Raw genomic sequence first — 56956 nt, 5'->3', positions numbered from 1 at the left:
ACTTGGGCTGCTTGTACTCGCCCTTCTTCGCTCCCTTCCACTCGCTGGCGGCCGCGTCCATCGCGAGCACGAAATCCTTGCCGGGCTTGTGGCCTGCCTTCTCAATCGCGCGCATGATGTAGTCGATCGCCTCGTCGTCCGACTTGAGGTTCGGTGCGAAGCCGCCCTCGTCGCCGACGCCCGTCGCATGGCCGTCCGCCTTCAAGAGGCTCTGCAGCGCATGGAAGACTTCCGACGACCACTGGATGCACGTACGGAAATCGGGAGCGCCGACCGGCATGATCATGAATTCCTGCACGTCGATGCTGTTCGCCGCATGGGCGCCGCCGTTCAGGATGTTCATCATCGGCACGGGCAAAAGACCGCCCTGGCTGCCGCCCAAGAAGCGATAGAGCGACGTCTCCTCGCTCGCAGCGGCTGCCTTCGCCGCTGCCATGGAAACGGCGAGGATGGCGTTCGCGCCGAGCTTCGACTTGTCTTCCGTGCCGTCCGCTTCGAGCATCGTGCGGTCGACGAGAGCCGTATCCGCAGCGTCGACGCCGACGACCGCCTTGGCGAGCGTCGTATTGACGTTCTCGACCGCCTTCAGGACGCCCTTGCCGAGGTAGCGAGCCTTGTCGCCGTCACGCAGCTCAAGCGCTTCAAACTGGCCCGTCGATGCGCCCGACGGCGATGCCGCACGACCGAAGCTGCCGTCCTCCAGAACGACGTCGACTTCCACCGTCGGATTGCTGCGCGAGTCAACGATTTCGCGTGCATGGATGCATTTGATCTTGCTGTTCCTCATCGTATCCACTCCTTGTAAATCTAATGAAACACTATACTCTTAGCTTATCACGAAAGCGGCGGATGTCAAGCCTTTTGCTGAAAGCAATTCGCATTTGTCGCCGCTTTCATAAAAAAAAGCGCACGGGCTTCGTCCTGCCCGCACGCTTTTTCCACTTGCCGAAGCCGTACAGGCACAAACATGCCTGTATTCGTATCGGTTTAAGCAAGCTCCAGCATCAGCGCCATCTTGAAATTCTTCACGGCACGCACATAATGTCTGCCGTTCTTCGCGAACTTGAAGTTCTCGCCCGCGTGAACCGTGTATTCCTTGCCCTCGTAGCCGATGACGGCCTCGCCTTCGAGCGCGAAGACGAGAGCCTCGCCCGGCGCCGCGTGCTCGTCAAGCCCCGTGCCCGCGCCGAAGCTCATGAGCACGAACTTGAGGTTCGGGCTCTGCACGAGATCCATGTTGACGATCTTGCCCTCCTGGCACGGCAGAAGCTCCGCCAGTTGAAATACCTTCTTGTCCTCGATTGCCTTGTTCATGGTCTTTCCCTCCTGCAAACTGATCTCAAGATAAACGGCACCGCGCTCCGTCTTTACGCCCACGGGCGTACCGACGGGTACGACGAAGAAATCTCCTGCGGCGAGCGGCGTATTCCCGCTTTCCTCGACCGCTTCCATCGCGCCCGAAGCGACGTACCAGAGGCGGCGGCGCTCGTAGCTCTCCGCGCTGATGTCCGTCGCTTCTGCAAGCGAGAACCAGACGACGTTGTTGCCGCCCGCCGCGCTGATGGCTTCCGACACCGTGCAGCCCGGGACGGGCGCCATTTCCTCCGCAGGGCTGAATACCTTGCCTGCCTGACCTTTCATGGCTGTCATCTCCTCTCTTTCTGTTTCCCAGTTTATCACTAGAGAATGATTTTTTCGGGAACATTTGTTACAGCTTTTGAGAATTTTTCTTGTTTTTGAAATCCAAGAAAGGACGAAACACGATGAAGTCGAGGGGCTGAACATATCCGTGCTTCCCCATGCGCCGCAAGACTTCCTGCGCCAAAAAGCCCGTAGCTGCGCCCGTGACGAGTGCGAGAGCAAAAAGTACGGGCGCATAGTAAAAGACGTCGAGCGTGCCGAGCCAGAAAGCGGCGGCAAGAAGCTGACCCACGTTGTGCGAGAGCGCGCCCACGACGCCGAGCAGCGCGAGCGACACGCGCGGGACTGCCCGCAGCAAGAGGACGCCGACCGAGAGCGCCAAAAGCCCGCCCGCAAGGCTGAACGACAGCGCGGGCAGGCTGCCCGCGAAGACCGATCCGAGCACAATGCGCAGGACAAGCAGCAAGAGCGCTTCCCTCGCGCGAAAGAGACGGAGCGCGGCGACGGTCACGATGTTCGCGAGACCGAGCTTGAAGCCCGGCACCGCCGCGACAAGCGGCAGGCGAAGCTCGATGAAGAAGAGCATCAAAGAGAGTGCGAGGCAGATGGAAAGAAGCGTCAGCCGCGCCGCCCCCTGCTGCGCCAGCCCCGCTTCCTCCGCTCCCTCTGCGCATATACGCGTCCGCGCGGATGCGCCCTGCCGAACGCCGCGCTCTCGCCGTGCGCCCCTCACCTCGCCACCGCGTCCGGCGCATCGGCCTCGACCGCCGCCTCGCCCGCGCTGCCCGCTTTCGCCCAGCGAATCTCCAGGCGATGCGGCAGGCAGATGATCGGTGCGCCGTCCCCCTTCAATTCGCCTGTATTCACGCAGATCTGATCGGGACAGTCGGCGCTCTCGATGCGGATCGTGCCGCCGCCTGTCGCGATGACGTTCTCGTGCTCGCCATAGGGAACGCGGATATGGCGCTCCTCCTGCAGCTCCTCCTGCGTGAAGTGATAGATCACCGCGCCGTCCTGCACGACCTCGACCGCACCCGATTGTGCCGCTTCATCGCCACGCGAAGCGGCTGCGGCGAGCCACGCGCCCGCCGCGCCGAGCAGGAGCGCGGCGAAAAGAGCGTAGAGACGCGCCTTCTTTCCCCCGTTCATCGAATGACCTCCACTTCTCCCGTCAGTCCCTCGCCCGCCGAGAAGCGGTCAAGAAGCCCCGGCGTAATCTGCACATGACCGTCCATGCCGACGAGAACCATCTCAAAATCCTGCCGCCCGCGCCAGAAAGCGGCGGCGCGATCCGCGCCCATGACGAAGAGCGCCGTCGAAAGCGCGTCCGCTCTGCCGCCCGATGACGCGACGACAGTGGCGGATGCAAGGCCGCTCGCCGCAGGTTTTCCCGTCGCCGGATCGAGGATGTGCCAATAGCGGTTTCCCGCCTCATCCGTGAAGAAGCGCTGGTCAATCGCCGAGGTCACGACGGCGGCATCGGCGACCGCCACTGTGCCGAGCAAAGCGCCGCCAAAGGGATTCCGAAGCCCCACGCGCCACGGCGTGCCGTCCTCGCGCGCACCGATCGTCTCGATGTTGCCGCCGAGGTCGAGGAGCGCCGAGCGCACGCCGCGCGACTTGAGCTCCGCCGCGACAAGCTCGCCCGCATAGCCCTTCGCCACCGCGCCGAGCTCGACGCTGCTGCCCTTTTCGAGCCGAGCCATACCCGCCGCCTCGTCGAGCTTGAGCTTGCCCGCGCCCGTCAAGGCACGCGCCGCTTCGATTTCCTCTGCCGTCGGCACGCGATGCACGCCGCCCGTGAAGCCCCAAAGCTGCAAAAGCGGCGCGAGCGTCACGTCGAGCGCTCCTTTCGTCTCCTCGCGCACCTCCTCAGACATCCGCAAAAGCCGCATCGTCTTGGGAGAGAGCGCGATTGCCTCGCCCGCGCCGCTGTTCAAGCGCTCGACATCGCTTCCTTCGCGCGTCACGCTCCAAAGCGCATCGAGCGCTTGAAGCCGCTCCTTCGCCTCCCGCGCCGCCTCGGGTGCGCCTTCGCCGTAGACCTTGACCGTCATCTTCGTGTCCATCGCGAAGAACTCCTCGCTCGCCTCCTCTGGCGCGCGGGAAGCGTCGCCGGAAGACATACGGTTCATCTGCTCGGGCAGGCATCCCGCCAAAAGAGAAGCGGTGAAAAAAACGAGCAAAAGGCACAGGGCAAGATGCCCTGCGCCTTGAGCTGCCAAATTCTGCAAGCGAATCATAGCTACTTCTTCGCTTCATCGAGCGCCTTCGTCGAGGCCTCGATGAACTGCTCGTAAGAAATCGTCGCACCCGAGATGGCATCGACCTTGCCCGGCTGCTGGCGCTCGACGAGCTGTGCGCCGTAGGCCGCATTCGCCTTGACGGCGTTCTGCGCCTTCTTGTAGTTCTGCGCGTCGCTGACCTGGCCGTTCTTCTTGCCGTAGTCCTCACCCTTCATCGTGCCGTCCTTGTCGATACCGAAGTACGTCGCGCTCTCGATCTTGTGATCCTTGATCGTGATGGCGATCTTGCCGTGGCCGTACTCGGAGTTCTCGCTGCTCTCGGCATTGTACGTGCCGTCCTTCGCCTGGGAGAGGTCGATGTCGGCGATCTTCTTGACGGCGACGCCCTGCGCCCCGCCGTCTTTCGGTTCGTTCTTCGCCGCATCGTCGCCGCAGCCCGCGAAGAGCGACGCCGCGAAGGCGACGCCCAAAACCAGCGTCAGAGACTTCCTGCCCAAATTCATTGTTTCGCCCCTTCCTTTAGCTTTGCCGCCGCCTGCTCCTCGGCGCTCTTTTCCACCATGCGCCCGTGCTCGATGATGACGCAGCGCTCCGCTGCCGCGCCGACCTCGGCGGAGTGCGTGACCGTGAGAATCGTATGACCTTCCGCGTGCAGTTCGCGGAAGATCTTCATGACGAGGTTCTGATTGACCTCGTCGAGGTTGCCCGTCGGCTCGTCCGCAAGGATGAGCACGGGATAGTTGATGAGAGCGCGCGCAATGCAGACGCGCTGCTGCTCGCCGCCCGAAAGCTGGCTCGGCAGATGGTCGGCGCGGTCGGCAAGCCCCACGCGATCGAGCGCTTCGAGCGCTTCCTTCTTGTCGGGGATGCTGTGATAGTACTGCGCCGCCATGATGTTTTCGATCGCCGTCAAGTACGGGATCATGTGAAACTGCTGGAAGACGATGCCGATCTTGTCGCGGCGCAGGAGCGTCAGCTCGTGGTCGGAAACTTTCGTGATGTCAATGCCGTCCAGAAGCACCGTGCCGCTCGTCGCGTGATCCATGCAGCCGATGATATTCATGAGCGTCGTCTTGCCCGAGCCGGAAGGCCCCATGACGGCGAGCCAATCGCCCTTTTCCACCTTGAGGTTGACGTTGTCGAGCGCCTTGACCTTGCCGCCGTAGGCCATCGTCACGTCTTTCAATTCCAATAGACTCATAAAACCCTCCTACTCTCCCCGCAAGACGATGGCGGGGTCAACGCTCGTCGCGATGCGCACGGGAATGAGGCTCGCGACGCCCGTCACGATGACGGACAAGACGACGGCGAGCACGGCGATGCCCGGAGCAAAGGCGATGCCGCGCGAAAAGACGTTGATGCTGACGCTCTGTGCGAAGAGGTAGCCGAAGCCGCTGCCTAAAAGACCGCCGACAAGGCCGAGCACGCAGCCCTCGCCGAGAAACTCCATGACGATGTTCGCATTCGAAGCGCCGAGCGCCTTCTTGAGACCGATCTCGCGGCGGCGCTCCGTAACGACCGCCGTCATCGTCGTCGTCACGCAGATGAGCGTCAAAATGAGGACGATGATCGTCACGAGAAGGATCAGAACTTCGAGCTTCTTCAAGACGTTGAACTCCGAATGCGCGATCTGCTGCACCTCCTGCGGCTCGATGCCGATATTCGCGGTGCGAATGGCGTCCTCGACGGACTTCAAGCTGTCGCCGTCGGCGACGACGCTGAGCTGCGCGAGTCCGACGGCGCCGGGCTTCTCGACGATCTTTTGCAGCTCGTCGAGGTTCAGGAAAGCGAACTGCTCCTCCTTGCCGCCCGTCGAGACGATGCCCGAGACGGTGAAAGAGAGCATGGCCTTGCCCTCGCCCGCGCTGACCGATACGGTCTGGCCGATGAGCTTGTCCGTATCACGCGCGATCTTCGAGGCCATCTCAGCGCCCAGAAGGATCTCGCGCTCGCCCGCCTTCGGGTACTCGCCCTTGACCATCCAATAGGGGCTGACCTTCTTGATTTCCTCGAAGTCCGTGCCGCCTGTCAGGACGGGCTGCTTGTTGACCTCAAGGCGCTCGTAGAGAAATGGCGCAAGACCGACGACGTCGCGTCCCGCCAGTGCCTCACGCGCCTTCTGCAAGGCGGCGGAGTCGAAGGTCTTCGCCTCGCCCGCCGGCAAGAGCAGCACGTTCGCGCCGTAGGCGCGGAACTCGCGCCCGAGCTGCGCAGGCACCTCGCGATAGACCGTGATCATGCCCGAGATGATCGCCGCGCCGACCGCGACCGCCAGGAGCGCAACGAACATGCGCGACTTCTGGCGGAAGAGCGCCCGCACGATCATGCGCAGAAACATTTCCAGTATCTTTATTCTTCCTGCCATATCAAATCACCTGCCATGAAGGACGCTTGCGGGCTGCAAGGAGAGAAGCATGCGGATGGCGGGCAGGCTGCCGATGAGGAGCATCAGCGCCATGAGTCCGCCCACGATGGGGATGACGACGAGGTTGTTCGCAATGCTCGATCCGAAGACCGTCTGCCCGATCGCCTGTGCAAGCGCCAGGCCGCCGAAGTAGCCGAAGAAGCCGCCCAAGGCGCCCGCGATGAAGATCTCGGCGAGCACCATGAGGACGACGGAGAGGTCTGTCGCGCCGAGCGCTTTCATGAGGCCGAACTCACGGCTTCGCTCCATGATGTTCGCGCTGACGAGGTTCGACACGCCGAGCGCCGCCGACAGAAGCGAAAGCCCTGTGATGAGCAGCATGAGCATCTGCGTCTTTTCGAGAATCTTGCCCTCGGACTCGGCGATCTGCCGCACGGGCTGCGCCGAAGAGCCGGGAATCGCCTCCTCGATCTGGAAGGCGATGGAGCTGACGTAGGCCGTGCAGTACCAGATCTCGCGCTCCTTCTGCGAAAGGCGCTCGGGGTTCTCCGCCGCCTTTCGTGCAAGGTCGTTTTCGGGCGTCGTGACGGCGGAGACCTCAATCTTATCGATCTTTCCGGGTGCGTCCAGGAGCTCCTGCGCGAGCGCGAGGTTCACGGTCAATGCGTCGTCCTCTGTGCCGCCGCCCGTGACGACACCCGTGATCTTCAGCGTCCTTTCCGCGCCGTCCTTCGTGCGATAGGAAACCGTATCACCAGGCTTCAGCCCCAGAGCGTCCGCGAGCTTCGCGCCCGCCAGCGCCTCGTCGGGGCTTTCCGTCGGCCACGCACCGTCGATCTTCCACCACGACTTCATTTCCTTCTCGCCCGTCTGCATCTTCTCGCCTGTCGGCAGTTCAAGCTCATGGTCGAACCACGTGCCCATGAGCGGCACATTCCTGCCGTCCGCGAGAGCGATTTCGCCCGAAAGTTCGGGCGCGAAGGCGACGATGTTGTTCGTCCAGAAGATTGTCTTGATCTTCGCCGCATCCGCCTCGTTCAAATATTCTTTGCGTCCGCCCTCAAGGCCGTAGACGTCCTGCAGCACGGAAGCCGTCTTCGGCGTGACCGTGATGTTCGCGCCGTAGGCTTTTAGCTCCTGATTGACCTTCTCGCCGATGTCGAACATGACGTTGAGCATGGCGGCGGCCAGCGATACGCCGAGAGCCGCCGTCAGCGCGATGAGGAAGAAGCGCTTCCTCTGGCGAATCAGCGCGCCCTTTACCATCTGCCAAAACATTGTATCCCTCCTTCACGCATCAGCGGAACACGTCGCGTGCCTTGTCCAAGGCGTCCTGCGGCACGCGCAGCTTGCCGTCCGCCACGCTGTACTCGATGGGAATCGGGTTGCAGCCGCCCTTCGTGCCGATCGTCGCCTTGTTCATCATGACGTCGCACAGGCGGCAGATGACCTGCCCGTCTTTTTCGTAGTAGCCCGTCGGACCGCAGATCTCGCAGGCGTCAAGCCCGACGCCGTAGGAATTTCCGCCCTTCAAAATCACGATGTAGCGCACCATCTGGCCGCTCGCCGTCTGATAGACGAAACGATGCAGATGTCCGTCGTTGACCACGGAGAGATCCACGTCGACGAAGCCGTCAACCGCCGTCACAGGGACAGCGGGCACGAGTTCTTCCTTGCGGTTCGCATAGCTCGCGCCGAAGCTCGACAAGAAGACCATGCCCGCGAGAAACAGCACCGTCGCCGTACCCCAGCGCCTCTTGTGCATCGCCTGCATGATCATGCGGCGGTACTCGGCGGGATTCGTGCCGGCAGGACGCGCCGGCTTCTTCTGCGAAAAGAGCGTCAGCGGCACGAAGAGCAGCGCGAAGAAGATGATGAAGATGAGCCACGACGAGTGGTCGATGATCGGCGCCATGATGGAAAGCAGCGCTGCGCTGTCGAGGATGTGCCGCGCCATCAGCACCTGCACGAGGAAGATCCCCTGCTGGATGAACATGGCGCCCGCCTGAATGACGAAGACGAAAAAGAGCCGCCTCGGGTTGAGCGCCGCCGCCGCCTTGTAGGCGACGAAGGAGCTGACGACGCCGAAGAACAGCCCCGCGGCAAAGCCCGCGAGCTTCACGGCGACCGTCTGCGTCATGTAGTCGCCCGCCGCCGAGATGATCGTGCCGACGGGGATGAGCCAAAGCTCCATGCCGTGGTAGAAGAAGAGCAAGACGCCGATGACGCAGGCGGAAACCTGCAGCGGGCGCGAAAGCTCCTCCTTCTGTCCCGCGCCGCGCGCGAGCATGGCGACGAGCACGACCTCGGCGATCATGGCGAAGGCGATCGCGCCAGCTTCGGCGACCTCGCGGCTCACGGCGTTTCGCGTGCCGACGCGAGCTGCCACGATGGCGACGGAAAGCCAGAAGCCCCAATGAATCGCAGTGTTATAATTGCGGCGATACTTTTCGAGCGGCAGCCGCCGCAGGATGGCGAAAAGGATGCCGAGCGGCACAGCAAGCGTCAGCACCTGCTCCATCGCCGGCACAAACTGTTGCAGGAACATCTGCAGCATATTCTGCACCTCACTTTATCAATAGGAATATGAAAGGAAAGCCCACCGCCACCCATTGGATGGTGGTGGGCTTATGCCCTTTAGGAGAGACTTGCTTCACGGACTCGTGAGCAGCAACAGACTACCAACGACGCGGGACGTAGTTGAAGACCCAATCCATCGTCACAGGCTCATCCCAGAAGCGACCCTTGACACCCGTCTCTTCATCGACGTGCAGACCGTAGTTCTGGCGATACGGGCTTTCGATGGAGAAGTGCATGTCGTAGGTGCCCGCGCCGAGCATCTTGACGTTCGCGCCGTAGTGCGGGCCGTCGTCCGCGTTCATCGGCATGAATACGCCCTCAACGCTCTCGCCCGTCTCACGCTTCGTGAACTTGTAGTGAATCGTCAGATACGGAATCCATTCGCCGACACCGAAGCCCGTGTCGTTGCCTTCCGTCGCATGGATGTCCGTCTCAATGTGCATATCCGCCTTGTCCGGCGAAAGCATCATGCCTGCGGGCAGCATCTCGATCGGCTGGAAGTAGACGAGCGCTACCTTGAAGTGGTTCGCCTCGTTCTCGATCTCATCGCCGATCGGGTACTCCGTGAAGCCCGCCGCCGACGCAGAGCCGCCGAACGTGAAGAGCGATGCTGCTACCGCGCAGACCGCCAGAGCCGACTTGAGTTTCTTGAGCTTGAACATTTTCATAAAACACACTCCTCCGAAAAATGATGTAATGAAATTCCTCGCGGACGCCCCTTACATAATACGTCCTGTATAGATGCAGCAATCTGCCGCACCTGCAAACGGAGCACTTCGCTCCGCCTTTGCCAATGATTCTTGAAGCGATGGTCACGCCGTCTTAGGCTTGCGCTTCTTCGCGTAGATGACCATGCCCACGCCGAGAAGCAGCACGAGAAGCTGTGCGCCGAGCGTCTCCGCCGTCGGGAAGATGCCCAGAAGATCGACCGTCGGCCAGCCTTCGAAACGCGTGATGCCGACGACGCCGCCTTCCTGCAGTTCCTCGATGCCGCCGCCGACGAAAGTGACGGCCAACAGGAACATCAGGATGCTCGTAAACAGGAAGAACGGACGCAGAGGAATCTTCAAGATGCCATGCTGCATGCCGTAGAAGATCAAGGCCAGCGTCACGCAGCCCGCGCCGAAGCCCGCCCAGATCATCGTGACGTCGGCGGCCGCGTTGTTGAAGAGCGCCTGATAGAAGAGGATGACCTCCGCGCCCTCGCGGTAGACGGCGAGAAACGCCGCCATGCCCAATGCCCTGGCCGTGCCATGCGTGATGGATTCTTTGACGAGTCCGTCGATGTACTGCTTCCAGTTGTCCTTGTTCGCCTTGCCGCCGAGCCATGCGCTCGTCAAGAGCAGGACGACGACGGCGAAGAGTGCGGTCGCTCCTTCGAGCACCTCACGGCTCATGCCGCCCGTCGTGTTGTTCAGCAGCGTGTTGAACAGATACGCCGAGATGAAACTCGCGACGACCGCCGCAATCGAGAAGTTGTAGACGGTGCCGAGATGCTTCTCATCCTCCGCGCGTTTCAGATAGGCGATGATCGCGACGAGCACGAGGATTGCCTCCAATCCTTCGCGAAGAAGGATCAGATAAGCGGGCAAAAACGCCGCCCAACCCGAACTGCCGTGCGCGTTTTCGAGCGCCTTGACATTCTCATTGACCATCGACTTGAGCTTTTCGGCTTCCTGCTTGACCGTGTCTACGCTCTCGCCGTTTTTCATGCTCTTCTTGACCTTGTAGAACTGGTACTCGGTCAGGCTCGTCTCCTTGGCGGAGACGGAACTGCGCATGACGCTCTCCAAACCCTCTTTTTCATAAATGCCATAGTAGGACGAATTGACAAGGTCGCGTGCGCCCTCATAGTCGCCCGTCTCATAGACAGAAACCGCCTGGTCGACCGTCTGTGCGATGCGGTCGGCGACCTCCTGCCACTTCGGCGCCGCATCTGCGCGCGGCACGGCAAAGAGCACGAGCACCATGCAAAGGAATAAGATCTTTTTCAAAACTCTCACCTTCCTTTTGGAAGTTCCGATATGATTTCCCTGCGTCGCCCTTTACGTCGGCGGCGCTTGTCCCCTCGCATGAAGCTCGCGGAGGAACATCTCCTTGTTCACGCGGATGCGCTTGTTCTCATCGTCCTCGTAGGCATGACTGCCCGAGCCGTCGAACGGGAAGCGCAGGAGGCGCATCGTCTTCATCGGCTGTCCGTTCGTATCGAGCGCCGGCTCGAATTTGAAGTTGCGGACGGCGTTCAGGACGATCTGATCGACGACGCGGCGTCCCGAGGTCTGCGTGAAGCGATAGCCCGTGATATGCCCCTGCGCGTCGATGCTCACGAGGATGCCCACCGTGCCGCGAAAGTCCGTGCCGCGCGTATCGGGCGTATTGCCCGCCGTAATGAGCACGCCGACCGCTTGCGAGGGCGGCGCGGGCGGCAGAGCCTTGCCGTCCTCGCCGCTCTTCTTCGCCTCTTCCTCCTGCTTCTGCAGCTCCGCCACCGCCTCGTCCAACTCGGCGGCTTCCGTCGGCGACGTCTCCGTCGGAATGACATCCTCGGGCGGCGTCTCCACAGGCGGCGTCTCAGGCTTCGGCGGTTCGGGCGGTTCCGGCTTCGGCGGATCAGGCTTCTTCTCTTCCATCTCGCCCGAAGAGCCTTCCTCGGGAAGGTCTACGACCTCCATCTCCTGCACCGCCAAGGGATCGCCCTCGAAGTCGAGCAGGGGCAGTGCGAGAGCCAGTCCCAGCCAGACGAAGAAGTGCAGGAAGATTGCCGCGACGACCGTCGTGCGCCAGTAGCTCTTGAACCGCATCTCACTGCCTCCCCGCCGTCTCCGTCGCGATGGAGACGTGCTTCGCGCCCGAGCGCTTGAGGAGATCCAAGACGCGCACGACGGCTTCGTAGTCGGTCTTCTTGTCGCCGCGCAGCACGAATACCGTATCGGGATCGCTTGCCAAGGAAGCCTTCATCTTGTCCGCAAGGTTTTCATTCGGCAGCTCGTCCTTGTCGTAGAGCACATCGCCCTTCTCCGTCACCGTGATCGGCACGATGTTCGGGCGCGTCTCCATCTTGCCCGCAGCCGCCTGCGGCAGAGCGACCTGCACCGTGTTCGTCTGCACCATGTAGATCGTGCTGATCATGAAGAACACGAGCAAAAAGAGCATGATGTCGATCATCGGGATGATCATGACGAGCGGTTCTTTCGTAATACGAAAATCACGCCGCATGGCCATCCTCCCCCGTATTCTTCAGCGCGTTCCGCACAGCGGCGGCCGCCTTGTCGAGCGTGGCGAGCATCTCATCGAGCTTCTGCACGAAGTACGTATGCACGATGAGCGAAAAAATTGCCACGCAAAGCCCCGTCGCCGTCGCGATCAGCGCCTCGCCGATGCCGCCCGTGATGGCAAGCGGCTCGCCTGCGCGCACGCTGAAGATGCTGAACGACTCGATCATTCCCGAAATCGTACCGAGAAGCCCCAAGAGCGGCGCCATCGTCACGATCATCGACAAGTAGTTGAGCCTTTCCCTCAGACGCATCGCCATATCGGCGTACGCCGTGTCGAGCGCGAGCGTCAAGTCATCGCCCGCCGCCGCCGCACGCACGCCGATTTCGGCGATGTACGCGGGCGCCGTGTTCTCCGTCTGGCAAAGCTCCGCAGCCTGCTTCAAATCGTGCTCCTTCAGGAAAGTCGGCAGCTTCGCGACGAAATCGCTCGCCCCCCTGCCCGCCTGACGGTAGAAGCGAAAACGCTCGATGGCGATGACCGCGACGGCGATCGAGCAAGCGAGAAGGACGTACATGACAGGCCCGCCCTTTTGAAACAATTCCCACGTATTTTCCACGAGAACATCTCCTTCAATGATTTTCTATCTGAATACCGCTGATAGCGGTTATTCCTATCATGTTTGTGAGTATAGCACATACATCGTTAAAATTCAATCTGAAAATGAAATTTGTTCATTTTTGAAGAAAGATTCACTTTTTATTCGACCTTATATGCAGCAGGTGCATGCTATCCGTAAGGAATGCAGCGTCGACATCTGAAAACGCCGCAACAGCAAAAACACCGCAAGCATGATGCCTGCGGTGTTTTTGCTGCGCCTAAGCGCACACTTTCATATTTCTACGAAGCGAAGCCGCTCTTACTCGGCCGGAATGATGAACGAAAGCGAGCTGAAGATCTTCTCCGTCACGATCGGATCGTCCGTCGGGAAGCCGACTTCGACGCCGATGACGTTGAGGCCGTTGTTCGCCACATGCACGGTAATGTAGCCGTTCGCATCCGCGTTCGCTTCCGTCGTGAGATCGCCGAGCACGTCAGCGATGACGGGCGCATTCGCATACGGCTGACCGTCCTTGTAGATGCGCAGGCGCAGCGCGTCGCCACGGCGAAGCGTCAGAGGATTGACTGCGGGAACGATCTGGATCGGCACATTGTAGAGCCCGCCCGGCTTCACAGCCGCGTTCCAGTAATGCACATTGTACTTGCGCGCGTACGTCACTGCCTTGAGATTTTCAACGCTCGCGTAATCGCGCGTCGGAATGACCTGTCCGTCCGTCGTCTTGGCGAAGTAGCCATAGTCGAAGAACGTCGCCGTCACGCCGAGGTCGTCGCCCGGCACGATCGTCACATGGTTGCCCGCGTCGACGCGCTCGACCGTCGTCGGCTCGAAGTTCACATCATAGGCGTCGATGCGCTGCACGCATGCGGGATCGTAAGCGTTGTCCAACGGACCTTCACCGAGCACGAGCGCCTTCTGATCGAGACGGTTCGCATAGAACACGCCGTGCGCGTCCGTCGGTGCCGCATACATGCCAAGACCTACAAATGCGCCAAGCGCCGCTGCCAAAAGCTTCTTCTTCATTCTTCATCCTCCCATCGAGAACAATTCACTCTGCGGAACACATTTGTTCCATACCTTTACATTATAGTACAAATGAAATGAATTTGCAACTCCCCCTCAGATCACATATTCTTCGCAAAGCGCACGATAGCGCTCCACCCCCTTATCCGTCAGCAGGTAGTAACCGCCCGAGCGGCGCACGATGCCGGCTTCCTTCAGTCTCTCGCTGACACGCCGCATCTCCCTTTCACTCCAGCGCAGGTGCTCGGCGATGTCGCGCACAGCGTTTTCCTCGCTGTAAAGGTTCTCAGCGGTATGCGTGCCGAGGTGGATGATCAAAAGCTCCTCCTTGAGCCGCGCCTTGCGCCGCATGCGCTTCAAGCGCCGCGTGATGACGCCCTTCGGATAGACGAAGACGGCGACGACGTAGCCGAGCATGTTGACGAGAGCGCACATACCCGCCATCGAAGCGTTGAAGTGAAGTGCAAGGCCGTAGCCGATGGCACTGCCTAGGACGCCGAAGGACACGGCGAGAAAGAGTGCGTGATGCAGGCGCTTCGTGAAGAGAAGAGCCGCCGCCGCGGGCGCGATGAAGAACGAGATGACGAGGATCGAGCCGACGGCGTCGAATGCCGCGACCGTCGTCAGGGAGATCAGCGTCATGAGCGCGTAGAAGATCGCGCCCGTCGCCATGCCGATGAGACGCGCGTTCTCCTCATCGAAGGTCGAGAGCTTGAGTTCCTTGTAAAAGAGCGTGATGAACGCCGCATTGACGAGGAAGATCGCGCCCATCTTGACGGCGGAGGACGCGACCTCGTGCCCGAAAAGCGTCACCGTATCGAGTCCCGCATAGACGACCTCGCCCATCAGCACCATGTCGGTGTCGAGATGCACGTTGCCCGCATACTTGCTGATGAGGATGACGGCGAGGGAGAAGAGCACGGGAAAGACGATGCCGATCGCGTCGTCGCTCTTCGTCGTCTTCGTCTTTCCCAGAAGCTCGACGAGCAGCACGGTCACGACGCCCATGAGCGCCGCGCCGAAGAGCAGCCACGGCGACGAGAGGTCGCGCACGAGGAAGAACGCGAGGACGATGCCGAGGAGCACTGTGTGACTGATCGCATCCGCCATCATCGAGAGATTGCGCAGGAGCAGGAACACGCCGGGCAGGGCGCACGCCGCCGCCGTCAGGGCGAGCACGACGAAAGAATCGGTCATGCCTCTTCCCTCCTTCCGCGCTTTCTGAACGCACCCCGCTTGCCGAAGAACATGGACAAAAAGGCGATGGCAGAGGCCGCGAGGATGATGCTCGGCCCCGTCGACATTCCCTGCTCCAGCGTGCTCACATAGGTGCCTGCGAGAGCTGCGACGACGCCGAAGACGGCGCTCAGGAAAAGAACGTGTGCAAAATCATCCGACCACTGGCTCGCCGCGACGCACGGGATGATGAGGAACGAGCTGATGAGAATCGCGCCGACCGCCTTGATGCCGATACCGATGACGGCGATCGTCAAAAAGGGCAGCAGGACTTGCAGCAGGCGCACGGGAAGCCCCACGGCACGCGCATACTCGGCATCGAAGACGAAGACCTTCAGCTCCTTGTAGAAGGCGAAGAGCAGCGCCGCGCAGAGCGCAGCGACGAAGGCGATGAGCTTCACATCGGCTTCGAGCATGTACGCCGCCTGCCCGAAAATGTACGTCTCAAGCCCCGCCTGTGACGCGCCGCGATAAGCTTCGTTCCCCTGAATGAAGCTCTTCAAGACCATGCCGAGGCCGAAGAAGCCCGAGAGGAATACGGCGAGGTTCGCGTTGAGTCCGACGCGCGTGTTCTCGTGCGCCGCCTGAATGGCGAAAAAGGTGACGGCGGCCGCCGCCATTGCGCCGACGAGCAGCACGGCGGGACTCCGCGTCGAAAACGCCATGAAGGCGAGGACGACGCCCGGAAATGTCGCATGTCCGATAGCGTCGCCGATGAGGCTCTGACCCTTGTAGACGCTCAGAGCGCCGACGGGCGCCGCGACCGCAGCGAGAAGCGCCGTGCCGAGGGCGATGATCTGGAAGGCGTAGTTCATCAGAATGTCCATCGTCAACGCTCCTTCGGACGGAAGGCGAGCGCGAGCGCCGCTTCCTTGTCCATATCCTTCAAGTAGCCGCTCGCCTTGATCGTGCGGTTCAGAACGACAAGGTAGTCGAAATACATGTCGAGCGTCGAAAGATCGTGATGCACGGCGATCACCGTCTTCCTTGCCTTCTGCAGCGCGACGAACTTGTCCATGACGATGCGCTCCGTCGTCTCGTCCACGCCCGCGAGCGGCTCGTCCATGATGTAGAGGTCGCTTTCCTGCGCGAGTGCGCGCGCGATGAAGACGCGCTGCTTCTGTCCGCCCGAAAGCTCCGAAATCTGGCGCTCGGCGAGCTTTTCGAGCTGCATCTCGGCGAGAGCCGCCCTCGCCCTCTCGCGATCCTCCCTGCCTGGGCGGCGCATGAGCCCGATATGCACATAGCGTCCCATGAGCACGACGTCGAACACTGTCGTCGGGAAATCCCAGTTGACCGCGCCGCGCTGCGGCACATAGGCGATGCGCTCGCGCACCTCGTCGATCGTCTTGCCCCAAAGGCGCACATAGCCCGCGACGGGCTTTTCAAGGCCGAGGACTCCCTTCAGGAGCGTCGATTTTCCTGCGCCGTTCGGCCCGACGATCGCACATCGTACACCCGTCGGCACATCGAGATCGATGTCCCAGAGCACCGCGCTCTCGCGGTACGCCATCGTCACATCCTCCACATGAAGCAGCATCTTTTCTCCCATATTCCGCCTTCTTTCCCTAGAATCAGCCAACTCGACCGCATCGAACGGAAAAAGCAAAAAAGGGCGGTCGCCCGCCCTTCTTCCCTTTTTCCTTACTTCAGATGACTGACAATCAGATCGACGTCAAACCGATACATGTCGATGAACGTATCTCCCTTCTGCCCTGCGGGTGCGAGCGAATCGGAAAACAGTTCATTCCCCTCGCCGCCGACGATCTCGACATCGAAGCCCTTCGACCGCACGATTTCCTGCAGCTTCTTCATGCGCTCGGGATTCGTCGTGCTCTCGGCGAAGACCGCCTTGACCTTGTGTTCGACGATGAAGTCTGCGGTCTTTTCAATGTCGGCATTCGCCACCTCGGAATTCGTGCTCACGCCCTGCGGCGCGACGACCGTCATGCCGTAGCTTTTGGAGAAATAGTTGAAAGCGTCGTGCGGCGTGACGAGGTTGCGCTTGCCCGCTGGGATGGACGCAATCTTCTCCTTGACCTCGGCGTCGAGCGCATCGAGCTTGGCGAGGTATGCAGCCGAGTTCGCCCGAATCTCCTTCTCATGCTCGGGCACGAGCTTGGAGAGACTGTCTGCCGCCTTCTCCGTCGCCTTCTTGTAGAGCGCAATGCTGAACCAGAAGTGCGGATCGACGACGCTCTCGCCGTCCTCTTCCATGCGCAGTACAGCATCCGCAGGGAAGTCCGCCGTCACCGCCGTACCGCGCTTTTCAAGAATTTCGACCATCTTGCCCTCGAAATGCAGCCCGTGGTAAAGCACGAGGTCGGCGTCCTTGAGCTTTTTGAGATCCGCTGGCTGAGCGACGTAAAGATGCGGGTCTTCTCCCGCCGGAATGACGAGGTCGATATCGACGTAGTCGCCCGCCAGCTCCTTCGTCATGTCGGCGAGAAATGACGTCGTCACCGTGACCTTCTTCTTGCCCGAGGGCGCATCCCCCGCCGCACCGCCGCAGCCCGCTGTCAGAAGCGCCGCCGCGAGGCACAAAGCCAGCAGAAACAGCCCCTTGCCGTTCCCACGAAGCATCCTCTTCAAAAAATTCATACTGCACCTTCTTTCGAGATTTTCTTAGCATGTAGTATAGCACGTTCCTCGAAGGTTGTAAATGAGATAGACTATCATTATTTTATTTATATCTGAAGGTTTTTGTGATAAAATTCATCTATAAATCACTTCCTCAAAGCTTCCTAAGAAAAACAGCATGCGTTCCCATCGGAAACACATGCTGTTTGACTGCCTTGCAGCATTTTGCCTTATGTGATTATGCGGTATGCAGGATGCGTCGCCTTATCCCTTCTGCACTTCTTCGCCGAGAAGCCGAAATGCCGTAGCGCATACAAGGGCCGATACTGCCAAAACAATGGTGCTCATAATGAATAACCTCCTGTTTTCATCCAAATAAATCATGCAATACTTCAAATCAAATGTCCGAAGCACGAAATTTTCTCTTCATCCATATAAGCAGCTCTTTTCCTCTTCGCGTTTGGGGGAAGCTGCTTACATGTTCTATTATACACACAAAATATATTTTGTCAAATACAATTTTATAAAATATCATTTTTTCATGTTTTATTTTTCTACATTTCATTTGCTTATATTTTATTTATCTGCTAAAATATCGAAGAGGTACTGAAACAAGAATCATTCTATGGAGATGTTGTCAATGGCAAAAAAGGAATTCGATCCGCTTCTGCTGGAAAATCAGTTTTGTTTCCCGCTCTACGCCACAGGCCGCAAGATCGTGGCCGCCTACAATCCCTTTCTGAAAAAGATCGGTCTGACCTATGCGCAGTACGTCACGATGATGGTGCTCTGGGAAGAGCACACCGTCACCATGCACGATCTCGGCAAGCGCCTGTACCTCGATTCCGGCACCTTGACGCCCGTGCTCAAGAAGTTGGAAAGCATGGGGTATCTGAAGCGCCGCCGCAAGGCGGACGATGAGCGCGTGGTCGTCGTGGAGATCACGAAGGAAGGGGAAGCCCTGCGCGAAGAGGCGGAAAAGATTCCCTATGCGATGGGCTGCCTCGTCAATAAAAAAGGCACACTGTTCACCCTCGAAGAGGCCGAGGCGCTGAAGGAGCAGCTCTATCGCATCCTTCGTGCATTGGAATGACACAGCGCAGTGCGGCTATTGACAATTCAAGAAAAAGGGGTAATATAATGAATATACCCTATCCATTCAGAAAAATTTTCCATTATATGTATAGCAAAGGAGAGATTCATCATGAGTGAAAATTGCAGCAGCGGCTGCAGCAGCTGTTCCTCGGCGGGCGGCTGCGGCGGCGCACAGCAGGAGCCGCAGAGCCTTCTTACACCGCCGAACGAGCACAGCAGCGTCAAGCGCGTCATCGCCGTCATGAGCGGCAAGGGCGGCGTCGGCAAGTCCCTCGTCACCTCGCTCCTCGCGACTGCCATGGCGCGGCGCGGCCATCGCGTCGGCGTGCTCGACGCCGACATCACGGGGCCTTCGATCCCGAAGGTCTTCGGCGTCAAGGGCGAAGTGGAGAAGGCATCTGCCGATGCCGCGGGCATCCGCCCCTTGAAGAGCGCGGGCGGCATCGACATCATGTCGATCAACCTGCTCCTAAAGGACGAGTCCGATCCCGTCGTCTGGCGCGGCCCCATCGTTGCGGGCGTCGTGCAGCAGTTCTGGCAGGACGTCGTCTGGGAGAATGAGGACTACCTCTTCGTCGACATGCCGCCGGGAACGGGAGACGTTCCTCTGACCGTGCTGCAGTCCCTGCCCGTCGACGGCATCATCGTCGTGACCTCGCCGCAGGAGCTCGTCTCCATGATCGTCGAGAAGGCGGTCAAGATGGCCGGCCTGATGAACGCCCCCATCCTCGGCATCATCGAGAACATGGCGTACTTCAAGTGCCCCAACTGCTCGGCCGAGCACAAGATCTTCGGCGACAGCCACATCGAGGAGATCGCCCGCGACTACTACCTGCCGCTTCTCGCACGCCTGCCGATCGAGCCGAAGCTCGCCGCGCTCTGCGACGCCGGCAAGATCGAGTCGTTTGAGGGCGACTGGGTCGACGCTGCGGCGCTGCTCTTAGAAGAGCTGCCCGAGCATGACGCAGCCGAGGTCGATGACTTCAAAGAATCGTAAACCGCTGCCCTGCAAGGGGCGCAAACTATAGCGAAAAGCCGCTCGATACCGCCATCTCAGCACGGAAGGCGTATCGAGCGGCTTTTTTCTTCTTCCATTCTCCGCGATGCGACAAAACGAAAAAAATCCATGAAAAATCAGAAAAACTGCCTTAAAGGATTTCTTCTCCCCATGTCGAAGGCTAAATAAGATTAAGTTTCAATATGATTCAATGGAGATGGTTTTTCATGAAAAACATGACCGTGGCAAACAAGATCCTGTTCTCTTTCAGCATCTTGCTCATTGCCTTCATCGCTTTCGGCGTCTTCGCCTACCATTCGGTCGGCGAACTCGACGATCTCAACACGGGGATCAACCAGCGCACGACCCTCGTTGCCACTTCGAACAGGGTCGCGCAGGCCATGCAGAAGACGCGCCTCTACGTCTTCTATCAGGTGGTATCGGTCGACCCGGCGAAGAAGCACGATTTCGCCCAAAAGGTTCAGGATTCGCGTCAAGAGGTAGAAGATGCGTTCAATGCCCTGCGCGAGGCAAAGAAGAACACGGATTTCGGCTCGCCCGACATCACGAAGCAGGCGCTCTCCGAACTCGATGCAGAGCAGGAGCTTTGGGAGAGCTACAAGCGCCTGAGTCAAGCGGGCGACGCCATGAAGGAGTCGAACAACCGTGAGGAGGCCGAAGCCGCCATCCTCTCGCCCGAGATCGTCGAGGCGTTCGACGCCGCTGTCGCCGGCATCAATCAGGATGCTCAGAACTGCATCAAGGACGCCGCGGCGCAGAAGGAACGCAGTCAGGCGAAAGAAGCGCAGATCGCCGTCATCACCATCGTCTCCCTGCTCCTCGTCATCGCCTTGACGCTCGCCGTCCTCTACTGGCTGCGCCGCGAGATCAACAACGCCGTGCAGGGATTCCTGCAGGCCGTGCGCCGCGCCGCAGGCGGCGACCTCAGCGTCCATGCGCCCGTGGAGAATCAGGACGAATTCGGCGAGATGGCAACGGCGTTCAACGGCATGATCGACAACATGCGCTCAATGACGAAAAAGATTCAGGACACCGCCGCTTTCGTCTCCGACACGTCCGAGCAGCTCACGGCGAATGCCAACCAATCTGCCGAGGCCACGCAGAGCGTCGCCCAGTCCATCACGGAGGTCGCCGAGTCCGCTGCCGTTCAGATGGATTCCCTCGGCGAAACGAAGCATGAGATTGATGCCCTGTCCGACGGCATCAGTCAGGCCGTCAGCCGCATCGCCACGATCCGCAAGAACATCGAAGACACCGTCGAGCGCGCCAACGAGGGCAATGAACTCGTGAAATCGACCGTCGAGCAGATGAACACGATTTCCGAAACGGTCGACCAGTCGGCGCAGATCGTCGAAAAACTCGGTCAGCGCTCGCAGGAAATCGGCGAGATCATCTCGACGATTTCGGGCATTGCCGAGCAGACGAACCTCCTCGCTCTGAATGCCGCCATCGAGGCGGCACGCGCCGGCGAGAACGGACGCGGCTTTGCCGTCGTCGCCGAGGAAGTCCGAAAGCTCGCCGAAGAATCCCAGCAGGCGGCACAGCAAATCGGCGACCTCATCAGTTCCATCCAGACCGAGACGGAGCAAGCGGTCAGCGCCATGAAGGACGGCCGAGAGCAGGCGGAGAAAGGGCTGGAAAACGTCTCTTCGACGGGCCATGGCTTCTCGCGCATCCTAGAGCTCATCCGCATCTGCAGCGATGACAGCGCACAGATCACCGACACAATGCAGATCCTAGACGGACGCATCCACACGATCGTGAACCTCAGCGAGAACGTGAACAACTCCGCGAAACGCGCGAGCGACGCCTCGCAGAATGTATCTGCCGCCACCGAAGAGCAGGCCGCGGGCATGGAAGAAATCGCCGCAAGCTCGCGCGGCCTTGCAGACTCCGCGAAGAACCTGAAGGAAGAATCCGTCAAGTTCAAGGTGTGACGCCGCATCTTTACATGCTAAACCCCCGCAGGATTTACGCCTGCGGGGGTTTACTATGAAAGTCCAAGAAGTCAAGCCCAAAGGGCGTAGACTGATTGGCAAACTTTCGTTAAGGGCGGTGCACTTTTGTCCACAAAGTGGACGTTTGTGCGTGTAGTTTACTATGCACGGACACATAAAAACTCCGGCAAAAATCTCTTCCTGCCGGAGTCTCTCATTCTTCCTATGCGTCTTGTTCGCCCGACAGCACGATCTTGCCGGGACGCTGCGGCGCCCAGAGGCTGCCCATAAGACTGAAACGCGCGGGAGCTTCGATCTCCATGTGCGTGTACGTCTTGCCCTCCTGGTAGTTCGAAGCGAACGCTTCCTTCATGCCGCAGAAGCGATGGCGTTCCTCACTGTACGGAAACATGGGATCGGGAATGACGTAGTAATCATCCGAACCGTCGCCCTTTTCAACAGCCCAGAAGTCGCCTTCGTCCCTCGTTTCAAAGGTCGGCGGCGCATTCGGGTTCGTCTTCCTCGCCTCAGGATTCGTGCAGGTGAACCGCTTGCCGGAAAACTCCGCCAAGAGACTCGCAAAACGCGCTTTCTGCAGGGCGGGATCTTCTATATCGTTCACCTCGTTGTACGCTTCCAGAAAGCGCACGATCGGCGGCGATTCAGGCTCAGGCTCCGGTTCAGGCTCAGGCTCTGGCTCAGGCTCCGGTTCAGGCTCAGGCTCAGGCTCAGGCTCGAACGACGGCATCGGCTCAAAGGGAGAGTCGACGTCCTCGGGCGTCTCTGCCGCAAAATCGTCCTCGCCGCAAACGAGCCGTCGCAGTTCCCGGACTTCCTTTCTCAGCTTGATATAGCCGACAAGGCCGACGACGATCAGCGCCAGCAGCATGACGAGCATGAACGATTCAATCAAGAGCGTCACATGGTAAAATTCCTCGACGTCTTCGAGCAGCATGCCGACCGTGCCGCGCAGCTGCTCAAGCTCCTGCGGGTCGATGCGGGCGGCGAAAGCCTGCGTGCTCCATCCCCCAAAAGCACATGCGCCAAGCGCGAAGGCTCGCTGTCCCGCGCGCTTCATCCAACCCCTTTTCATTTCCAGCATTCCTCCCCTGCGCCAGAACGATTCATACCTCCGCATGAAATCGTCCTCGTGCAACTTCCTCCATCACCGTCCGGCTTCAGAAAGCGCAAATACATTCGACGCTTCCTTGAAATACTTTGCCTCGAACTCCTCGACCGGCATGGGCTTCGCGAAGAAATACCCCTGGAACATATCACAGCCAAGCGACCGCAGATGCTCGACCTGCTCCTTCGTTTCCACACCTTCCGTGATGACGCGCATGCCGAGCCACTTTGCCATGGCGATGACGGCGTTCAATATGACGGAACTGCGCTTCGGATTGCCCGTCTGGCGCAGGAAACCCATATCGATTTTCAGAATGTCCGCCTCGATGTCCTTGAGCATGGAAAGCGAGGAGTAGCCGCTACCGAAGTCATCGATCTCGACCTCGAAGCCCGATTCCTGCAGGCTGCTGATGAGCTTTCTGTACTTTTCGATGTCTCCCATCAAGGCCGTCTCCGTGATTTCCAGCTTCAGCTGCTTTGCGTCGATGCCATAGCGCTTCACGATGTCCGTCATCGTCTGGAAAATGTCGAGATGAAGCATGTCGTTCACGGAAATGTTGACGGAGATCGTCAGCCCCTCCTTTTCCGTTCCCTGCCAACGTTTCAGAATCGCCGCCGCCTCTTCCCAGACGTACTGGTCAAGGCGATGGATCAGTCCCGCATTCTCCAGGATGCCGATGAACTGACCGGGCGCGAGGAAGCCCTTCTCGGGATGATTCCAGCGCACGAGCGCCTCCGCGCCGAGCAGATCGCCCTCCGTCGAAACCTGCGGCTGCAGGTAGACGGCGAGCTGGCGCTCAGCCAAGCCTTCCTCGAAGCTGCCCAGGATTTCCTTTTCGCGCAGCGTGCGCTCCATCAGGGCGTCGTCATAGAACGCCACCTTGTTGCCATTCTCGTCGCGCACGAGAGAGAGCGCGAGATGCGCCCGATCGCACATGACAGAAACGGGCATCTGCGTCTCCTGAATCTTATAGATGCCGAGATGGATGTTCAGCTTGAATGAATTGCAGTCGAACGCCCGCCCCAGATGTTCCAGGCCGTCGAGCAAATCCTTTTCCGTGAAGCGCGCCCTGTCCACATAAGCGGCAAAATGGTCGCCGTGCAGACGGGCTGCCGCGCCCGAATCCATGGCAAGGTCGGAGAAAAATTCCGCCAGGCTCTTTAGAATCTCGTTTCCCTTCTCCTCGCCGAGAAGCTCGTTGACCAGTTTGAAATCCTTGATGTTCGAACAGATGATGCAGCGTTCGCCCTTTATGCCGTAGTCAAGTTCCTCGCGCACGGCGTCGTAGAAGCCCTCGCGGTCATACAGTCCCGTGAGCTTGTCGCGCGACCATGACGTATCGCTTTGCTCCTCCATCGCTCCCTGCCGATCGCGAATCGTGTAATAATAGCCCTTGTAATGCCCGTCCGCATCAAAGAGTTTCGCCATCGACACCCGATAGACGAAGCGCTCGCCTTCGAGGAAGAATTCCTGCTCCCACGCCGCCGCGCTTTCCCACGGAGAATCCCAGCTTTCATCCTTGAGCCACGTCATGAAGAAAGTGCGCAGCGCCTCCAGCTCGCCCGGCGGCACCTGGAAGGCACGATATGCCTCAAGGTTGGCATAAATGCAGGAATCTTCCACATTGAAGCACAAGACGCCCGCATGAGCCGTATCTTTCGCACGCGAGAGAAGCTGCAACACCTCGCGGTCACACATCGCGCGCGCATCCGCATTGCGCGGGTAGTTTGTCACCAGTTCCATCGCACAATGCAGGATGCTCTTGTCCGGCATCTCGATCTCAACCGGTGCGGAAAGGACATGGTATACCTTGTCGTCCGAAATCTCATCCTTTTCAAAGTTCGACTGCGACTTGGCCGCGCAGAAACTCGTGCAGTGCCGGCAGCGGCGCGACCTTCCCCAAGTGGTGAAGCAGCGCCCCTCGCGCCGCACCGTGCCGTCCGCTTCAAAATGAAGCAGCTCACATGCCTTTGCATCCACAAAGCGAGCGAAATCATATATATGCGCAAGATTTTGCTCCAGCTGACGCGCTTCCTGCATACTGAATCTCGCCATGCATTTCCCTCCTAAAGATACCATGGAGAGGACAGTCGCGCCATCCAAATTCCTTGGCGTAGTTCTCATGAAATCTCAATCAACCAAGTCTATTCTACCATGTTCCAACAGGAAAAGATAGCTTTTCTTTTGGAAGAAAAAACCTTCTTTCATTTTTTCATGGGACGGTATATGCCGCACCTGCGGCAGGCGGCAGTTTCCGAAAGATCCGCCAGCCATTCGTCGATTTTCCTGCCTCGGACAATCAGCCCAGGTGCAATCTCCGCCAAGGGCAGGAGGACGAAAGCGCGTTCGTGAAGATACGGATGCGGCAGGCGAAGCTCCGGCGCTGCACTCTCGAATCCTTCAGCGAAGAGCAAGTCGATGTCGATCGTGCGCGGTCCCCAATGCTCCTTGCGCACGCGGCCAAGCGCACGCTCGATGCGCTGAGCGCGGCGCAGGAACACGAGTGGCGAAAGGCGCGTCTCCAAAGCGGCGCAGGCATTGAGAAACGGCGGCTGCTTCTCGTTTCCCCACGGCGGCGTCTCATAAAAAGAGGATACGCGCAGGAGCTGCGTATCCTCAAGACGAGCCAAAAGTCGCAAGGCTCGCCGCAAGGAAGCGCGGCGGTCGCCGAGATTCGCACCGAGACCGAGATAGATGCGATATCTTCTCTCTGCACGCCCTGCGATATCGTGCGCCAGTCCCCGCTCCGCAGGGTGCACGCTCGCCCCCTCGACGGCTCTCGCCTCTTCGCCGTTCATGCGCGACTCCTCTCGATGCGCGCGCAGACGTCACGGAATGTGCCCGCAAGCGGCGCCTGGGGCTTATGCACGGCGATTTCGACGCGCGTGAGCGCCGCATACTTCTTGAGGAGCTGCGCCGCGATTTCCTCCGCTACCGCCTCGATGAGATTTTTCGCTTCTCCCTCGACAATGGTGCGCACGTCCTCGAACACCTCGGCATAATTGACGCTCCTGCAGAGGTCATCCGTGCGCCCCGCTTCGGCAAGGTCGAGGCAGAGCACGGCGTCGACGATGAAGTTCTGTCCCGTTTGCCGCTCTTCGGCAAAGCAGCCGTGATAGCCGAAGAACTCCATGCCCGAAAGCTCAATCCTGTCCATGCTTCCCGCCCTCCAAGATGACGTCCGACATGCGGCACATGCGCACGATCTCCTTGACGTCATGCACGCGCACGATGGATGCGCCTGCGGCGACGCCGAGCACCGTCGCCGCGCCCGTCGCTTCGAGCCGCTCCTCTACGGGGAGATCGAGCGCGTAGCCGATGAAGCTCTTGCGGCTCGCGCCCAAAAGCAGCGGATACGCTTCTCCGTCGAGCTTCATCAGCTCATGCAGACGATGCAGCACCTCGATGTTCGTCTCGGGCGTCTTGCCGAAACCGATGCCCGGATCGAAGATCAGGCGCTCTTTCGCCACGCCCGCCTCCTCGGCAATGGCGCAGCTCTCGCGGAAGAAATCCTGCATGGCTTCGATGACGTCCGTCCTGTACGTCGTGCCCGTCTGATTGTGCATGACGACGACGGGGGCGTGGTATTCAGCTGCAACGCGAGCCATCGCGCCGCGCTCTTCCGCCGCGTACTGCAGACCCCATATATCGTTGAGGATGTCCGCGCCGAGCCGCAAGGCAGCGCGTGCCGTCTCCGCCTTGAACGTGTCGATGGAAATCGGCACGGGAATCTTCGGCGCAATATGCTCCAAGAAGGGCGCGAGCCGCTCGATCTCCTCTGCCGCCGACACGGGCACGAAGCCCGGGCGCGACGACTCCGCACCGACGTCGATGATCGCCGCGCCGTTCTCGACCATCGAAAGCGCGTGGTCGAGCGCCTTATCGAGCGTGTTCCACTTGCCGCCGTCTGAGAAAGAGTCGGGCGTCACGTTCAATATGCCCATGACGAGCGTCCCTTCGCCGACCGTCAGCTCCTTGCCCGACGGCAGTCGGTAATGCCTCTTCGCCTTCATCTGCCTCATCCCTCCTTCGCTCCGCGCATCAGAAGATCCCATGCCTCCTTACCAAGAGCCGCATCGGCGGTGATCGTGCCGCCCGTTTCCGAAGTCAGCGTGCGCGTTCCGGGCGCAAGCTCGCCGCGCATCATCATGCACAGCTGCCGCGCCTCGACAATGACGAGCACGCCCTCTGCCGAAAGCCCGTCGAGCACGGCGTCCGCGATCTCGCGCGTAAACCGCTCCTGCAGCTGCGGCCTCCTCGCGAGAAGATTCACGACATGGACGAACCTGCTGAACCCCGCGATCCTGCCGTCCTTCGGCAAATAGGCGATATGCACCTCGCCGAAGAACGGCACGAGATGATGCTCGCACAGCGAATAAAACGGGATATGCTGCACCGCCGTCAGACCGCGCGCCTTCGTCTCGAAAAGCTCGCCCCAAGCCGAAGACGCATCTTCGCCGCAGCCCGAAAAGAGCAGCTCAAACATCTCCGTCACGCGCTCCGGCGTCTTCTCCATGCCGCACGCCGCGAGATCGAGTCCCATCGCTTCAAGGAACCGGCGCATCGCCGCGCTCGCCTTTTCGTTCATCGTACCTTCCGCCTCTCGCAGATATGATAAAAAGGGCGCGAAAGCGCGCCCTCCTTCAAATCATCCCATGGTGCGCTCGGCGGGAGTCGAACCCACGCTTTCAGCTCCGGAGGCTAACGTCCTATCCACTGGACTACGAGCGCATCAATAGAAACAATATATCACTTTTCCCGTAGGAATGTCAATTTTTATTTGCAGCAACCGGTTGCATCTGCTGTCGATTTCCCTTCAATCATCCGTGCGGCGAATGTCCGCGCCAAGCCCCACGAGTTTCTCCACGAGCTTGTCGTAGCCGCGATCGATGTGGTGGATGTAGCCGACCTGCGTCTCTCCTTCGGAGACGAGACCCGCGAGCACCATGGCAGCGCCGGCACGCAGATCGGTCGCCTTGACCTGGCAGCCCGTCAGATGATCGACACCCTCGACGATGGATGTGCGCCCGTCAATCTTGATGGACGCCCCCATGCGCTTCAATTCATCGACGTGCATGAAACGGTTCTCGAAGACCGTTTCCGTCACGAGTCCCGCACCGTCCGAGACGGCGAGGAGCGCCATGAACTGCGCCTGCATGTCCGTCGGAAAGCCCGGATACGGCATCGTCTTGATGTCGACCGCCTTCGGCCTGCGGTCGCAGGTCACGCGAATGCCTTCGACAGCCTCCTCGATCGTGACGCCCGCCTCCTTGAGTTTGGCAATGACGGGCTTCAGGTGCTCGGAAATGGCGTTTTCGATATAGACGTCGCCCTGCGTCATGGCGGCGGCGACCATGTAGGTGCCCGCCTCGATGCGGTCAGGGATGATCGTATAGTTGTGCCCCGTGAGCTTCTTGACGCCTTCGATCTTGATGACGTTCGTACCCGCACCGCGCACCTTCGCGCCCATGACGTTCAGGAAGTTTGCGAGATCGACGATTTCCGGCTCCTGCGCAGGGTTTTCGAGCACGGTCTGCCCCTCGGCCATCGAAGCCGCCATGAGGATGTTTTCCGTCGCGCCGACACTCGGGAAGTCGAGGTAGATGCGTGCGCCCTTGAGTCCCGCGTCAGCACGCGCCTCGATGTAGCCATGCCCGATCTCGATCTTTGCGCCCAAGGCCTCGAAGCCCTTGAGATGCAGGTCGATGGGGCGCGTGCCGATGGCGCAGCCGCCCGGCAGCGAGATCTTCGCGTGACCGAGGCGTGCGAGCAGCGGCCCCATGATGAGGAAAGAAGCGCGCATCTTGCGCACAAGCTCGTAGGGCGCTTCCGTCCGCTTGATCTCGCAGCTGTCCACGGTCAGCGCGTTCGCCGCATTGTCGAACGCCGCATGTACGCCGAGCGCCTGCAGCACCTCCGTGATCGTATGCACATCGTCGAGCGAAGGAACCTCCTCCAAGCGGCTCGGGGCGTCCTGCCCCAGAAGCGTCGCGGCGATGATGGGCAGCACAGCGTTCTTCGCACCACTGATCTTCACGCGTCCCGCAAGCCGACAGCCGCCCTTTATAATCAACTTCTCCATGAAAGTCCCATTTCCTCCCCCACACACTGCAAGTTCCATCGAGCTAATGTGGCTAATATAGCAATTTATAGTTTACCATGAAAGTCCAAGAAGTCAAGCCCGGAGGGCGCAGACTGAAAAAACGCCTGCACATGCACTTTTGCACATGCGGGCGTTTTTCGATGCTGCCTGCAGCAGCAGTCACTCTCTCAAGGAATCGCTGAATTTATCCGTGCTTCCTTATATACCGAGAATCGCATCGAGCTTCGCCTTGTCGAAGCTCACGACGAAGTCCTTGCCGTTGACCGTCGTCACCGGCACGATGAGATCGCCCGAAATGGCCTCGCACTCCTTGCGCGCCGCCTCGTCCTCCTCGATGTTGTGCTCCTCGTAGGCGATGTTCTTCGACTTCAGATACTTTTTGACCTTGTCGCACCAAGGGCACTGTGTGATGGAATAGACCTTTACCATGATGTTTTCCCTCCTGTGATGTACTTCTCGGCGAGAAGCGCCGCCGTCGTGCCGTCGGATGCGGCAGTCGTCAGCTGATGGATCTCCTTCTCGCGAATGTCGCCGGCGACGAAGACGCCGGGGATATTCGTGCGGCAGTCCTCGCCCGCGACGATATGCCCCTTCTCGTTGATCTCGACCTGTCCCTCAAAGAGCGCCGTGTTCGGCTGCACGCCGATGTTGACAAATATGGCGTCGACGGCAAGTTCCCGTGCCTCGCCCGCCTTCTTGTCGAAAATCTCGATAGATTCGAGCTTTCCCTCGCCCCGCAAGGCACGGATCTCCGTTTCGAGCAAGATCTCCGCCTTGGGATTTTCTCGGAGACGCTTCTGCGAAACTTCGTCGGCGCGAAGCTTGGAGCGATGCACGAGGTAGAGCTTCTTCGCGTAACGCGAGAGGAAGTTCGCCGCATCGAGCGCCGCATTGCCGCCACCCATGACGGCAATGATTTTATCTTGATACATGTGTCCGTCGCAAAGCTCGCAGTAGTGGACGCCGCGCCCCGCGTACTTCGCTTCCGCAGCGAGCGGCAGCTTCCTGCGGCTCATGCCCGAGGCGATGATGACGACGGGCGTCTCGTAAACGGCGCTCTCCGTCTCGACGCGCTTGACCGCGCCTTCGAGCGTAACCTGCTCAATCGCATCGAACTCGTCGACGACGGCGCCGAACGTCTCCGCCTGCTGCTGCACTGTCTGAATGAGGTCGCTGCCCGAGACGCTCAAAAAGCCCGGATAATTCTCAATGCCCGTGGCGTTCGCAATCTGCCCGCCGACGATGGCATTCTCCAGGACGAGCGTCGAAAAATTCATGCGTCCCGCGTAGAGCGCCGCCGTCAGCCCTGCCATGCCCGCACCGATGATGACGACGTCCTTCTGTATCGTTTCCTTTGCCATGGAATCCCTCCTCTATTTTGATGAGCGATATTATTCTTTTCTCCATGAAAGGGCTAAATCCTGCCGTTTTCGTCAAAACGGCTTGACACACTGTTCCTTCCATGATACGATGATAACACAGTTACCGACATATGTCGATAACAAATCCGTAAAAATATTTAAGGAAGCGCTGATAAAATGAGGTCGCCCAGATTTGCACAGATGCGCTGTATCTATCGAGGAGACAAACCGCAGGCGTAGCGGTGCTACGTCGAGGATTTGTCGACGACGAGAGGACAGCGCAGATGTGTGAAGATGGGTGGCTGAATTTATCAGTGATTCCTTAAAGGAGGCGAGGACTGTGCCAAGACCGACGCGGGGGCGAAGGATCTGCGTGCGTCCCGCCTACGAGCGCTTCACGCCTGCGGGCTTTCCCGGCGGCGAGGCCGTCACCCTGCTCGTCGAAGAGTACGAGTGCATACGCAGCATCGACCACGACGGGCTAAAGCAGGAGGAATGCGCCAAACGCATGGCGATCTCGCGCACGACGGTCGCCGAAATCTATGCCGCAGCGCGCAAAAAAATCGCCGAGAGCCTCGTCCACGGCAGACCGCTCGTCATCGAAGGCGGCTTCTACCAGCTCTGCGACATGTCCGCACCGTGCGGCAAATGCTGCCCGCGTGCCGAGGCGCGTCAAGGCTATTGCTTTTCGCCCCCGAGAAAGAAAGGAGAAGGAACGATGAGAATCGCAGTCCCCTATGAAAATGAAAACGGCACGGTGTTCCAGCATTTCGGACACTCGCAGGCATTCAAGCTCTATGACGTCAAGGAGGACGCCGTTGAGAAATCGGAGGTTGTCAGCACGCAAGGCAGCGGTCACGGCGCACTCGCCGGCCTTTTGAAGGAAAACGAAGTCGATGCGCTCATCTGCGGCGGCATCGGCGCGGGCGCGATCGAGGCGCTCACGGATGCCGGCATCCGCGTCTATGCCGGCGTCAAGGGCGCGGCGGACGAGGCTGTCGCACAGCATCTCGCCGGCACGCTTGAGTATACGACGGAAGCAAACTGCTCGCATCACGGCGAGGGACATGAGCACGCCGAAGGCGGCCATCGCTGCTCCCACGCGCACGGCGCGGGCGAAGGTCAGCACCGCCACGGCGAGGGTCACGGCCACTGCGGTCAGCACCACGGCGAAGGACACGGCGAAGGACATGCGCAGCACCACGGCGAAGGCCAAGCGCACGCACACCGCCACGGACAGGACGCCGCCATGGGTGAAGGGCGCTGTCCGCATCGCGGCAAAGGCGGCGGCCACGGCCACGGTCGCGGCGGCCACGGAGCAGGCCACGGCCCGCACCAGCAGTAACCGCAGATACGGCTTGCCCTTCTCCATCCGCTGAATCCTTATCCGTGCTTCTCCGGCACTTCCCGGCAAAATTGAACGTTCATCTTGTCGGATGATCGACTCAGTACGGCATCGAAAGCAAAAAGCATCCATCGAGCTAAGCTGCCGCCTCGCGCAGAGGCAGTGCGCTCAGACCGATGGATGCTTTTTTCGTATGCGAGGCTATGCCTTCGGCTCGATCACGCCGTTCTGATAGGCGATGAGCAAGTTGTAGAGGTCAGCGATTTCCTCTTGGATGTCCTTGCCCTCGTCCGTGTCGCCGAGCGTCGTGAGCTTCGTCTGCAGTTCGACCGTCTCGGAGACGGATTCGATGTCCTTGTTCTCCTTCAGCGCCTGGCGCACATCGGCGACCTGTTGGTGCATGAGGAGCCGGAAGCCGCGCGAGTTGGAGATGAGCGTGAAGCCCGAGATGCCCGTTTTCTTGTGGTACGCCTGGCAGAAGCCGCCGTCGATGATGATGGCCTTGCCGTGCGCCTTGACGGGCGTTTCTCCCTTCTTGACCTTGACGGGCACATGACCGTTGATGATGTGCCCGCTCTCGGGCAGGCCGAATTCCGCGAGGATGGAGCGGCAGAAATCCTCGTCGTCCAGCAGGCGGTAGTAGGGATCGGCAGGCTCCTTCCATGTGCTCTCGTCTTCCAGGAGCGAGCGCTCGAAGGTCTTGACCTCGCGTCCCGAGCACGGCGACGTCCTGCCGCACCACAAGAACCACATGAAGTCGAGATCCTCCTGCGCCCGGAAGAGGTAGGCGCGGCGCGCGCGGCGGTCGGCATAATCGAAGTAGGCGCGTCCCTTGTAAGCCTTGCCGTCGAAGATGACGTCGCGAAGCGAGCCGTCCTCGTTGACGGGAACGCAGCCGTGGTAAAGAAGGTTGCCGTTGCAGCACTTGTAGAGACTTCCCTTCTTGTAGAGGAAGTCGACGTGCTTTTGCAGCATCTCGCTCTCCGTGAAGTACGATTTGAGGTCGGCGATGATGCGCTCCTCCTCCTCCGAGAGCGCGAACGGATCTTTCGGGTCGATCGTCGGGAAGTAGGCGCTCTCCAGCTCGTAGCGGCGATCGCCGAGCATGACGTAGGAGGAGTTGTAATTGATCTTGTCGAGGAGACGGCGACTCTCCATCTCGAAGTCGGGATTCCTGGCGATGAGCTGGCCTTCGAGCTTCAGCATAATCATCGTGATCGCCTTCTCCGAGGCGCGGATGGCATTGGAATCGGGATAGATGCGCGTCGAAAAGAGCGATAGGGGACGCAGGCTGATGCCGTAGCCGCGCTCTAAGACGTCGGTGTTGTGGTAGCGCAGGCTGTTTCTCACGACGCCCGCGATGCAGACCTCACTGCCCGCTGCCGCGCCCATCCACATGACGTCGTGGTTGCCCCACTCGATGTCGATATCGTGGTAGTCGAGGATCATGTTGAGAATCGCGTCGGGACGGCTGCCGCGGTCGAAGAAGTCGCCGACGATGTGCAGATGATCGACGGCGAGACGCTTGACGAGCACGCAGAACGCTTCGATGAAGCCCGCGCCGCTGTCGATCTGCACGATGGTCGCGAGGAGGCGGCGATGGTACTGCGCCTGCGCCGTGTCCTCCTCGGGGCGCGTGTAAAGAAGCTCGACGATGACGGACTCATAGCGCTTGGGGATGAAGCCGCGCACCTTCGCCGCCGGGTACTTGTAACTCATGAGCTTCGACAGCTCCAAGAGCCGCGCGAGGTTCTCGCGATACCAGGCGGGCGTGTCCTTGCGCTCGGCATGCATGCGCTCGATCTTTTCCTTCGGGTAGTAGATGAGCGTGCAGAACTCCGCCTTCTCTTCATCCGTCATGCGGTCGGCAAAGACGTATTCGACCTTCTCGCGAATGACGCCCGAGCAGTTGTTCAAGATGTGGAAGAACGACTCGTACTCGCCGTGCAGATCGCTCATGAAATGCTCAATGCCCTTGGGCAGACCGAGCTGCGCCTGCAGGGAGATGAGCCTTTCGTAGACGGATTCCAGCGTCGGGTACTTCTCGGCGAGAAGCCCCAAGAGCTTGTTCTTCTTCTGCGTGCCCTGTTCCATCGTGATCCCCTCCAATGTGACCTCTTCTCCTATGCTTATAGACTTCCCCGCAAGCAAGGCGCTTTCCTTCTTGCCTGCGGCGGTGCAAAAATAAATTTCTCCTATAAAATTACCGGAAAACCAATCGTCCGATTCCATAAAAGAAAAGGACGAGGACAAGCGCGAAGGCGTACTCGCCGAACGAGCCGACACGGAAGAGGCGCACGCCGACCTTCTTCTTCGGATGAAGGAGCGGCACCTTGCCGCAAAGCGCATCCTCGGCGATATGAAAGAGTGCGCCGAGGAGGATGAAACGCCCCGCGAGAATGAGAGAGAGGGCGTCCTCGCCCAGCTCCTCGCCGAAAGCGCCCAGAGCGAGAAAGCCGAGGACGTAAAGGAGCGGCCAGTGCGACCAGCCGCGATGGGCGAGGAGTCCCGCCCACGGCAGGCGCACGCCGCCGCCCTTGCCCTCGATCCAGTCGGGAAGCACCGCGCCCGCCATGGCGCACGCTGTCGGCACGAGAGCGCCCGTCAGCGTATAGACCGCCATACCCGTCACAACCTCATGGCTGACCCATTTCATGCCCGCACCTCCTGCTTTCGTTGACATATATGCTATAATAGGACGATAAGGAGAATTTCTATGGACGATTATACTTGGCGGCTGCAGCTGCGCGCCCGAAAGATCAGCTCATACAATCGCACGCTCACGATGCTCGTCATCATCTTCTTCGCGCTTGCCGTCGGCTCCGTGCTCTGGTACTTCTTCATCCACGCGAGAAGCCCCGAATACGCGCTTGCCGAGATTCAAGAAGCGGCAGAGAAGCACGACGCCGAAAAATTCGAGCGCTACGTCAACGTCAGCCTGAGCATGGGCAGAATCTATGACGATCTCACGCGCAGCCTTTTCGCCGCCGACACTTCCCTGACGAGCGACGAACGCACGGAAGCCGTGCGTTTCTACCAACTCATCAAGCCGCAGGTCACGGCGGGGATGCGCACGACGCTCACAGGCCGCATCGAGACGGGCGAATGGCAGAAGCCCGGCGGCCTCCTGCAGGGACGCCAGCTGCGCATCGACTTCGAGAACCTCTTCGAGCGCAGCCTCTTGAAGAACATCACCATCGTCGGCCTCGACTCCATCGACCGCGACGGCGCGACGGCGACGGCGCACGTCAAGGCGAAGGACGAACTGACAGGAACGGAACTCACGCTGCTCCTCGCCATGGAGCAGGCGGGCGACGGTCATTGGCAGGTCTCCTACATCAAGAACTACCGCGACTGCCTCGACCGCCTGACGCCGCTCCTCGAAAAGGACGTCGCCTCCTACCTCGAAGCGTCGGCACCCATCGTCGAGCAGTACAACAAGCGCTTCGCCAAGGAGCAGCAGCGTTTTTCCGCGCTGACCGACATGCCGTGGGACGGTACGGGACTTCTCTCCAGCGCACAGAAAGACGGGCTGAAGAAGCTCATCCGAACGGAGATCATCCCGACCCTCAAGGAGCGCCAGCAAAAGCTCTCGGCGCTCTCCGTGCCGCCCGGCGCACGCTATTTGAGCCAGCTGCGTGCAGAATCCACCGAGCTTTCCATCACGGCTTGGGAGCACTTCGCCAACGCGCTCGAAACGGACGACTTTGCGGAGTTCGACACGGCAGAAACCGTACACAAGGAAGCGCTCGACATCGAAATGCGCCTCGAAGACCTCCTGCACCACGCGGCCCTTTGCAGCCACCCGCCCGAAATGCCTTGAATCCCGAAAAGCGAGAATGCGCCCCGAAGAACTTCCTCTTCGGGGCGCATTTTCGCTAGATCTCCGTCAGAAGAAACGCTCCCTCGCCGCGCATCGTGTAGTCACCGAAGCTCGCCGGTATGAAGTACGAATCGCCCTTCTCCAAAATCTCCTCGCCGCCCGACCACGAAAGCTCCATAGGGCCTCCGAGCGCGACGATGGACTGGAAGCTCGTGCGTCCCGCCTGCAAGTGGCAACGACCCTTGAGGGCGAAGTGATAGACCGTGAAAAACTCGGTTCGTGCGACGACCGTCATCTCATGCTCGGCGAAAATGGAGAACTTCTCGCCACGGTTCACGTCATACGCCGGCGGCGCGAACGAGAGCACGTCGAGCGCCTTGTCGATGTGCAGGTCGCGCAGCCTGCCGTCCGCGCCGCACCGCGCATAGTCGTAGACGCGGTACGTCGTATCGGAATTCTGCTGAATCTCCGCAAGGAAGATGCCGCGCCCGATGGCATGGAGCGTGCCTGCCGGAATCACGATGGCGTCGCCCGCCTTCACCTTGACGCGCCGCACGACGTCCAAGAGCGTGTTCTCCTCGATGCGGCGGCGGCACTCTTCGCGCGAGATCTCTTCCTTGAAGCCGTAGATGATCTCCGCCCCAGGCTCGGCATCGAGAATGTACCACATCTCCATCTTTCCGTACTCGCCCTCGTGCTCGAAGGCGTAACTGTCGTCTGGATGCACCTGCACCGAGAGATCGTTGTGCGCGTCGATGAGCTTAATCAAAAGCGGGAAATACGGATAGCGCGAACCGTGCGAGCCGAGCGCAGCGTGCGCCCCTTCGCGCGCGATGTACGCTTCCAGCGTCAGACCCGCGTCCGCGCCGTTCTCGATAACGCTCTGATCCTCTTTGTGACACGCAAGCTCCCAGCTCTCCGCGACCTTCGCGAGAGACGTCTTTCTGCCGTACTCCGTCTTGAGGCGCGTGCCGCCCCAGATATAGTCCTTGAGCGGCGCTCGAAGCTTCATCGGGTATATCATTCGATCCATCCTTTCTCCCGGGCTTGTATTCCTGCCGTGCGCATGTTACGATACATGCACGATAATGAACTCTTCGCGAGTCAGCAGGACAAGCCCTTGCCCTGCTGACCGAATCCAGCAAAAGAGGCCTCTCATGGACGAAAAACTCTTCCGCATCCTCTACGTATTCAGCGACCTCGCCGCGCCCCTTCTCGCGGGCTACATCGCCTATCAGCGAGGCCGCATCTCCGACGCGCTATGCAATGCCATCATCCGCTTCAACATCATCGTCATGGCGACGCTGCTCGCCGTCTTGAGCTTCTGGGTCATGCCGCTGTCGAGAAGCCTCCTGTGGCTGCCGCTCTTCAGTGCGCTCTTCATGCTCGTGCCCGGCACCATCGCCTATTTAACCTTCGCTCGCCGCCACAAGGACGCCCTTTCGCGCGGCGCCTACTACATGAGCGCCATGCTCACGAACATCGGCACGATCGCGGGGCTCTCCGCCTTCATTCTCTACGACGAGACTGGATTCGCCTACGTGCAGATCGTCTCATCGTTCCAAGTCGGCCTCCTCGTGCTCGTATGCTTCCCGCTCGCCGCGATGTTCCGTGCGCAAGGGGCGAAAGAGGGGGCTCGCGTCCACCTGTCGCTTAGGGAACTCTTTCTCACGCCGAACCAGGTGCCCGTGCTCGGTCTCATCGCAGGACTCGCACTCAACGTCTTCGGCGTCGAGCGTCCTGCCGTGCTCGGCACAGCGTTTCAAGCGCTCGTGCATATCGGCGCCTGGACGGCGCTCTTTCCCGTCGGCTGTCTCGTCGACTTTTCGCGCGCGCGTCCCTACATCAAAAAGACCGCCGACCTCATCCCCCTGCGCTTCCTCCTCACGCCGCTGATCTTCTTCGGACTCTGCCGCCTGCTCTTTGCGGACTCCGTGCTCATCGGCAGCGTGCTCCTCATCGCTGCCGCGCCGACGGCGATCAACGCCGTCCTGACCGCGCGGCTCTACAAGCTCAACGTAGACCTCACCGTCGCGAGCTTCCTCGTCACGACCGTCATCTACCTCTTGCTCTTCTACCCGCTCTTCTTCCTCTACGTGACGCACGGCGGCAGCTTCTGAGGCAGAAGTGATACATACAGCGCTTCCTAAAAAATGGACGTGGATCACTCCACGTCCATATTAAGAAACCACGGATAAATTCAGCCGCCCATCTTCACACATCCGGACGACTTCATTTTATCAGCGCTTCCTTTGCCTTCTGCTGGCGGCTGCGGCGATAGCGCCAGTAAAGACCGGCGACGATGATGCAGCTTACAATGACGAAGGCGATGCTCACCTCATGTCCGACCTTGAGCATGATCTGCCAGCTCTCGCCAAGCGCCATGCCAATGCCGAGGATCAGCGCCGTCCACGGCAGAGAGCCGAGGAACGTGTAGAGGAGAAACTTCTTCATGTCCACATGCGCAAAGCCCGCCGGAAGCGAGATGAACGTGCGCACGACGGGAAGCATGCGGCTGAAAAACACCGCCTTGACGCCATACTTGTCAAACCAGCGCTGCGCGATATCGACGTGCGACTTCTTCACGAAGAAATACTTGCCGTACTTGTCGACAAAGGAACGCCCGCCGTAGCGCCCGACGAGATAAGCGAAGATCGATCCCGCCATGCCGCCGACCATGCCGGCAATCATCGCCCCGACGAAACCCATGCGGTCGGCGAAGATCAGATAGCCCGAAAATCCGAGGATCAGCTCACTCGGAATCGGTATACAGGCATTCTCCAAGGCCATCAAGACGGCGACCGCCACATAACCCCAGGCATCAATGAACTCCAAAAATGTCTGCGTGAACTGCTCCATACGCCCTGCCCTTCCTCAAGAGAAACAATCATACAGCTTCATTATACACTACCGCCAGCAGAAATGCTATAGCATTTCTGCTGGCGGTAGACACCAAAAAGCCGCCCGGCGAAACTTCTCTTCCGCGCCGGGCGGCTTTCCTGCTTCCTATACGTTTTAAGCCAGCGTTAGCAGCTTTGCAGCCGCTTTATCACCGCGATCAAGTGACTGCCTCTTCTCCGCCGTTTGCAAAAGCTCATGGAAAGACGTGCCGTCCTCCGGATAGTACGAAACGGCGATGCGGCACTCTAAGCCATAGCCGCCGAACTGCGTATTCTCACCGCCGAACAGCGTGCGGATTGCCCGCGCCTTCATATCCATGACCTCCGTGCGCTCCATATCCTTGACAAAAACGGCGAACTGGCCGTCGCCCAGATGCGCAATCACGTCGCCCGCACGGAAGAAACTGCCGACCGCCTTGCATATACGCACGAGAAGCTGATCCGTCCAATGCTTGCCGCGCTGCTCTGCGAGCTGGCAAATATTGCCGAAGGAAATGGCCATCAGAGCGTTGCTCTCGTCGCGGCCATGACCTGCAAGATACGTCTGCACCGCTTTCTCCAGCCCTGCACCGTTCAATATGCCCGTGACCGAATCGCGCTCCGAGCGGAAATGCGCGAAACTCTGCTCCATCTTGCCCATGCTCGACTCGATGTCCCAGAGGATGCCGATCGTGCGCTGTACGCGCCCCGTCTCGTCGCGCAGGAGCTTCACGGCGACCTCGTACCACGAATAGCGCCCCTGCGGCACTTCTGCCATGTCGAGCAAGACCTCGCGCACGCCCGTCGTCTGCCCACGGAAAAGCGCCACGAGCTGCTCGACCGAATCAGGATGAATCATGCCGCGATTTTCGGTGCAAAGGGTGCGGCAGAACCCCTCGAAGCGCTTCTCCGTCATACCGTCGCGCGCCTTCGCCAAAAGAAGCACATCGTGCTCAATGTCGTAGTCAAACGTGACCACACCCAGTTTTTCCAATAACAGCTCTACGCATTGATTCTCGTAACCTGCTACCGGAGTCTTATATCTTTCCATAATATAACCTCCCCAAGATAGACAAGCATAACTACCAATGCCTCTCCCCCATAACTCCCCATACAATGTCCCCACAAAATGGCGAAGTTATTCTAACATATAGTATAGCGCGAGAACACAAAAAAATCCAGAAAAAAGTGACAATGATTCAAAAAACTTTGCTATCTGCAGGCATCTGCTCCTGCATAGAAAGAAAGAGCGCACATGGCTTCCATGCGCGCCCCTTCCAGTGCCCAATATCTTCAATCCGTGCGCACGACAAAGGCGCCCAGTTCCTCCGCCGCATTCGTGACGCGCGAGAGGTTCGCCGTGATCTCCTCAGTCGAAGCCGCCTGCTCCTGGCTGATTGCCCCCGTCGTCTCAATCGTCTTCGAGATTGCCTCGACCGCCTTGTTCATCTCCGCCAGCGTCGCCTGAATCTTCTCCGTCGCCTCACGCGACTGTTCAGCGAGCTTGCGAACCTCCTCCGCAACGACGGCAAAACCTCTGCCCTGCTCGCCCGCGCGCGCCGCTTCAATGGCGGCGTTGAGGCCGAGGAGGTTCGTCTGCTGCGCGATGTTGTTGATGAACTCGATGACCTTGATCGTCTCGGCATTGCGCTCTTTGAGGTCGGCCGCCTGCTGCACAGCCTCCTGCCCCGACTTCGCCAATTCGCTCGCACTCTCCGCGACCTGCTCGACAGCATGGTAAACCGTCTCCGTCGACTTCGTGACCTCGTCGACCGCATGGGCGAGCTTTATGTCCTGCGCAACATCCATCGCCGTCACAAGCGTGCCGATGATGTCACCGCTCACGCCGTGAATCGGCGTGATCATGCTGCGGACGCCGCGTCCGTAGAGCTTCTCATCAATCAAGCCAACATAGTCTCGCCCCGTATCGATGACGTGCCTCGTATTGGGCGAAATGGGCGTCCCGACCGGAGGAGAGAACTCCAGCTTGGCATTCGGTATCAACGCCAAGGTCGTCTCCTTATCCGTTACGCCAACAGCAATATCCTGGCGAACGACATGATCCAAATAAGGCGCGACGGCAATGAACGCATCCAAAACATCTTGATCCGTCTTGATCGTATCGGGGTAAACCATAGAAATACAACTCCTCTACCTACGCATTCCAAAGAAACAACGGCCGCCATGCTTTGCTTTGAACACTCACGAAAAGAAAACATGAAAAAGAAATCCCCTATATTTTATTATATCGTGAATGCGGCCATAAAATATAAGCGCTTTAGAAAAATCTCTGGTAGAATCCGACTTTGGGATGTATTCCGTCTTCCTTCTGGGAAAAAACTCTCTCTTCAAATAAAAGGCCGCGGCTCTCTGCCCCAAAACCTAGATCCGCAGCATCTTTCATCGCGCACTCTCTATTCTGCTGTTTAGCGCAGAGACTTAGCCTCTGTCATTACAAGATTCATCAAATCAACATTTTTCTGTTCATACAAAACGGAATGGTAATGTGACGGCTTGCGTCCCGACGCTGTATAGAGCTTTCCCGGCACGACATTTCCCACGCCATCTCTATCAAACAGCCCGTAGACATTAAAGACATGCGTCGCTCCGTCCCAATATCCCGCATTCCGATCATTGTCCCTCGCGTCATTGGCGACATAGAACCTTGCCTCAAAGACCTCATGCCCAGCCTGTTTGTGTGTCAATACGCTGAAATCGGTGATTGGTTCGACGACTGCCACACGATGATTCTTGCGATCACATACAACCAGCTTTCCCGTTCCAGTCTCCCGTGCAAGAAACCCAACGCTGCTGTTGCCATAGGAAGTTTCCTTGATTTGTCCGCTCACCGAATACCCTAAGCTCTCAAGCTCCTGCTTCGCCTTTTCGCGCGGATCTGCCGCTGCCCCTTTTTGCGGCTTTTCCTGCATCTTCTCCTTTGCTGAAGCTCCCTTCTTTCCCTTCTCCTCCGGATTCTCATCAAAAGCCGCCATTCTCACCCGCTTCATTGCCGACTCTGCCGAGCCCATACGGCTCATGATCTGGATTCCATTTACGCTCTTCATCAGACCGATCTCTTTTGATTCTGAATCAGACATATCCGCTAACAATCCGATATATTCCGCTTCTGCATCCAAAAAATGACTCCGGAGCGTCTCATAACGCTTGACAATCTCTGGATCATCCTCACTGGAGAACTGCCTTTCCCAATACCACTCAACGCACTCCAAAAAACCTGTCGTAAGCATCCCGCCGCTCAGAGGAACCTTATGCAACCAGCTCGATACCAGGAAGATTGTACCCTCCGCCTCGGTCAACTTCTTTGCCACAGGCTCTGTCTTCGTGATATGTTCTTGCAGAACGCTCTTCTGCGCTGGATCCTTTGTCATCGTTTCGATGATCTCATCCGTGATCTTCTGATCATCCTCCTGCAGAGCGCCGACAGCTCCTTCCACAGCAACGGCAAGCGCGTCGAGCGCATCGGCATGTGCGACCTTCGCCAGCGGTACAAAGGCAAGCAGAACCGCCATGCAGGCAACGATGATTTTTTTCCCGTGACTCATATCAGCCTCCTTGCTGAAACAATACCAGTATATGACGCATTGTGCGGAAAAAGCATGACAAGCAAAGCTTCTCCCATCTGATGCCTACCCACGAATGATGGCCATCGCCTGCGGATTGCGAGCCTGGATATAATCGAAAAACTCATTGGCTGCCCTATTCGCCCCTATGCGTTCTGCATCGTAAATTCGAAAACCACCGTTTTTATGCTGAATCAGTAAATATTTATCATGCATAAAAAGAACTGCCGGAAGAACCGTAAGAAGTCCCCACCAGTTCCCCGTTAGAACCATGAGAAGTCCCAGAACAATCAATACAATATTCAGTTTTGCCACTTTCTTCTGCAACGTAACTTTCTGTACATCCATCACATCAAAAGAATCGCTTTGTTTTCCCCATTTAAAGAACAGCGCTCTGCGACAGGTATCAATCGCAATGCGGTTCCCATTCACTTTGACATGCGTTTGTACATTCACTTGAAAAAGTCCGTAGGCAAGACGGTCTGTAGAAAATTCCCATTCGTGATGCTCTGCATTGGATCCATTATCCTGCATTATTCGGACACCTCCATATCAATCCGCCAGCCCCTTGGCACGCAGCATATTCTGCGCATCATCTATATCTGCGCCCAAAAACCAAGCCAAGCCCCCTGCCAAGCCGTCCGAATGCGTCACAATGGCAAGCAGACTTCCGAGCACGATGACGGACAGATAGACGACGAAAACCTTCTTGCGCGTCCTGGCCGCCTTGTCGCCCCAGAAGATCACAAACTTCGGCTTCACCATGCCGATGAACATGGCCAAGAACGCAAGCCGAGCCAAAAGCCAACAAAAGTCAGACAAACTTCTCCCCCCTTTCTCTATTCCGTCTTATGAATAAACTGGTCTTGCCTCCCACTGTCCGCTCCCTAGGAAGGCAAACATTCCTCTATGTGTGCAAGCGAGTGCGGCTGCGCACATAAGTCATCAATTCCCCCCATTATAACAAAGACCCCGCAGGCTTTGGTTACCTGCGAGGTCACTGGAGCAATTTTTGATTTCACAGACGTTTCTGCGGTCGTACGGTCGCAGCGGATTCTATAGGTCCAGCAATCTCTTTTGGTCGGCTACAAACTCGTCGATCGCTCGATTGCGTTCCGCCTCGTTCATGGGCGGCAGATTTTTTATAAAGGCATCTGTTCGAAGCCCCAGTTCGCCGCGCTTCATAGCCTCGAGCCGTTCCTCGTCCGAAGTATTGCCGGAGGAGAATACCTCATTCCTTATCTGCCAATAGGCAAGTTTTTCCGGATCATCCTTGAACTCTGCCAAGAATGCATCCGCGCTCTTTATGGACTTTCTTTCCTCTTGGCTGGCTGTCGGCGGTGTATAACTGTCATGAGCAGTCAGCTCGATCGATGACGATGGCGTTGGCACGGCAACTTCTTGTTCAGACTCGCTGTCCGATGGCACAAGCGATTGCCTAGAAACCCCCTCGTCAGATGTTTCTGGCGTCGGCGCAGCTGCGCTTTCTTCCGCAGCGCTCGGCAGTCGAACCGCTGGCGAATCGACCTCCGATTTGCTTGCAGGAGCGTTCGGCAGCGGCTCTGTCCCGTCAAATCTTTGCAGAATACAAAACACCACAGCAGATACGATTGCCAGCGTCCACAATGCCGCCTTTCCCCTGCCTGCCCAGAACCTGCGAAAAATCAGCGCACGGCGAAGTTCCTGCAGATTCCGATAGCGCCTGTCCGGATCGATTTCCGTGCATTTGGCAAATATCTTGACGAGATAGCCGCCATACTCTTCCGGCAGCGCTTTCCGCATGGTGATGCCGATGGAGTAGATGTCACTCCTCGCGTCCGTCTGCCCATAGCCAAATTGTTCCGGCGGGGCGTAGCCCCTTGTGCCGAGATGCATCGTGTCCTCGCCGCTGTGCTCTTTGACAGTGCGGGCAGCATCGAAGTCGATGAGCCGGATGATGCAGCCGCTTTGCAGGATGAGATTGGACGGCTTGATGTCACGATGGATGATGCCCTGCGCATGGATTTGGGCAAGGCCTTCACATAGCTGCAAAAGAACGCTCTCCGCCTCACGCTCCGAAAGATACGCCTTGCGTCCGATGCGGTCAAGCAGGGATTCTCCCTGCACATACTCCTCCACAACAACCGTCTCATCGCCATCCTCGATACAATGCAGGACGCGGGGAATCAGCGGATAATCTTTCCCCTTGAGCATCCTATAAGGAAGCCCTGTCAAAGCGATGCGTTTCAATATGACCAACCGCTGCGAAAAGGTCCCAAGAGCGCAAGCCGAAGGCGCTACGCGATTGGTTGACGTTGACCGCCCCGATCTCTCGGATGCCAGCCATACCTCTCCCTTGTCACTGGATTTAAGCAGGTCTATCTTTTGAAAAATCTCTTCAAAATATGCGGTGATATTGGCATCCAAGAAATCACCTTGCTTTCTTCTCCATATCGTATTATCCTATGTGTATCAAATCTCATAGGAGGGCAGCATCATGCCGAAAAGCACCGAAGAATTGAAAGACGATTTGCGCCAGGCCTCCGGACTGGAGGGCTTTCTCGTAGACAATCAGAAAGATTTCCGCCAATACACGCTGGCAGAATATCTGAATCAACTTCTGGAGGAAAAACACCTGAGCAAGCTGGATGTCGTTCGGGCTTCCAGCTTGGAACGAATCTATGCTTATCATATATTCGCCGGACGCAAAAAGAATCCTTCACGCAACAAAGTCCTTTCCCTCGCCCTCGCCATGAAACTCACTCCGGAGGAGACGCAGTATCTTCTATACTACGCAGGAGCGGAACACCTCTACGTCCGCAATCCGCGGGACAGCATCCTGTGGTATGCCCTCGATCACCGCCTAAGCGTGATCGACACGAACATCATGCTCCAAAAGATGTCAGAGCAACCCTTATTGAACGTCGAAACAGAGATGCCTTGATTCCAAAATCATGACCACCCGTCAAACGGGTGGTTTGCTCGCCCCCTATAAGGGGCAGTTACCAGCCAGCGTCTAAAGACGCTGGCTTTCACTACGTTCAAGCCAGATTGCTCTTGACTCGTCACCGCCCTTAAAAGGGCGTTTGTACTACTTGCTACCCTTAAAAGGGTCTTCGTATTCCTTCACACTCAACTTATCCATCGCAACATCATGCCTTTCTTGCTCTTGGATATACTTGCGAATGGTTGCTTCATTTAAGCCAACCGTACTCACATAGTATCCTTCTGCCCAAAAGTGCCGATTGCCAAATTTGTATTTCAAATTGGCGTGTTTGTCAAATATCATTAACGCACTTTTCCCTTTGAGATATCCCATAAATTGTGATACACTAAGTTTCGGCGGAATGCTTACCAACATATGCACATGATCGGGCATCAAGTGTCCTTCCAAAATCTCTACACCTTTATATGCACAAAGTTGCCTTAAAATGTCACGGATGCTCGCTTTATACTGATTGTAGATGATTTTCCTACGGTATTTAGGCGTAAACACGATGTGATACTTGCACAGCCACTTTGTATGCGATAAACTATTAGCTTTCTGTGCCATAAGCACCTTTCCTTTCTGTATACTGGCTTGAACAACCTTAGTATACTACCCGGAAAGGTGTTTTTGGTATAACCATTTGTCTTCCACCCGCATAGCGGGTGGTTTACTGTGTCGCATGCTTTGCATGCGACACTGGGTCACGACCCATAAATAAAAAACGCACCCTTTCGGGTGCGTCATCAACCAGCAGCTTTCTATCCTCCCAGGTCGTCTCCAACCAAGTACTTTCGACGTATGAGTGCTTAACGACTGTGTTCGGGATGGGAACAGGTGGAACCACTCAGCTATCGCCACTGGATTTCTAGCGGTCAACGTCAGCCAATCATGCGACGCGCTTCGCGCTTGCATTCTTGGGACGTTTTCGCATGCGACCTGTTACCCAATCGGCTTCGCCTCTTGGACAGGTCAGCAGAAGGTTTGCATAGCATACCTTCAAAACTATACAGAAGACTCAATGGAACATTTTAGGTAATAAGTCAAGCCCTCGGCGTATTAGTACGGGTCGGCTGCACGCCTTGCGGCGCTTCCACTCCCCGCCTATCAACCTCATCGTCTTTGAGGCGCCTTACCGGATTACTCCGTGAGAAACTTCATCTTAGGGCTGGTTTCACGCTTAGATGCTTTCAGCGTTTATCCTTTCCGGACGCAGCTACCCAGCTGCACGGCTGGCGCCATGACTGGTACACCGTTGGTCCGTCCACTCCGGTCCTCTCGTACTAGGAGCAGCCCCCTTCAGGTTTCTTTCGCCCGCGATGGATATGGACCGAACTGTCTCACGACGTTCTGAACCCAGCTCACGTACCACTTTAATGGGCGAACAGCCCAACCCTTGGGACCTGCTTCAGCCCCAGGATGTGATGAGCCGACATCGAGGTGCCAAACCTCCCCGTCGATATGGACTCTTGGGAGAGATTAGCCTGTTATCCCCAGGGTAGCTTTTATCCGTTGAGCGATGGCAATTCCACTCTCATTCCACCGGATCACTAAGCCCTACTTTCGTACCTGCTCGACTTGTCGGTCTCGCAGTCAAGCTCCCTTCTGCCTTTATGCTCTTCGCGCGATTTCTGTCCGCGCTGAGGGAACCTTTGGACGCCTCCGTTGCTCTTTCGGAGGCGACCGCCCCAGTCAAACTGCCCACCTGGCACTGTCCCGAGTGTCGTAACTACTCCGGTTAGATGACCAGCGAATGAAGGGTGGTATCCCAACAGCGGCTCCGGGCGTCCTTGCGGCCGCCTTTCTTAGCCTCCCACCTATCCTGTACATCATTCGCCGGGCATCAATGCCAAGCTGCAGTAAAGCTCCATGGGGTCTTTCTGTCCAGTCGCGGGTAACCTGCATCTTCACAGGTATTTCAATTTCACCGGGCCCCTCGTCGAGACAGTGCCCAAATCGTTACGCCTTTCGTGCGGGTCGGAACTTACCCGACAAGGAATTTCGCTACCTTAGGACCGTTATAGTTACGGCCGCCGTTTACTGGGGCTTCAGCTCAAGGCTTCGGATTGCTCCTGACCTCTCCCCTTAACCTTCCAGCACCGGGCAGGCGTCAGCACCTATACGTCAGATTTCTCTTTTGCAGGCACCTGTGTTTGTGGTAAACAGTCGCTTGGGCTTCTCTTCTGTCGCCGGCCCCAGCTCCAACCGCATGGGTCTTCACCAGTTCCGGCCATCCTTTTCCCGAAGTTACGGATGCAATTTGCAGAGTTCCTTAACGAGGGTTTTCCCGCGCACCTTAGGATCCTCTCCCTGCCTGCCTGTGTCGGTTTCGGTACGGGCGCAGTTCGTCTCGCTAGAAGCTTTTCTCGGCAGTGTGGTCCGCTTGGCTTCGGCTCACCCATAGGTTTGCCTCCCTGTCACGTCTCGGCTTTTACAAGGGGGATTTGCCTCCCTTGCAGCCTACCGGCTTCGACGCGCTCTTCCATTCGCGCGCCCAAGCTCCCTCCTGCGTCACTCCATCACTCAAACGACTCCCTGCGGTACTGGAATATTCACCAGTTGTCCATCGCCTATGCTTGCTGCCTCGGCTTAGGTCCCGACTGACCCTGGGACGACGAGCGTTGCCCAGGAAACCTCAGGCTTTCGGTGGGCCAGATTCTTGCTGGCCTTTTCGCTACTCATACCGGCATTCTCACTGCCATGCGCTCCACCGCTCCTTCCGGTACGGCTTCGCTGCGCATGGTACGCTCCCCTACCCCGCATACTTTCGTATGCAGCCGCAGCTTCGGTTCTGTACTTGAGCCCCGGATATTTTCGGCGCAGGGACTCTCGACCAGTGAGCTATTACGCACTCTTTAAATGGTGGCTGCTTCTGAGCCAACATCCTGGTTGTTTTCGAATTCCTACATCCTTTTCCACTTAGTACAGCATTGGGGACCTTAGCTGGCGGTCTGGGCTGTTTCCCTCTTGCGTACGGGTCTTATCACTCGCACGCTGACTCCCGAGCTTGACATGCAGCCATTCGCAGTTTGACTGGGGTCGGTAGGCTTTACGCCCCCTTGCCCGATCAGTGCTCTACCGTCTGCATGCATCACTCGAGGCTAGCCCTAAAGCTATTTCGGGGAGAACCAGCTATCTCCACGTTCGATTGGCATTTCACCCCTATGCACAGCTCATCCCAAAGTTTTTCAACACTCACGGGTTCGGCCCTCCGCTCAATTTTACCTGAGTTTCAGCCTGGCCATGCATAGATCACTGTGGTTTCGGGTCTACCCCGTCGAACTCTTCGCCCTTTTAAGACTCGCTTTCGCTTCGGCTCCGCGTTTTCCGCTTAACCTCGCTCGACAGGATAACTCGCCGGTTCATTCTTCAATAGGCACGCCGTCGCGCATATAAAGCGCTTCGACTGCTTGTGGACATACGGTTTCAGGTTCTATTTCACTCCGCTCCCGCGGTTCTTTTCGCCTTTCCCTCACGGTACTTTCCTCTATCGGTCGTCAGGTAGTATTTTGCCTTGGATGGTGGTCCACCCGGCTTCCCACAGGGTTCCTCGTGTCCCGTGGTACTCTGGATTCCAGCCCGTTCTTCAGCCTTTCGTGTACGAGGGTCTCACTCTCTTCGCCCGACCTTCCCATGCCGTTCCACTAGACTGCTTTCCCTTTCTGCTGGTCCTCAACCCCGAAAGCCCGAAAGCTTTCGGTTTGGGCTCTTCCCGCTTCGCTCGCCGCTACTGAGGGAATCTCACGCGCTCCACTCATGGATATGCTGGCGCATCTGCTTGTCTGTGCTTCCTTCCGCTTCGTTGTCATCGCTCGACATAGCCACCGCTATGACTCGCTCTTCCGCCTCGCTGAAGAAATCACATCCTGCGCATCTGCATCCAGCCCATTCATGAGCGGAACGCTGTTGATTACTTTTCCTCCGGCTACTTAGATGTTTCAGTTCACCGGGTTTGTCTCCCTTTCGGGTAGTGCGACATGACTCGCACTGGGTTGCCCCATTCGGATATCCGTGGATCGAGGCCTATTTGCGGCTCCCCACGGCTTTTCGCAGCTTATCGCGTCCTTCTTCGACTCCTGACGCCAAGGCATCCACCGTATGCCTTTCGTAGCTTGACTTTTCCACGGCTTTCGCCGTGTGTTTCGCCTCAAGGCATCATTTCTGATGTTCTTGGTTTGGTTTGTGATCCTAAAATGTTCGGAAAATCTTTGCTGTATTTCTACAGCGTTCGATGATTTTCTTTCATTTTGTCTTCTGTGTAGTTTTCAAGGTACGCCTGACCTTACCGCTGGTATAATCCAACGAGAAGGTCAAGTTTGAGAGATTTGTGTTCCCTCAAAACTAGACAATGCAGAAAACCTGATGCCTCGACTTAAAGTTTAAGCTTTTTCTGTTCAGCTTTGCCTTGCGGCTTGCTTCACGAACAGCTCAGCACCTTAGAAAGGAGGTGATCCAGCCGCACCTTCCGATACGGCTACCTTGTTACGACTTCACCCCAGTCATCGCCCCCGCCTTAGACAGCTGCCTCCTTGCGGTTGGCCCACCGGCTTTGGGCGTGAATGACTTCCGTGGTGTGACGGGCGGTGTGTACAAGGCCCGGGAACGTATTCACCGCAGTATGCTGACCTGCGATTACTAGCGATTCCGACTTCATGCAGGCGGGTTGCAGCCTGCAATCCGAACTGGGGGATGGTTTGTGGGGTCCGCTCCGGCTCACGCCTTCGCTTCCCTCTGTCCATCCCATTGTAGTACGTGTGTAGCCCAGGACATAAGGGGCATGATGACTTGACGTCATCCCCGCCTTCCTCCGCGTTCTCCGCGGCAGTCTCCTTTGAGTTCCCGCCATTACGCGCTGGCAACAAAGGACAGGGGTTGCGCTCGTTGCGGGACTTAACCCAACATCTCACGACACGAGCTGACGACAGCCATGCACCACCTGTTTTCGTGTCCCCGAAGGGAGGAAGCTATCTCTAGCTCTTTCACTCAATGTCAAGCCCTGGTAAGGTTCTTCGCGTTGCGTCGAATTAAACCACATACTCCACCGCTTGTGCGGGCCCCCGTCAATTCCTTTGAGTTTCAGTCTTGCGACCGTACTCCCCAGGCGGAATGCTTATTGCGTTAACTCCGGCACAGGAGGGGTCGATACCTCCTACACCTAGCATTCATCGTTTACGGCCAGGACTACCGGGGTATCTAATCCCGTTCGCTCCCCTGGCTTTCGAGCCTCAGCGTCAGTTACAGTCCAGAAAGCCGCCTTCGCCACTGGTGTTCCTCCCAATATCTACGCATTTCACCGCTACACTGGGAATTCCGCTTTCCTCTCCTGCACTCAAGGCATACAGTTTCCATCCCCTCACGGGGTTGAGCCCCGCACTTTTAAGATGGACTTATATGTCCGCCTGCGCTCCCTTTACGCCCAATAATTCCGGACAACGCTCGCCACCTACGTATTACCGCGGCTGCTGGCACGTAGTTAGCCGTGGCTTCCTCGCTCGGTACCGTCACCCAAACTCAATATTCTCAAGCTCGGTTTTCGTCCCGTGCAACAGAGCTTTACGATCCGAAGACCTTCTTCACTCACGCGGCGTTGCTCCATCAGGCTTTCGCCCATTGTGGAAGATTCCCCACTGCTGCCTCCCGTAGGAGTCTGGGCCGTGTCTCAGTCCCAATGTGGCCGTTCATCCTCTCAGACCGGCTACTGATCGTCGCTTTGGTGGGCCGTTACCCCGCCAACTGGCTAATCAGACGCAGGCCCATCGACAGGCGATAGCATATTCAGAGGCCATCTTTTATCCAGGGATGATGCCATCCCCGGACTCCATTCGGTATTAGCATTCCTTTCGGAATGTTGTCCCCATCCTGTCGGCAGGTTGCCTACGTGTTACTCACCCGTTTGCCACTCTCACCTTTACCGAAATAAAGGTTCCCGTTCGACTTGCATGTGTTAAGCACGCCGCCAGCGTTCGTCCTGAGCCAGGATCAAACTCTCCGAAAAAACTTGGTCTTTCTGCGCTATGCTTCGTTGCAGCTTCGCGTCGCGTCCTCAGCGCACATGAGTGCGCTTCCGGGGCGTCGCTTCGCTGCGCCTCGCCTAGCACAAAAATCCCTGCGTTTTTTCTCCACTTCCGACTGTAGGACAGTCGTGGCAGAGAAAATCACTTTTCAAGTTTGCAGAGAGCCGAATTGGCTCTTTTTATCTTTGGATACGATTCTTTCAAATCGCATAAAGAAATTGTCGATTGCTTTTACAAATGTAGTTCACAATCGATGTTTCATCAAGATTCCTCTTGATGGACATCTGGCTTGAATCATATAGATGATTCATTTCTGCATTGTTTAGTTTTCAAGGAACACCGCCGAATTGCTTCGGCTGTTCGCCGCTCGTTCTTCACAGGCGACTCGACTATCTTACTTCATCCGCAAGGGATTGTCAAGCACTTTTTTGAAGTTTTTTCGAGCGTCTTGCTGCCGCTTACCGCAGCAGCAAGTAGTATAATACATGAAAGCGGGCGAACTGTCAACACCTTTTTGAAAAAAAGTGAAAAGTCCGCCCGCTGATGGATACATCAGAAGCACGTTCAGTCGGAATAGCCCGTCCAGATCTTATAGACCTTGCCCTTGCCATCGACATAGAAGTCCAGCGAGATCAGTCCCCAACCGTAGGAATAGCAGTAGCCCTGATTCGCCTTGTGCGCCTGCGGCAACGTGCCATAGGCGCGCTGTATCTCCGTCAGGGTGCTGCCCACATGGATGCCGCGCGGCGTCGCGATGCCATTGTCTGCCGATGTCATCATAGAGGACACCGTCGACCGTTTTGTTTCGATGCCTACAATAAAGGAATCGCCGTAATGATAAATCCAAAGCGGGATATCCCCCGACCCCGGCGTGCCTGCATAATACTCAACCCAATCGGGATCGCCGTAGACGCTCTTCACATAGTCGGCGTCGCTGCCGAACTGTATGCCGCCGAGTGCATAATCCGCATCGGGCAGACGCGCCGCCGAGCAAAGATTCGCCGCAAACAGCAGCGCGGCAATCAGGGAAAGCATCACACATCTCTTCATAAAGACCGACTCCTTTCACTGCAGCGGATCCGGACCGAAGCGATTCGGACCGGGCGTGCCCTGCTTGAAGAGGAGCAACAGCCCAAAAACGATGTTCACAAGAGGCACGAAACTGAGAAGGACGAGCCACCCCGACCAGTCGTTGTCATGGCAGCGACGGATTCCCAAGGAAATGCCGATGACTGTTGCAGGAAGGCATAAGACAAAGATGACCGCATAGAGGAATATGAAGAGCACCATGCCAAGCTCAGGCGAGCTTTCAGCAATCTTAGCGATAATGAAACCGAGGATAAAGGAAACGATCTGTACGATAACGGAACTGATAAGGCTGACCGCCAACCCACGCAGGATGTACGGCTTGCGATTCAGGCGTCCTTCAAAGGAAAGAAGTTTTTCCTTCCATTCGCCCAAACTGCCGGCCGCCCCCGCTGCACCTGTCCCGCCACCGAAAGCGCCTCCCCGAGCGCCAAACGGCGGGGTGTTGCCCGGGTGAGGCATAGGCTGTCCGCCAGTCGGTGATGTCTGCGCAGGCGGAGTCTGCATCGGCGGTGCAGAAACGGGCTGCGCTCCCGCGCCCTGCGGCGGCGCAAAGTTCTGCGGCGAAGGCGATGCAAAATTCTGCGGTGCATTTTGCGGCTTGTCGACATTCATGCTTGACGACTGCACTGCCGCTGCAGGCGGCACCCCTGGTGCTTGCGCCTGCGGCGTCTGCTGTGTCGTTCCTTCAGAAACAGCCTGACCGCATTCAGGACAAAAACGCATGCCCGCCTGCAGGTCGGTGCCGCAGTGTGCACATTTGCACTCTTCGGACTGAGCCATGCCGCATTGCGGGCAAGATTTCGCATCGCCCCCCAGCGGTATGCCACATCCCATACATTTTTTCAAAGCCATAAATCTCATCTCCTTACAACTTACAGAAAAATCATCTTTTTGTTTCACTTAAGAATACTTTTCTCTGCCGAAAGAGAAAATCCTTCCCTCTAAAAAGAAAGCAGCCCATAATCCTATGAGCCGCCAAATCCATGCATCTCTATACTGTATAATAATCAGCGAAAGATCGCCACGATGCCCCAGACGATCAAGGCGATCCACGCGATAAGCGCAATCGAGGCGAGTGCCACGATGTACGGCAGACGCCGCCCGAGCCGCTCGGCCTTCACCTGTGCATCCGCACGCACGTGCGGCGGCAGGAAGCGGATCAGCCCGAAGACAGCTGCCGGCAGAACCGCCGCATCGTCGACCATGCCGAGGACAGGAACAGCATCCGGAATGATGTCGATCGGGCTGATACAGTAGAGCAGTCCGGCAAGAAATGCCGCCTTGATCGCCGTAGGCGTGCGAGAATCCTTGAGCGCCACCATCATGATAAGCAAATCTTCACGAAACATCTTCAAAAAGGAAAAAATCTTCCACATAAAACCGCCTCCCTGTCAAAATCATCTCGCAACAGAGTCACAGGCGAAAAGAGAGAACGCCCCGCGTCCTCTCTCGTATTCTTCCGCCTTGTATGTTCACGGCGCTGCAGCGACCTTTCCCTGTTCACACATGACCTGAGCCAAATCTTCCTTGGAAACGCCCAGATCGACATCCGTGTCGACGACAGCCGTAAAGAACGAACCTTTCTTGTAAACGGCCTGCGCACCCTTGATGAAAAGGCCGCCGACAACCCCCTGTGTGAGAGCATTGTCGTGATGGGCGACCTTTTTTTCTTCCGTGCCGCGCAGTGGAACCGTGATTCCGTTTTCCGTTTGCACAGACTTCATCTCTATCACGAGGAGACCCGAGCGCCCATATACGCCGGCAGGGCGGTTCTTTGCGACAACGGCTCGCACATCCGCCTTCGAGCGAATCACCACCACGCCGTTCAGCCGCAAGTCACCGAGCACGACGACGGGAACAAAATCTCCCTCGCTTACATCCTTGGATGACACCTCTCGCTCCAAGCGAAGGGAAAGCTCCGTGCCAGCGGGGATATAGGCATGTCCTTCTTCCACCCCCTCCGGCGCAGAAGCCTCTGCAAGATGCGCAAGCAGCATCAAGCTCGCGACAAGACCCGCAAGGCACAGCAAATGCCCCCATGCCTCACTGCGCAAGGTCAACGCCGCTGTTTTCTGCCACAAACGACTGAATCTTTGCATTTCCCTTCTCCATCGCATCCGTCAGCGCATTGACGATCGGGGACTTGAAGCCGACACCGCCAAATACCGTCTTGTTATCGTCCGAACTCGTCGTTTTGAAGGCGTACAGCTTGTCTGCTTTTGCCGCATAAACTTTGTACGCGAGCTTCGTCTTCACCGTGACCTTCACCTGAAAAAATGACTCGTGGCGCGAAGCATGCAATTCGGCAATTTCCATTGCCACGACGTAGTCTGCGCCCGTCGCCTCCGCAACGGCCTTCATCTGATCTTTGTCGGGAAGCTCCTCGTCCTCCGTCGTATAGCCAGTCGTCGAGAGGGCGCTTTGCGTTTCAGCATTCGGCACGACCATGTAACCTGCCGCCGAGAAGTAATTCGTGTACTTTTCCGCCACCGTTTCGTCCACATATCCCTGGTTCTCCTCCGAAGAATTGAGATATTGAACCACGGCGATTTTCGCGCCATTTTGCATGCCCGTCTCTGCAGGAGAAGCTGCACAGGTGACGCAGACAGAAAGCGCCATAAGTAAAACACAGAGAATTTTGTTCATCCAAAACACCTCACAAAATGAAACCATAAAAACACTCTACGCCTTGTAAAATTCGACTAAAATTTCTCAAATCCTTTTCTTATCTCATATTTCTTAGCAAATCTCACTTCGCCAGCGCTTCCACTACCGCATCGTGCACGAGCTTTGCGTACTGCTCCGTGCCCGCGTCGTTCGGGTGCACGCCGTCGCCCGAGAGTCGCAGGTGTGCGAGACTCCTTGAGCGCTGCCATCATAACGAGAAAATCTTCACGGAACATCTTCAAAAAGAAAAAAGCTTCCACATAAAAGCGTCTCCCTGCCAAAAATCATCTCACAGCAGAGGTCTTCAGCCCGCTTGCGATCAAACATACGGCAAGCTGATTCAGGCTGACCCCCTCCGCTTTGGCACTGAGCGCCAGCTCTCGATGCAGGCTTTTGGGCAGGCGCAGATTGAATTTTCCGCTGAAGTTTTCTTCCGACTGCGGCTTCGGTATAGTCAGCCCCTCTTCCAATGCAGCTTCTAGCCAACATCTCTTTGCATCTTCCAGCAACTCCAGAAGTTCCGCTTTCGTCTCCGCCTGTGTAATGCACCCTTTCAATTCTGCCACATAACCGACGTAACCGCCGGCCGCATCCGCTTCGATAATTTCACGATACGGCAACGCCATATAGTATGCAATATCCCTTTTCATATCGTCACCCTCGCAAACCGACAACAAATCAAGCATCAGCATCAGCATCAGCATCATCTCACGCATCAGCATCATCCAAAGCTAGGATGACCTGCCGCACATAAGCTTCTTTCACATACGGCTCTTTCTTCGGAATCGTAAGCGGCAGACACCCTTTTTTCCGAAACGTCCAATGACTGGATCCGCTTCTCGGCTGCCGCTTCTCATACCCGATGGATTCCAGCACTTTCGCGACTTCCTCAAACGAAACCGCCTTGGGATTGTTCCGAATGCGTGCGATAAGTTTTTCCCACTTGCTCAAGGCATTTCCGCCCCCATATATAGTACCACACCCAACCCTTTGAAGCAAATCTCACTTCGCCAGCGCTTCCGCTACCGCATCGTGCACGAGCTTTGCGTACTGCTCCGTGCCCGCGTCGTTCGGGTGCACGCCGTCGCCCGAGAGCCATTCGGGGTGCTTCGATACGAGTCCGTACCAGTCGATGACCGTCACATTCTTATTCTCAGCAGCCATCTTTCGGATGTATTCATTGTTCGGATCCTGCCACGAAAGGTGCGGCGCGTAGACATTAACCCAGAAGATGCGGCGGCTCGATCCCAAAAGCTTCAAAAGACCCTGCGTCTGTTCTATATAGCGCTCGCCGGCGGCGAGCGGCCCGTTCGTGCCGAGCGAGACGACGACGATGCTGCCGAGTCTGCCCTGCGCCGCGAGGCTCTGCGCGGCTTCGATTCCGCCGCCCACATAGCGCGAGACTTCCGCATCGACCGCGCAGCCAGGCAGCGCCTTCTGCAAATCTCCCGCCGCAGACAGCATGACCGAATCGCCGATGCAGGCGACACCCGAAAGATCCACCGCCTTCATGCGTGCCGCCTTGTCCTCAGCAGCTTTTGCCGCTGCTGCCTTCTCGGCTTCTTCCTTCTGCCGCGCGAGCTCCGCCGCATTCTTTTCAAGACGTGCATTGAGCTGCGCGCGCGCCTCCGCCTTGTAGCCGGCAGGCGCCGCAAGCCCCTTGCAGCCGAAGCCCATCAAGAAGACGCCGCACAGAGTGAAAGCGAGAAAGCACGCTCCCTGCACATAGACAAGGCGATTGCCGAACGCAGGCAGCTCGCGCCTGCCGATGCTCTTCGTCAACGCCTCCGTCCACATGGCGAGTAGCAAGATGACGGCGATCTCCCACGCGGCAAAATACGGCATCGCTTCCCAGCCCTTTTGTTGAAACAGGAAGATCACGGGGTACTGCCAGAGAAAGATGCCATAGCTGCGCGTGCCAATCCAGCGAAAGACACGCATATCGAGAAACTTGCCAATCGTCATGCCGCGATCCGCCGTGATCGCGAGCAAAAGACAGAATAGCAGCGTCACGGAGAACATGCCGCCCCGATAGAGCAGCGGATTCGCGCCATCGAAAAAAACGCACGCGAAGAGGACGGCGACGAACAGAAGCTCGAAACTGACGAACTCTGCGATCTCGCGCCAAAGCGGATTCTTCTTCGCCGCAGAAGTCCCCGCACGCCAAAGCCCCATCGCCGCTCCCAAGAGGAGCGCAAAGACGCGCGTATCCGTGCCATAGTAAAGGCGCGTCACATCTGCCCCCATCGAATACGAAAGCGGCATGAGAAGCGCCGTCCCCAAACCGAGCACGGCGATGACCGCCATGCCCGCCCCTTTTCCCATGCAATGCGAGACAAGCGTATAAAGAAGAAAGAGCAGCGGCCACAAGACGAATGCATATTGCAGCTCGATGCCCATGAACCACAGATGCGTAAACGGCGATGCATTGGCGATGCGCGTGAAATAGT

Annotated in this window: 55 protein-coding genes, 1 tRNA gene and 3 rRNA genes (2 of these 59 cut by a window edge); 7 read left to right on the top strand and 52 right to left on the bottom strand. The window is 57.8% G+C overall.

The window, feature by feature from the left end:
• The 20 genes from eno to SELSP_RS01180 all read right to left on the bottom strand — a co-directional run.
• A protein-coding gene (gene eno / locus SELSP_RS01275; protein WP_006193826.1) for a phosphopyruvate hydratase crosses the window boundary here: on the bottom strand, positions 1 to 787 show its 5' portion. 512 nt of this gene lie to the left of the window's left edge; 787 of the gene's 1299 nt are visible here — the first part of the coding sequence; the start codon lies at positions 785 to 787; the stop codon falls past the left edge of the window.
• 200 nt (positions 788 to 987) lie between these two features.
• The gene (locus tag SELSP_RS01270; RefSeq protein WP_013740534.1) at positions 988 to 1641 is read right to left on the bottom strand and encodes a cupin domain-containing protein; all 654 of its coding nucleotides are present in this window, start codon (positions 1639 to 1641) and stop codon (positions 988 to 990) included.
• Between the two features lie 67 nt (positions 1642 to 1708).
• On the bottom strand, positions 1709 to 2374 hold the full coding sequence (locus SELSP_RS01265) for a Gx transporter family protein (RefSeq protein ID WP_006193828.1): 666 nt from the start codon (positions 2372 to 2374) through the stop codon (positions 1709 to 1711).
• Entirely contained in the window at positions 2371 to 2790 is a 420-nt protein-coding gene (locus tag SELSP_RS01260) for a NusG domain II-containing protein (protein WP_006193829.1), read from the bottom strand. Before SELSP_RS01260 ends, SELSP_RS01265 begins: the two co-directional genes overlap by 4 nt.
• Complete coding sequence (locus SELSP_RS01255; protein ID WP_233275183.1) at positions 2787 to 3866, bottom strand: FAD:protein FMN transferase; 1080 nt, start codon at positions 3864 to 3866, stop codon at positions 2787 to 2789. Before SELSP_RS01255 ends, SELSP_RS01260 begins: the two co-directional genes overlap by 4 nt.
• Before the next feature lie 20 nt (positions 3867 to 3886).
• Positions 3887 to 4390 (bottom strand): FMN-binding protein, encoded by a 504-nt coding sequence (locus tag SELSP_RS01250; RefSeq protein ID WP_006193831.1) that lies wholly within the window; start codon positions 4388 to 4390, stop codon positions 3887 to 3889.
• Complete coding sequence (locus tag SELSP_RS01245; protein WP_006193832.1) at positions 4387 to 5088, bottom strand: ABC transporter ATP-binding protein; 702 nt, start codon at positions 5086 to 5088, stop codon at positions 4387 to 4389. The genes SELSP_RS01250 and SELSP_RS01245 overlap by 4 nt, the downstream gene beginning before the upstream one ends.
• A 9-nt stretch (positions 5089 to 5097) precedes the next feature.
• A complete protein-coding gene (locus SELSP_RS01240) occupies positions 5098 to 6252 on the bottom strand; it encodes an ABC transporter permease (protein WP_006193833.1) in 1155 nt (384 codons plus the stop codon).
• Positions 6253 to 6258: 6 nt separating this feature from the next.
• Positions 6259 to 7530, bottom strand: coding sequence for an ABC transporter permease (locus SELSP_RS01235; protein ID WP_006193834.1), 1272 nt, complete (start codon positions 7528 to 7530; stop codon positions 6259 to 6261).
• A 19-nt stretch (positions 7531 to 7549) separates the two neighbouring features.
• Complete coding sequence (locus SELSP_RS01230) at positions 7550 to 8809, bottom strand: DUF2318 domain-containing protein (RefSeq protein ID WP_006193835.1); 1260 nt, start codon at positions 8807 to 8809, stop codon at positions 7550 to 7552.
• Positions 8810 to 8930: 121 nt separating this feature from the next.
• Positions 8931 to 9500, bottom strand: coding sequence for an iron transporter (locus SELSP_RS01225; protein WP_006193836.1), 570 nt, complete (start codon positions 9498 to 9500; stop codon positions 8931 to 8933).
• Between the two features lie 144 nt (positions 9501 to 9644).
• Complete coding sequence (locus tag SELSP_RS01220) at positions 9645 to 10826, bottom strand: FTR1 family iron permease (RefSeq protein ID WP_013740533.1); 1182 nt, start codon at positions 10824 to 10826, stop codon at positions 9645 to 9647.
• A gap of 51 nt (positions 10827 to 10877) precedes the next feature.
• Complete coding sequence (locus SELSP_RS01215) at positions 10878 to 11633, bottom strand: energy transducer TonB (protein WP_006193838.1); 756 nt, start codon at positions 11631 to 11633, stop codon at positions 10878 to 10880.
• A gap of 1 nt (position 11634) precedes the next feature.
• On the bottom strand, positions 11635 to 12048 hold the full coding sequence (locus SELSP_RS01210; protein ID WP_013740532.1) for an ExbD/TolR family protein: 414 nt from the start codon (positions 12046 to 12048) through the stop codon (positions 11635 to 11637).
• Positions 12038 to 12664, bottom strand: a complete 627-nt coding sequence (locus tag SELSP_RS01205; protein WP_006193840.1) for a MotA/TolQ/ExbB proton channel family protein — start codon at positions 12662 to 12664, stop codon at positions 12038 to 12040. The genes SELSP_RS01210 and SELSP_RS01205 overlap by 11 nt, the downstream gene beginning before the upstream one ends.
• A gap of 300 nt (positions 12665 to 12964) precedes the next feature.
• Entirely contained in the window at positions 12965 to 13687 is a 723-nt protein-coding gene (locus SELSP_RS01200) for a DUF4198 domain-containing protein (RefSeq protein WP_006193842.1), read from the bottom strand.
• 96 nt (positions 13688 to 13783) lie between these two features.
• Positions 13784 to 14884 carry a metal ABC transporter permease gene (locus tag SELSP_RS01195; RefSeq protein ID WP_006193843.1) on the bottom strand — a complete coding sequence of 367 codons (1101 nt, stop codon included), beginning with the start codon at positions 14882 to 14884 and terminating at the stop codon, positions 13784 to 13786.
• Positions 14881 to 15750, bottom strand: a complete 870-nt coding sequence (locus tag SELSP_RS01190) for a metal ABC transporter permease (RefSeq protein ID WP_006193844.1) — start codon at positions 15748 to 15750, stop codon at positions 14881 to 14883. Before SELSP_RS01190 ends, SELSP_RS01195 begins: the two co-directional genes overlap by 4 nt.
• A 2-nt stretch (positions 15751 to 15752) precedes the next feature.
• Positions 15753 to 16475, bottom strand: coding sequence for a metal ABC transporter ATP-binding protein (locus tag SELSP_RS01185; protein ID WP_006193845.1), 723 nt, complete (start codon positions 16473 to 16475; stop codon positions 15753 to 15755).
• 92 nt (positions 16476 to 16567) lie between these two features.
• A complete protein-coding gene (locus SELSP_RS01180) occupies positions 16568 to 17524 on the bottom strand; it encodes a metal ABC transporter solute-binding protein, Zn/Mn family (protein WP_006193846.1) in 957 nt (318 codons plus the stop codon).
• A 619-nt stretch (positions 17525 to 18143) separates the two neighbouring features.
• On the opposite strand from SELSP_RS01180, the gene SELSP_RS01175 reads away from it, so the two are divergent.
• From SELSP_RS01175 to SELSP_RS01165, 3 genes are all read left to right on the top strand, one after another.
• Positions 18144 to 18596, top strand: a complete 453-nt coding sequence (locus tag SELSP_RS01175; RefSeq protein ID WP_009647003.1) for a MarR family winged helix-turn-helix transcriptional regulator — start codon at positions 18144 to 18146, stop codon at positions 18594 to 18596.
• A 111-nt stretch (positions 18597 to 18707) separates the two neighbouring features.
• On the top strand, positions 18708 to 19595 hold the full coding sequence (locus tag SELSP_RS01170; RefSeq protein WP_006193851.1) for an Mrp/NBP35 family ATP-binding protein: 888 nt from the start codon (positions 18708 to 18710) through the stop codon (positions 19593 to 19595).
• A gap of 227 nt (positions 19596 to 19822) precedes the next feature.
• Positions 19823 to 21553: a methyl-accepting chemotaxis protein gene (locus SELSP_RS01165; RefSeq protein WP_013740531.1), complete on the top strand. Its 1731-nt coding sequence runs from the start codon at positions 19823 to 19825 to the stop codon at positions 21551 to 21553.
• A gap of 223 nt (positions 21554 to 21776) precedes the next feature.
• Here SELSP_RS01165 and SELSP_RS12140 read toward each other — a convergent pair whose 3' ends face one another.
• The 10 genes from SELSP_RS12140 to SELSP_RS01115 form a co-directional block, all read right to left on the bottom strand.
• Positions 21777 to 22646 (bottom strand): hypothetical protein, encoded by an 870-nt coding sequence (locus tag SELSP_RS12140; RefSeq protein ID WP_013740530.1) that lies wholly within the window; start codon positions 22644 to 22646, stop codon positions 21777 to 21779.
• 72 nt (positions 22647 to 22718) lie between these two features.
• Positions 22719 to 24734 (bottom strand): putative bifunctional diguanylate cyclase/phosphodiesterase, encoded by a 2016-nt coding sequence (locus tag SELSP_RS01155; RefSeq protein WP_006193854.1) that lies wholly within the window; start codon positions 24732 to 24734, stop codon positions 22719 to 22721.
• Positions 24735 to 24883: 149 nt separating this feature from the next.
• Positions 24884 to 25477, bottom strand: a complete 594-nt coding sequence (gene folK, locus SELSP_RS01150; RefSeq protein WP_006193855.1) for a 2-amino-4-hydroxy-6-hydroxymethyldihydropteridine diphosphokinase — start codon at positions 25475 to 25477, stop codon at positions 24884 to 24886.
• Entirely contained in the window at positions 25474 to 25836 is a 363-nt protein-coding gene (folB, locus tag SELSP_RS01145) for a dihydroneopterin aldolase (RefSeq protein WP_006193856.1), read from the bottom strand. Before folB ends, folK begins: the two co-directional genes overlap by 4 nt.
• Positions 25823 to 26692: a dihydropteroate synthase gene (folP, locus tag SELSP_RS01140; RefSeq protein ID WP_013740529.1), complete on the bottom strand. Its 870-nt coding sequence runs from the start codon at positions 26690 to 26692 to the stop codon at positions 25823 to 25825. The genes folB and folP overlap by 14 nt, the downstream gene beginning before the upstream one ends.
• 5 nt (positions 26693 to 26697) lie before the next feature.
• On the bottom strand, positions 26698 to 27267 hold the full coding sequence (gene folE / locus SELSP_RS01135) for a GTP cyclohydrolase I (RefSeq protein WP_006193858.1): 570 nt from the start codon (positions 27265 to 27267) through the stop codon (positions 26698 to 26700).
• A 68-nt stretch (positions 27268 to 27335) separates the two neighbouring features.
• Positions 27336 to 27410 (bottom strand) — tRNA-Arg (locus SELSP_RS01130).
• 85 nt (positions 27411 to 27495) lie between these two features.
• Positions 27496 to 28761: a UDP-N-acetylglucosamine 1-carboxyvinyltransferase gene (gene murA / locus SELSP_RS01125; protein ID WP_006193859.1), complete on the bottom strand. Its 1266-nt coding sequence runs from the start codon at positions 28759 to 28761 to the stop codon at positions 27496 to 27498.
• 219 nt (positions 28762 to 28980) lie between these two features.
• Complete coding sequence (locus SELSP_RS01120; protein WP_006193861.1) at positions 28981 to 29211, bottom strand: glutaredoxin family protein; 231 nt, start codon at positions 29209 to 29211, stop codon at positions 28981 to 28983.
• Positions 29205 to 30143, bottom strand: a complete 939-nt coding sequence (locus SELSP_RS01115) for an NAD(P)/FAD-dependent oxidoreductase (protein WP_006193862.1) — start codon at positions 30141 to 30143, stop codon at positions 29205 to 29207. Before SELSP_RS01115 ends, SELSP_RS01120 begins: the two co-directional genes overlap by 7 nt.
• 340 nt (positions 30144 to 30483) lie before the next feature.
• On the opposite strand from SELSP_RS01115, the gene SELSP_RS01110 reads away from it, so the two are divergent.
• Positions 30484 to 31488: a DUF134 domain-containing protein gene (locus SELSP_RS01110; RefSeq protein WP_013740528.1), complete on the top strand. Its 1005-nt coding sequence runs from the start codon at positions 30484 to 30486 to the stop codon at positions 31486 to 31488.
• A gap of 201 nt (positions 31489 to 31689) precedes the next feature.
• Here the strand turns inward: SELSP_RS01110 and SELSP_RS01105 are convergent, their stop codons facing one another.
• On the bottom strand, positions 31690 to 33582 hold the full coding sequence (locus SELSP_RS01105; protein WP_049781179.1) for a fructose-bisphosphatase class III: 1893 nt from the start codon (positions 33580 to 33582) through the stop codon (positions 31690 to 31692).
• A gap of 109 nt (positions 33583 to 33691) precedes the next feature.
• Positions 33692 to 34144, bottom strand: a complete 453-nt coding sequence (locus tag SELSP_RS01100; RefSeq protein WP_013740526.1) for a metal-dependent hydrolase — start codon at positions 34142 to 34144, stop codon at positions 33692 to 33694.
• Positions 34145 to 34204: 60 nt separating this feature from the next.
• Between SELSP_RS01100 and SELSP_RS01095 the strand changes: the two genes are divergently transcribed.
• Positions 34205 to 35311, top strand: a complete 1107-nt coding sequence (locus SELSP_RS01095) for a hypothetical protein (RefSeq protein WP_006193868.1) — start codon at positions 34205 to 34207, stop codon at positions 35309 to 35311.
• A 55-nt stretch (positions 35312 to 35366) separates the two neighbouring features.
• Here SELSP_RS01095 and SELSP_RS01090 read toward each other — a convergent pair whose 3' ends face one another.
• The gene (locus tag SELSP_RS01090) at positions 35367 to 36335 is read right to left on the bottom strand and encodes a type I phosphomannose isomerase catalytic subunit (RefSeq protein WP_174261616.1); all 969 of its coding nucleotides are present in this window, start codon (positions 36333 to 36335) and stop codon (positions 35367 to 35369) included.
• Between the two features lie 133 nt (positions 36336 to 36468).
• Between SELSP_RS01090 and SELSP_RS01085 the strand changes: the two genes are divergently transcribed.
• Positions 36469 to 37431, top strand: a complete 963-nt coding sequence (locus SELSP_RS01085; protein ID WP_006193870.1) for an AEC family transporter — start codon at positions 36469 to 36471, stop codon at positions 37429 to 37431.
• A 112-nt stretch (positions 37432 to 37543) separates the two neighbouring features.
• Here SELSP_RS01085 and SELSP_RS01080 read toward each other — a convergent pair whose 3' ends face one another.
• From SELSP_RS01080 to SELSP_RS01050, 7 genes are all read right to left on the bottom strand, one after another.
• A complete protein-coding gene (locus SELSP_RS01080) occupies positions 37544 to 38170 on the bottom strand; it encodes a DedA family protein (protein WP_006193871.1) in 627 nt (208 codons plus the stop codon).
• 156 nt (positions 38171 to 38326) lie between these two features.
• Positions 38327 to 39241, bottom strand: coding sequence for a GGDEF domain-containing protein (locus SELSP_RS01075; RefSeq protein ID WP_006193873.1), 915 nt, complete (start codon positions 39239 to 39241; stop codon positions 38327 to 38329).
• A gap of 242 nt (positions 39242 to 39483) precedes the next feature.
• Entirely contained in the window at positions 39484 to 39999 is a 516-nt protein-coding gene (locus SELSP_RS12600; protein ID WP_232362395.1) for a methyl-accepting chemotaxis protein, read from the bottom strand.
• A gap of 617 nt (positions 40000 to 40616) precedes the next feature.
• Entirely contained in the window at positions 40617 to 41753 is a 1137-nt protein-coding gene (locus SELSP_RS01065; RefSeq protein WP_006193876.1) for a hypothetical protein, read from the bottom strand.
• A gap of 84 nt (positions 41754 to 41837) precedes the next feature.
• Entirely contained in the window at positions 41838 to 42305 is a 468-nt protein-coding gene (locus SELSP_RS01060; protein WP_006193877.1) for a hypothetical protein, read from the bottom strand.
• Between the two features lie 18 nt (positions 42306 to 42323).
• Complete coding sequence (locus SELSP_RS01055) at positions 42324 to 42572, bottom strand: transcriptional regulator (RefSeq protein WP_155813701.1); 249 nt, start codon at positions 42570 to 42572, stop codon at positions 42324 to 42326.
• Between the two features lie 255 nt (positions 42573 to 42827).
• Positions 42828 to 44177 (bottom strand): serine/threonine protein kinase, encoded by a 1350-nt coding sequence (locus tag SELSP_RS01050; protein ID WP_006193879.1) that lies wholly within the window; start codon positions 44175 to 44177, stop codon positions 42828 to 42830.
• A gap of 70 nt (positions 44178 to 44247) precedes the next feature.
• Between SELSP_RS01050 and SELSP_RS01045 the strand changes: the two genes are divergently transcribed.
• Positions 44248 to 44694 (top strand): helix-turn-helix domain-containing protein, encoded by a 447-nt coding sequence (locus SELSP_RS01045; RefSeq protein WP_006193880.1) that lies wholly within the window; start codon positions 44248 to 44250, stop codon positions 44692 to 44694.
• A 147-nt stretch (positions 44695 to 44841) separates the two neighbouring features.
• Here the strand turns inward: SELSP_RS01045 and tnpA are convergent, their stop codons facing one another.
• The 12 genes from tnpA to SELSP_RS00985 all read right to left on the bottom strand — a co-directional run.
• Positions 44842 to 45303: an IS200/IS605 family transposase gene (tnpA, locus tag SELSP_RS01040; protein WP_006193881.1), complete on the bottom strand. Its 462-nt coding sequence runs from the start codon at positions 45301 to 45303 to the stop codon at positions 44842 to 44844.
• A 181-nt stretch (positions 45304 to 45484) separates the two neighbouring features.
• Positions 45485 to 45601: ribosomal RNA gene (gene rrf / locus SELSP_RS01035) — 5S ribosomal RNA — on the bottom strand.
• A 174-nt stretch (positions 45602 to 45775) separates the two neighbouring features.
• Positions 45776 to 48854: ribosomal RNA gene (locus SELSP_RS01030) — 23S ribosomal RNA — on the bottom strand.
• Between the two features lie 322 nt (positions 48855 to 49176).
• Positions 49177 to 50731, bottom strand: a 16S ribosomal RNA gene (locus SELSP_RS01025).
• Together the 16S, 23S and 5S rRNA genes form the textbook arrangement of a ribosomal RNA operon.
• Positions 50732 to 51314: 583 nt before the next feature.
• Positions 51315 to 51800, bottom strand: a complete 486-nt coding sequence (locus tag SELSP_RS01020; RefSeq protein WP_013740524.1) for a hypothetical protein — start codon at positions 51798 to 51800, stop codon at positions 51315 to 51317.
• A 15-nt stretch (positions 51801 to 51815) separates the two neighbouring features.
• The gene (locus SELSP_RS11725) at positions 51816 to 52691 is read right to left on the bottom strand and encodes a DUF805 domain-containing protein (RefSeq protein WP_013740523.1); all 876 of its coding nucleotides are present in this window, start codon (positions 52689 to 52691) and stop codon (positions 51816 to 51818) included.
• 155 nt (positions 52692 to 52846) lie between these two features.
• Positions 52847 to 53215, bottom strand: a complete 369-nt coding sequence (locus SELSP_RS01010) for a YkvA family protein (protein WP_006192914.1) — start codon at positions 53213 to 53215, stop codon at positions 52847 to 52849.
• 96 nt (positions 53216 to 53311) lie between these two features.
• A complete protein-coding gene (locus tag SELSP_RS01005; protein WP_155813682.1) occupies positions 53312 to 53920 on the bottom strand; it encodes a hypothetical protein in 609 nt (202 codons plus the stop codon).
• Positions 53883 to 54485, bottom strand: coding sequence for a hypothetical protein (locus SELSP_RS01000; protein ID WP_037367685.1), 603 nt, complete (start codon positions 54483 to 54485; stop codon positions 53883 to 53885). Before SELSP_RS01000 ends, SELSP_RS01005 begins: the two co-directional genes overlap by 38 nt.
• A 305-nt stretch (positions 54486 to 54790) precedes the next feature.
• A complete protein-coding gene (locus tag SELSP_RS00995; protein ID WP_407635835.1) occupies positions 54791 to 55192 on the bottom strand; it encodes a toxin-antitoxin system HicB family antitoxin in 402 nt (133 codons plus the stop codon).
• A 22-nt stretch (positions 55193 to 55214) separates the two neighbouring features.
• Positions 55215 to 55457, bottom strand: coding sequence for a hypothetical protein (locus SELSP_RS00990; protein WP_006192907.1), 243 nt, complete (start codon positions 55455 to 55457; stop codon positions 55215 to 55217).
• 51 nt (positions 55458 to 55508) lie between these two features.
• On the bottom strand, positions 55509 to 56956 hold the 3' portion of the coding sequence (locus tag SELSP_RS00985; protein WP_006192905.1) for an acyltransferase family protein. It continues 385 nt past the right edge of the window; only the last 1448 of its 1833 coding nucleotides appear in the window; its start codon lies off the right edge, out of view; the stop codon is at positions 55509 to 55511.

Source organism: Selenomonas sputigena ATCC 35185 (assembly GCF_000208405.1).
Taxonomy (GTDB): Bacteria; Bacillota; Negativicutes; order Selenomonadales; family Selenomonadaceae; genus Selenomonas; species Selenomonas sputigena.
The sequence above is the reverse complement of the archived record's forward strand: the minus strand, read 5'-3'. Positions and strand labels throughout refer to the sequence as shown.

What these genes read in the sequence shown, in the direction of transcription:
- SELSP_RS12600 (WP_232362395.1), bottom strand. Translation starts at nt 39,999, where the DNA reads ATGGATGTTGCGCAGGACATAAAGCTCGCCCATGCGGTCGACGAGGTC.
- folE (WP_006193858.1), bottom strand. Translation starts at nt 27,267, where the DNA reads ATGAACGAAAAGGCGAGCGCGGCGATGCGCCGGTTCCTTGAAGCGATG.
- SELSP_RS01235 (WP_006193834.1), bottom strand. Translation starts at nt 7,530, where the DNA reads ATGTTTTGGCAGATGGTAAAGGGCGCGCTGATTCGCCAGAGGAAGCGC.
- SELSP_RS01210 (WP_013740532.1), bottom strand. Translation starts at nt 12,048, where the DNA reads ATGCGGCGTGATTTTCGTATTACGAAAGAACCGCTCGTCATGATCATC.
- SELSP_RS01230 (WP_006193835.1), bottom strand. Translation starts at nt 8,809, where the DNA reads ATGCTGCAGATGTTCCTGCAACAGTTTGTGCCGGCGATGGAGCAGGTG.
- SELSP_RS01200 (WP_006193842.1), bottom strand. Translation starts at nt 13,687, where the DNA reads ATGAAGAAGAAGCTTTTGGCAGCGGCGCTTGGCGCATTTGTAGGTCTT.
- SELSP_RS01000 (WP_037367685.1), bottom strand. Translation starts at nt 54,485, where the DNA reads ATGAACAAAATTCTCTGTGTTTTACTTATGGCGCTTTCTGTCTGCGTC.
- SELSP_RS11725 (WP_013740523.1), bottom strand. Translation starts at nt 52,691, where the DNA reads ATGGCTTTGAAAAAATGTATGGGATGTGGCATACCGCTGGGGGGCGAT.
- SELSP_RS01100 (WP_013740526.1), bottom strand. Translation starts at nt 34,144, where the DNA reads ATGAAATGGGTCAGCCATGAGGTTGTGACGGGTATGGCGGTCTATACG.
- folK (WP_006193855.1), bottom strand. Translation starts at nt 25,477, where the DNA reads ATGAACGGCGAAGAGGCGAGAGCCGTCGAGGGGGCGAGCGTGCACCCT.
- SELSP_RS01250 (WP_006193831.1), bottom strand. Translation starts at nt 4,390, where the DNA reads ATGAATTTGGGCAGGAAGTCTCTGACGCTGGTTTTGGGCGTCGCCTTC.
- folP (WP_013740529.1), bottom strand. Translation starts at nt 26,692, where the DNA reads ATGAAGGCGAAGAGGCATTACCGACTGCCGTCGGGCAAGGAGCTGACG.
- SELSP_RS01010 (WP_006192914.1), bottom strand. Translation starts at nt 53,215, where the DNA reads ATGTGGAAGATTTTTTCCTTTTTGAAGATGTTTCGTGAAGATTTGCTT.
- SELSP_RS01120 (WP_006193861.1), bottom strand. Translation starts at nt 29,211, where the DNA reads ATGGTAAAGGTCTATTCCATCACACAGTGCCCTTGGTGCGACAAGGTC.
- SELSP_RS01060 (WP_006193877.1), bottom strand. Translation starts at nt 42,305, where the DNA reads ATGCAGGATAATGGATCCAATGCAGAGCATCACGAATGGGAATTTTCT.
- SELSP_RS01155 (WP_006193854.1), bottom strand. Translation starts at nt 24,734, where the DNA reads ATGGCGAGATTCAGTATGCAGGAAGCGCGTCAGCTGGAGCAAAATCTT.
- SELSP_RS01105 (WP_049781179.1), bottom strand. Translation starts at nt 33,582, where the DNA reads ATGGAACAGGGCACGCAGAAGAAGAACAAGCTCTTGGGGCTTCTCGCC.
- tnpA (WP_006193881.1), bottom strand. Translation starts at nt 45,303, where the DNA reads ATGGCACAGAAAGCTAATAGTTTATCGCATACAAAGTGGCTGTGCAAG.
- SELSP_RS01260 (WP_006193829.1), bottom strand. Translation starts at nt 2,790, where the DNA reads ATGAACGGGGGAAAGAAGGCGCGTCTCTACGCTCTTTTCGCCGCGCTC.
- folB (WP_006193856.1), bottom strand. Translation starts at nt 25,836, where the DNA reads ATGGACAGGATTGAGCTTTCGGGCATGGAGTTCTTCGGCTATCACGGC.
- SELSP_RS12140 (WP_013740530.1), bottom strand. Translation starts at nt 22,646, where the DNA reads ATGAAAAGGGGTTGGATGAAGCGCGCGGGACAGCGAGCCTTCGCGCTT.
- SELSP_RS01180 (WP_006193846.1), bottom strand. Translation starts at nt 17,524, where the DNA reads ATGAATTTTTTGAAGAGGATGCTTCGTGGGAACGGCAAGGGGCTGTTT.
- SELSP_RS01190 (WP_006193844.1), bottom strand. Translation starts at nt 15,750, where the DNA reads ATGGACATTCTGATGAACTACGCCTTCCAGATCATCGCCCTCGGCACG.
- SELSP_RS00995 (WP_407635835.1), bottom strand. Translation starts at nt 55,192, where the DNA reads ATGCTTGATTTGTTGTCGGTTTGCGAGGGTGACGATATGAAAAGGGAT.
- SELSP_RS01240 (WP_006193833.1), bottom strand. Translation starts at nt 6,252, where the DNA reads ATGGCAGGAAGAATAAAGATACTGGAAATGTTTCTGCGCATGATCGTG.
- SELSP_RS01065 (WP_006193876.1), bottom strand. Translation starts at nt 41,753, where the DNA reads ATGAGTCACGGGAAAAAAATCATCGTTGCCTGCATGGCGGTTCTGCTT.
- SELSP_RS01095 (WP_006193868.1), top strand. Translation starts at nt 34,205, where the DNA reads ATGGACGATTATACTTGGCGGCTGCAGCTGCGCGCCCGAAAGATCAGC.
- SELSP_RS01045 (WP_006193880.1), top strand. Translation starts at nt 44,248, where the DNA reads ATGCCGAAAAGCACCGAAGAATTGAAAGACGATTTGCGCCAGGCCTCC.
- SELSP_RS01020 (WP_013740524.1), bottom strand. Translation starts at nt 51,800, where the DNA reads ATGAAGAGATGTGTGATGCTTTCCCTGATTGCCGCGCTGCTGTTTGCG.
- SELSP_RS01195 (WP_006193843.1), bottom strand. Translation starts at nt 14,884, where the DNA reads ATGACCGATTCTTTCGTCGTGCTCGCCCTGACGGCGGCGGCGTGCGCC.
- SELSP_RS01115 (WP_006193862.1), bottom strand. Translation starts at nt 30,143, where the DNA reads ATGGCAAAGGAAACGATACAGAAGGACGTCGTCATCATCGGTGCGGGC.
- SELSP_RS01085 (WP_006193870.1), top strand. Translation starts at nt 36,469, where the DNA reads ATGGACGAAAAACTCTTCCGCATCCTCTACGTATTCAGCGACCTCGCC.
- SELSP_RS01090 (WP_174261616.1), bottom strand. Translation starts at nt 36,335, where the DNA reads ATGATATACCCGATGAAGCTTCGAGCGCCGCTCAAGGACTATATCTGG.
- SELSP_RS01075 (WP_006193873.1), bottom strand. Translation starts at nt 39,241, where the DNA reads ATGGAAAGATATAAGACTCCGGTAGCAGGTTACGAGAATCAATGCGTA.
- SELSP_RS01175 (WP_009647003.1), top strand. Translation starts at nt 18,144, where the DNA reads ATGGCAAAAAAGGAATTCGATCCGCTTCTGCTGGAAAATCAGTTTTGT.
- SELSP_RS01185 (WP_006193845.1), bottom strand. Translation starts at nt 16,475, where the DNA reads ATGGGAGAAAAGATGCTGCTTCATGTGGAGGATGTGACGATGGCGTAC.
- SELSP_RS01165 (WP_013740531.1), top strand. Translation starts at nt 19,823, where the DNA reads ATGAAAAACATGACCGTGGCAAACAAGATCCTGTTCTCTTTCAGCATC.
- SELSP_RS01170 (WP_006193851.1), top strand. Translation starts at nt 18,708, where the DNA reads ATGAGTGAAAATTGCAGCAGCGGCTGCAGCAGCTGTTCCTCGGCGGGC.
- SELSP_RS01080 (WP_006193871.1), bottom strand. Translation starts at nt 38,170, where the DNA reads ATGGAGCAGTTCACGCAGACATTTTTGGAGTTCATTGATGCCTGGGGT.
- SELSP_RS01270 (WP_013740534.1), bottom strand. Translation starts at nt 1,641, where the DNA reads ATGAAAGGTCAGGCAGGCAAGGTATTCAGCCCTGCGGAGGAAATGGCG.
- SELSP_RS01225 (WP_006193836.1), bottom strand. Translation starts at nt 9,500, where the DNA reads ATGAAAATGTTCAAGCTCAAGAAACTCAAGTCGGCTCTGGCGGTCTGC.
- murA (WP_006193859.1), bottom strand. Translation starts at nt 28,761, where the DNA reads ATGGAGAAGTTGATTATAAAGGGCGGCTGTCGGCTTGCGGGACGCGTG.
- SELSP_RS01245 (WP_006193832.1), bottom strand. Translation starts at nt 5,088, where the DNA reads ATGAGTCTATTGGAATTGAAAGACGTGACGATGGCCTACGGCGGCAAG.
- SELSP_RS01215 (WP_006193838.1), bottom strand. Translation starts at nt 11,633, where the DNA reads ATGCGGTTCAAGAGCTACTGGCGCACGACGGTCGTCGCGGCAATCTTC.